The following is a 57,671-nucleotide window of genomic DNA, read 5'->3' as shown; positions in this document are numbered from 1 at the left end:
TCTGATATCATCAAGCGCGCAGGCGGACTGACTGCCTACGCCTATACTGAAGGTGCGTCATTAAGACGTACGGGCATGTCTAAGCTGAAGGAAGCAGAAAAAAAGAAAAAAGAACGTTTGAAAAAAGAATTGGCAAAAGATAGTGTTGATGAGGAAGGAAATGCTACGAATAGCAGTTTAGATTCCGAAGAGGAAAACATCGAGGGCTCAAAGACCAAAAATAAGGCGCTGGCCAAGGTCTCGCAGCAAGGAATGTCCGCGGAGGATATTGAGCCAAGTGACCTGGTTGGAATCGAGTTAAATAAGATTTTGGAAAAACCATATCAGCAAGGTGATTTGTTGGTACTGGACGGGGATATTATCACAGTGCCAAAAGAACTGGAAACGGTAAAAGTGGTCGGTGAGGTGTTGAATCCTAATAATGTAGTCTTTGTAAAAGGCAAAAACCTGAAGTATTATATTAATCAGGCCGGGGGCTTTACCGACAATGCCCTGAAAAAACGCGTGTTTGTACAGTATGCTAACGGCGCTGTTAAAGGCAAGGATGGCGGGTATCCAGAAGTGAAACCAGGAGCGGAGATTGTCGTTCCGAAAAGAGCGCCAAGGGAGAAATTGAGTTCACAGGCTTGGATCGGTATTGGGACTGGGATTGCTTCTACATTGGCTATTATCATCAGTTTATTTAAATAGTTTAAACGTTGAAAAATCGCGACAATCAAACAATCGATGACGAAATGTCTTTGAAAGAGTTTTTTCTAAAGACAAAAAGTTGGGGCAGATATGTGTTTTCGAAATGGTATGTGTGGCTTCTAGCCGGTTTATTAGGTGGAATAGCTGGGTTTATATATGCTAAGTATCGCCCTGTTGAATATATTGCTACCACTACTTTTGTTTTAGAAACAGGAGAAAATACAGGCGGGGGCTTGGGACAAATGGCTGGTTTAGCGGCCTTGGCTGGAATCGATCTGGGCGGCTCTGGAGGTGGTATTTTTCAAGGGGACAATCTTTTTGAGTTGTATAAATCCCGCAAAATGATCGAAGCAGTTCTGTTAAATAGATCACCAAGCGACAGTGCTTTATTGTTGATAGACAGGTATGTTGCAATGGAAAAACTTAAGGAAAAGTGGGAATCCAAGAAGCCTGAGTTGGCACAACTGGACTTTTCAAAAAAAATACCTGTAAATATTCAACGGGATAGAGATAGTATACTACAGGCTATTGTAAAAGATATCAATACAAACAATCTCACTGTTGGCAAGCTAGATAAAAAGTCAGGCTTGATTAAAGTGGATGTAAAATCGACAGATGAATTATTTTCTAAGGAATTTAATGAGGTATTAGTTGCTCAGGTAAATGATTTTTATATCAAGACCAAAACTAAGAAATCAATGGACAATATCGATATTCTACAGCGAAAGACAGATTCTGTACGCGCAGTGATGAACGGAAATATTTCAACTGCAGCAATGGCAGTTGACGCTACCCCCAATCTAAATCCCACAAGGCAGGCTCAGCGGATGGTTCCCACACAGAGATCTCAATTCTCAGCGGAGACGAACAAGGCAATATTGGGGCAATTGGTCCAAAATTTAGAAATGTCCAAGATGGCACTTATGAAAGAGGCTCCATTGATCGAAAAGGTAGATGAGCCTGTATTACCTTTGCCAGTTAATAAGTTTGGTAAGCTTAAAACAGCAGTTATGGGAGCTATATTGGTTGGTTTTTTAGCTGTTTGTAGCCTAGTTGTAAGGAAGATATATCGTAATATTATTGAAAGCTAAACGTATGAATATTTTAGAGCTTATAGGACGCAAAAACGAGCTATTCAAAAACGATATTTTAGCGTATGAGGCTAGACTCATAGAAGTAATTTCGGCCTCACGATTTCTTGTTATAGGTGGAGCTGGCTCCATTGGGCAAGCAACCGTTAAAGAAATCTTCAGACGTAACCCCAAAAAACTACATGTTGTTGATATCAGCGAGAATAATCTAGTCGAATTAGTACGGGATATTCGCAGTTCTTATGGTTATATATCTGGGGATTTTCAAACTTTTGCACTCGATATCGGATCTATAGAATACGATGCCTTTTGGGAAGCAGATGGCGTATATGATTACGTTCTCAATCTATCGGCATTAAAGCACGTTCGGAGCGAAAAGGATCCTTATACACTCATGCGTATGATTGATGTAAATATTTTTAATACGGATAAGACGCTGCAGCAAGCAATTGCAAGGGGGGTAAAGAAATATTTTTGTGTATCAACAGATAAAGCTGCTAATCCGGTAAATATGATGGGTGCTTCCAAACGGATAATGGAGATGTTTTTGATGCGGCGAAGTAAGTATATTTCGATCTCAACGGCTCGGTTTGCGAATGTCGCCTTTTCTGATGGCTCGTTGCTCCACGGCTTCAATAAAAGGATTGAAAAGAGGCAACCTATTGTTGCTCCCAATGACATCAAAAGATATTTTGTTATACCAAAGGAATCTGGAGAACTTTGTTTGATGTCATGTATTTTTGGAGAAAATAGAGACGTTTTTTTTCCAAAGTTGAGTGAAAATCTACATTTAATAACCTTTGCTGACATTGCTGTACGTTATCTTAAAGAAATAGGTTATGAACCTTATATATGCCAAAATGAAGAAGAAGCGCGTGCATTAGTTCGCACTTTGCCACAAAAGGGACGGTGGCCATGTCTATTTACATTGAGCGATACCACAGGAGAAAAGGACTTTGAGGAATTCTTTACAGATAAGGAGGTATTGGATATGGATAGTTTTGAGAACTTAGGTGTGATAAAAAATGAGTTAAATGTAGATGAAGAAAAGTTGCAGCTTTTCGAAAATTCTATTTCTCAAATGAAGTCAAATCGTAAGTGGGCAAAACACGAAATAGTAGATCTGTTTTTGCAAATGATTCCTGATTTTGGGCACAAGGAAACAGGGAAGTATTTAGATGCTAAGATGTAATCATGAATTATTTTAACAAATTTATTGCTTTTGTAAGAGAACAGTATCACACGAATGATTTTGTCCCTTTACATGAACCTCGGTTCCGGGGGAATGAAAAAAGATATTTGTTGGAAACAATAGATTCAACATTCGTATCTTCTGTCGGCGCCTATGTTGATCAATTCGAACGAAATATGGAACAGTTTACAAAAGCGACGAAGGCTGTCGCGGTTGTAAACGGGACTGCTGCGCTGCAAGTGGCTTTGCGGTTAGTTGGCGTTTCAAAAGGGGATGAAGTAATAACACAAGCACTTTCTTTTATTGCTACATCGAACGCTATTTCTTACAATAATGCCATTCCAGTATTTCTTGATGTAGATTTCGATACCATGGGGCTTTCTCCAAAAGCGGTAAGGCATTTCTTGGAAAATAATGCTGAATTGAGAGAAGATGGCGCTTACAATAAATTTACAGGTAACAGGATTTCCGCATGTGTGCCCATGCATACCTTTGGTTTTCCTGTTCATTTAGATGAATTAATTACCGTATGTTCAGCATGGAAAATTCCGGTTGTAGAAGATGCCGCTGAATCTTTGGGTAGTTACTATAAAGAGCACCATACAGGGACAATAGGGCAAGTTGGGTGTTTTTCCTTCAACGGGAATAAGACCATTACCTGTGGCGGCGGCGGCGCAATAGTTTCGAATGACCTTGATTTAGGAACTAAAGCCAAATACCTTACTACAACTGCTAAGAAGCCACATCCCTATGAATTTTTTCATGATGAGATAGGTTACAACTATAGGATGCCTAACTTGAATGCAGCGCTTGCCTGTGCTCAAATGGAAATGCTGACATCTTTTTTAGCGGATAAACGTAAATTAGCAGAAGAGTACGCCAAATTTTTTCAGTCTGCGGGAGTAAATTTCAGAAGAGAGACTCCCCAAACCCGGGCAAACTATTGGTTGATGTGTGTGGAATTAAATAATATTCTTGAGCGAGATGATTTTTTAAAGGAAACAAACGCAAATGGAATAATGACACGTCCGATATGGACATTGACTTATCGATTACCGATGTATCAACACTGTTATCGCGATGAGCAAGTCAATGCGGAATTTTTAGAACAACGTATTGTTAATATCCCAAGTAGTGTACGATAATAAAGATATTGCGATAATTGGTTATTCTGGTCATTCATTCGTTGTCTTGGACACAGCGAACGAGGCAGGAATCGTTATATCCCATTATTGTGAAAGGGAGGAAAAAGCTTACAATCCATTTCAGTTAAAATATGTAGGCGATGAGAGTAGTGAATACTTTGATTGGGATAGTGTTGATAATTTTATTATCGGAATTGGAGATAATCAAATAAGGAAAAAGATGGCCAATCTCGTTTTCTTACATAATAAACAGTTAGTTACAATCATCCATCCTTCAGCGCATATTAGTACCCTGTCTGAGGTAGGAATAGGAAATTTTTTAGCCGTAAATAGTACAATCAATGCCTTCGCAAAGGTGGCTAACAATTGTATATTGAATACAGCCTGTGTAGTTGAACATGAATGTATTATTTCTAGTCATGCGCATATAGGCCCTGGAGCTATTTTGGCAGGCAATGTAACCATTGGAGAATCAGCTTTTATTGGAGCTAATTCAATTATAAAGCAAGGTGTCACAATCGGTGAAAATGTTGTAGTGGGGGCTGGAAGCGTGGTTTTGCAGAATATTCCCAATAATGAAATCTGGGCTGGTAACCCAGCAAAAAAACTTAGATAATGGAAAGAACGTTGATTATTGCAGAGGCTGGAGTGAATCATAATGGTGATATAAATAATGCACTTAAGCTTATTGATGTTGCTGTTGAAGCTGGGGTGGACTATGTGAAATTTCAAACCTTTAAAGCAGAAAAATTGGTTTCTAAAGAGGCTAAGAAAGCTGATTATCAGATGAATAATACGGCAGATGGTAATGATTCTCAATTTGATATGTTAAAGAAATTGGAATTGTCCCATGCTAGTCATAGCCAGCTAATCAACTATTGTAAAACAAAAAAGGTTAATTTTTTTTCAACCGCATTTGATCTAGAATCTTTAGAATACCTTAAAGAGATTGGTTTGGAATTAGTTAAAATCCCGTCAGGTGAAATCACAAATCTGCCTTATCTAAGAAAAGCAGCGCAACTGTTTTCAAAAGTAATATTATCCACCGGAATGTCGACCATGGAGGATATTGCAGCGGCTGTAAATGTATTCAGAAAGGAAGGTGTATCTGATATAACAATATTACATTGTAATACCGAGTATCCAACGCCTATGGAAGATGTTAACCTAAAAGCTATGCTTGCTATTAAGGAACAGTTTCAAACAAGCGTTGGTTACTCCGATCATACATTAGGTATCGAGGTGCCAATTGCAGCAGTTGCTTTAGGAGCGACCGTAATTGAAAAGCATTTTACATTGGATAAAACCATGTCGGGGCCCGACCATGCTGCTTCCCTTGAACCACTTGAGTTGCGAACTATGGTGAAGGCCATTCGCAATATTGAGGTGGCAATGAAAGGGGATGGGGTGAAGAGGCCCTCCCCTTCAGAGCTGAAAAATATTGCTGTGGCCCGCAAAAGTATTGTTGCGGCAAGAAGTATTAAGAAAGATGAATTGTTGTCAGCGGATAACTTGACCGTTAAAAGGCCGGGAAATGGAATCTCTCCTATGTGTTGGGATGAAGTCATCGGGAAACCAGCAATTCGTGACTTTGAGGTAGACGAGCTAATTGAAATTTAAATGAAAAAAATTTGTGTTGTAACGGCTACACGGGCTGAATATGGCTTATTGAAACCTTTGATGGATGTAATCCAGCATTCAGATGAACTGGAACTTCAGATTGTCGTAACTGGAGCACATTTGTCACCAGAATTTGGATTAACCTATCGGCAGATTGAGGCAGATGGATTTATAATCAATGAAAAGGTAGAAATTTTACTTTCATCGGATTCTGCATCCGGTATTGTTAAAACAATGGGGTTAGCGATGAATGGGATGGCGGATGTTCTTCCTCGACTTAAGTCTGATATGCTTGTTATATTGGGAGATCGCTACGAAATCTTAGCTGTCGCTTCAGCGGCAACAATATTTAAAATTCCTATAGTGCATTTACATGGCGGTGAGATTACAGAAGGAGCGTATGATGATTCGATCAGGCATGCTATCACAAAATTAAGTCACTTGCATTTTACGTCAACGGAGGAATATAGAAAACGGATTATCCAAATGGGAGAAGAGCCTGATCGTGTATACAATGTCGGAGCCATTGGATTGGATAATATTACCAATTTAAAATTAATGAGTAGAATGGATCTTGAGGAGGATTTGGGAGTGAGATTTTTAAATTACAATTATCAAATTACATTCCATCCAGAAACCTTATCAGCTTTAAATTCTCAAGAACAGTTTCAGATATTATTGGATGCAATAGAAAAGCAGGAAGATAGCTTTTTTATTTTTACAAAAGCAAATGCAGACACGGACAGTAGAATTATAAATAAAATGATTGATAATTATATTGCCAAAAATCCAAATAAAGCTAAGGCTTTTGAGTCGTTGGGCACTTTGCGTTTTTTGTCCGTTGTTAAAGAGTGCACAGCGATTGTAGGTAATAGTTCTAGCGGTATTTTGGAGGCTCCTTCTTTAGGAACTCCAACATTAAATATTGGAAATAGGCAACTTGGCCGTTTACAATGTCAATCAATAGTTAATGTCTCTTGTAGCTTTAATGATATAATTCGAGGCTTTGAAAAAATTAAGTCGATTAAGTTTAGAAATTGTTTAAGAGATTTGGAAAATCCTTATTATAATGGTGGAGCAGCACCTAAAATTGTTGAGGTAATAGAAAGATATCAACAGCAGGACACTGTGAAAAAATTTTATAATTTAATATGAGTATTGTAAATAAACATATTATCCACAAGGAACGATCCGTCAGAGATGCTTTAATCAAATTGGATAAAATTGCTCCATCCTCTATCCTATTTGTCGTTGAAGATGACAATAGGTTGTTAGGATCTTTGACAGATGGAGATCTTCGTAGAGGTTTTATTAGAGGGTTAGGCTTCGAAAATAGTTTATTGGATTTTATACAATCTAATCCGGTTTTTATTCGAGAAAATGAATATGACCTCAAGCTATTGGATGAGTTTAGAAAAGATCTCCTCAAGATTATCCCAATTATCAATAATTCGCATCAAATCGTAGATATTTTAGACTTTAGTTTGCGTACGACTTTGATACCCGCAGATGCTGTGCTAATGGCCGGCGGAGAGGGAAAGCGTTTACGTCCGCTTACAGATAACACCCCAAAACCTCTATTACGTGTTGGCGACAAGCCTATTATTGAATATAATATAGATAGATTAAAAGAAGTAGGTATTCGTAATATCAATTTAAGTATAAATTACTTGGGCGATCAGCTAGTAAGTTATTTTGGTGATGGTTCCAATAAGGATCTTAATATTCAGTATGTTAGAGAACATAAGCCCTTAGGTACTATCGGTTCCATATTGTTGGTGGAAAATTTTAAATACGACGATATTATTGTCATGAACTCGGATCTTTTGACCAATATCGATTTCGGTGATTTTTTTAAAACATATAAGGAGACTGGTGCTGATATGATTGTAGCTGCAACCTCTTATCATGTTGATGTTCCCTATGCTGTGTTAGAAGTCAATGAAACCAATTGTGTTAAATCATTGAAAGAAAAACCACGGTATACATATTATTCGAATGCTGGGATTTACATATTGAAAAAAAATCTACTTAGTATGATTCCTGATGACCAATTCTTTGATATTACAGATCTAATGGACCGGGTAATTGAGATGAATCTAAATTTGGTCACCTATCCGCTTAATGGATATTGGTTAGATATTGGAAAGCACGAAGATTTCAAGAAAGCTCAAGAGGATATTAAACATATTAAATTATAGAGATGAGAGGTTTAATCACAATTTGTGCCAGAGGTGGTTCGAAAGGGATTCCCGGTAAAAATATCAAGTTGATCAATGGAAAAGCTTTGATAACTTATTCGATTGAAGTAGCTCTTTCACTCGCCGAAGATGAGAATATAGATATTTATTTATCTACAGATTCAATCGAAATTAGGGATGTGGTTCGATCATTGGGGTATTCTACTATAAATACGTCTTATGAAAGGCCAGGTTTCCTTGCTAGTGATACAGCCGGTAAATTGGAAGCGATTGCAGATGTCAAAAATTATGCTGAAAAGCAGAATGACTATAAATATGATTTCGTGATTGATTTAGACGTGACATCTCCATTTCGAAGCGTTGAGGATCTTAAGAAAGCTATCGATTTACTCTTTGACAATGAAGCTGCATTAAATATATTTTCTGTAAGCCCAGCAAACAGAAATCCCTATTTTAATATGGTTGAAAAGCAGGAGAATGGATTTTTTGGCCTATGTAAAGTTGGGCAGTTCCTGACGAGACAGTCTGCTCCTAAAGTCTATGATATGAATGCGTCATTTTACATCTTTAAGAAGGCATTTTTTGAAGAAGGATATAAGACCGTTATTTCGGAGCGAAGTTTAGTATGTGAGCTGCCTCATATATGCTTCGATTTAGACCATCCTATAGATTTTGAGTTTATGTCTTATCTATTGGAGAACAAAAAACTGGATTTTAAATTTAATTATTGATCTAAATGAAGGTGCTAATAGTTGGTTTGGGCTCTATTGCGAAAAAACATATTGAGGCAATGAGAAGACAGATCGAAAATATAGAATATTATGCTTTGCGTAGAGGGAATACAGACACTGCATCCGTTTATCAAGGAGTCACCAATCTGTTCTCATTAGAAGATTTTGATTTAGATGTATTGGATTTTGTTATTATTTCGAATCCGACCCACCAACATTATGATACTATAAAGACATGTATAGCTTTTAAGAAGCCGTTATTTATTGAAAAACCTCTTTTTTCTGAATTGACAAAAGATACCGAGGAATTGGTTAAAAAAGTATTAACATCCGGGGTCATTACATATGTTGCTTGTAATCTACGTTTTTTAGATGCAATAAAACAACTAAAGGGGTATCTTGAAGGCAAACGAATAAACGAAGTTAACGTCTATTGTGGGTCTAATCTCCCGGAATGGAGGCCAAATGTCGATTTCCGGAAAGTTTATAGTGCAAACAAAGAAATGGGGGGAGGGGTACATATCGATTTAATCCACGAACTTGATTACGTGTATTGGTTTTTTGGAAAACCAACAGCACATCGTTCTCTCTTTAGAAATGTTTCATCTTTGGATATTTCGGCGGTAGATTATGCAAATTATATATGGGAGTATCCAATGTTTACAGCGTCCATAGTATTAAACTATTATCGAAAAGATCCGAAGAGAACAATGGAAGTCGTTACTTCAGATGGTACTTATTTGGCGGATCTATTGAACAATGTAATTTATTTTAATGGGGAAATAATTTTTCAATCAAGTCAGACGATTTTAGATACTTATGACAATCAAATCCGCTATTTTATAGATAGTATTATTGGAGCCAATGTAAGCTTCAATACAATTGATGACGCAAATACTATTTTAAAACTATGTATTCAGGATTAAAAGATAAGGTAATTCTCGTTACGGGAGCAGGAGGATTGATAGGTCGACAATCAGTAAGACATTTAGTGGCACATGAGGCAATCGTTGTGGCCATTGATATTAATGAATTTGAATCGGAAGCAACGCTATTTTTAAGTGCAAATGTTACTGATATCACAGAAATTGATAAGGTAATCGAGGAGGTTACTTCAAAATACGGTCGTATTGATGGATTGGTAAATTTGGCTTATCCTCGAACACAGGATTGGGGCAAGCCTTTTGAGCAGATCGAATATACCTCTTGGCAAAAAAATCTGGACATGCAGCTGAATGCTGTTTTTTACATTTGCCAGAAGGTTTTAAAGATAATGAAAATGCAGCGATCGGGTTCAATTGTTAATATTGCGTCTATTTACGGTGTGGTAGGAAATGATTTTACGTTGTATGAAGAATATGGTGGAACTTCGCCAGCTGCATATGCTGCTATTAAGGGAGGGATTATTAATTTCTCGAGATATCTAGCATCATACTATGGAAGTTATAATATTAGAGTAAACTGTGTTTCCCCGGGAGGAATTATTGATAAGAAAAATCAACATCCGTCATTTATCAAAAGATATAGTGATAAATCTCCATTGGGCAGATTAGGTAAACCGGAGGAGATTGCTCCAGCAATAAGCTTCTTGCTATCCGATGACGCGACATTTATTACGGGACATAATCTGATGGTAGATGGTGGCTGGACTGCTATATAACTTGTAAAAAATATAATAATTATATGAAAGGTGAAAAAATATTTTGGTGTAAAAACTGTTTAAACATGTCTACTCGACCAAGGATCTCGTTTGACGATCGAGGATGGTGTAATGCATGTCAGTGGATGGAGGAAAAAAAGACAATGAACTGGGCTCCTAGACAGGAGGAACTGGCTACATTATTAGAAAAACATAGATCAAAATCAGGGAGTTTTGATTGTATAGTTCCTGTCAGTGGAGGAAAAGATGGTTCTTATGTAGCTTATATGCTTAAAGAGAAATACGGTATGAATCCGTTGGCTGTTACAGTTAGACCGGCATTGTCTTTACCTATTGGAGACCAAAATCTATTTAATTTTATTCAATCAGGTTTCAATCATATTCACGTTTCGACTAATCCTAAAGTACTTGATAGATTAAATAAATATGGATTTATAGAGAAAGGTTTTCCATATTATGGTTGGTTGATAGCCATACATACAGCTGTAATTCGCACCGCTATCAGTTTCAAAATCCCCTTATTGTTTTACGGCGAGGATGGTGAAATCGAGTACGGAGGGTCAGTTGCTAGTAAGGATAAACCTACGTATGATGTTGATTATATGCGCAGTGTTTATTTAGAAGGAGGGCATCAGAAGGTTTTTGATCGAATCTTAGCTGATGGTGACATTACGGAGGCAGATTTGACATTCTTTAATTTTCCAACTGAAACGGAAATATCTAGTGTAGGCTTGGAATTTACACATTGGTCATATTATGAATCTTGGGATTCCTATAGAAACTATGTAGTAGCAAAAGAATACTGTGGCCTAGTTGAAAAAGATGAAGGTAACCAAGACACATTTACAAATTTTGCTCAGAATGACCAAGCATTATATGCTTTGCATGCCTATTTAATGTATTTGAAATTTGGATTTGGGCGCGCTACTCAAGATGCAGGGATAGAGATTAGAAGAGGTTCAATGACACGCAATCAAGCTTTGAATTTAGTTAGAATGTATGATAATGCCTATCCTGAAGAATTGATTCCAACATATTTGGACTATTATAAAATGACTAAAGAAGAATTTGATCAAGTATTGGATAAATATGCAAATAAAGATCTGTTTGAAAAGGCCGATGGTATATGGCAACCAAAATTTGTTGTTGGAGAAGATTTTGAGATATGAAGGTAGCTATTGTCGATTATGGGATGGGGAATATCCGTTCCATAGCTGGTGCTTTAAAATTTCTAGAGGTTGAAGAAATCGTACTAACATCATCCTTTGAAGAATTACAACAAGCTGATCGTTTGATATTACCGGGCGTGGGATCTTTTGGTAAAGCGATTGGTAGGATCCGCACATTGAAACTGGACCATATTTTGGACAAGCTTGTTCTGATTGATAAAAGGCCTATCTTAGGTATCTGTTTGGGGATGCAATTAATGGGCAAATATAGTAATGAAGACGGGCAAAACTATGGTTTGGGTTTCGTTGATGCGAGAGTAGAGCGATTCGAAAATGAAAATTTGCTTATTCCTCATGTAGGTTTTAATCAAGTAAGACCATTTGAGCATTCTCGACTATTTGATGGTATTGTTGGCCAACCTGATTTTTATTTTACCCATAGTTATAGACTGTTAACAGACTCTTTTGAGGAAAACTACACGACGTGCGACTATGGTTCTACTTTCGTAGCCTCATTTGAAAAAGAAAATGTAGCTGGTGTCCAATTTCATCCCGAATTAAGTCAAACGAATGGACTAAGATTGTTAAGGAATTTTTTAGATAAATTTTAATGTTAAGAAAGCGTATTATTTTCACTCTATTGTATAATGATGGTTACTTTATGCAAAGTCGGAATTTTCGTTTGCAAAAAGTAGGCAACATCAATTGGTTGGAAAGAAACTACAAATTTAAGGAAATTGCTTGGTCATTAGATGAGATTATAGTTTTGGATACAACCAAGCAAAATAAAGATATCAGAAAATTTGCTAGTACGGTTGAAAAAATAGTGGAAGGAACCTTTATACCTGTCGCCGCTGGAGGTGGAGTTCATTCGTTAAAAGATGCTGAATTGCTTTTCAATAGTGGTGCAGATAAAATCGTCGTCAATTCGGCTTTGTTTGAAAATCCTTCTTTTGTGAAAGAATTGGTAGCCCATTATGGTAGTCAAAGTGTAGTTGCTTCAATTGACCACAAAGTTGTTGGTGGGAATGTTGAATTATACATCGGTAATGGTACAAAAAAGATAGATTTAAATTTTGAAGACTACCTAAAGCATCTCGCTGAACTGGAGATCGGTGAAATTTATTTAAATTCGATTGATCGGGACGGAACTGGGTTCGGCTATGATTTTAGCCTTATTCAATTAACTCGCGAATATTCACAAGTACCAATTATTATTGCTGGAGGAGCAGGGAACGAAAATCATTTATTGGAGGCCCTCCAAAAAGAGGAAATTAGTGCGGTTGCTACAGCCAATCTTTTTAATTTTATTGGTGACGGATTACCAAATGCTCGAAAACATATTATCAATTTTGGAGAAAATATAGCGAATTGGGATGTTAATAAATGAAATAATACGTAAGTATCGGTTTTGTCTCAAAGCAGATAGAATAGGACCTGATGTTCCTTTTACCCACTGGCAGTTGCATTTTCCAGTGTTAATGAGGAAATTATGTAAAAATAAATTCAGATCTTTTTCTGACTCTGCTCAGTTTCGAGCAGGAGCTTATGCTATTGGATGTTCGCAGATTTCTATTGGTGATCGAGTCGTTATCAGGCCCAATACTATGCTTTTTGGGGAGACTCTTATCTCTATGGAGCATTCGATCATAATAGAAGATGATGTAATGATTGGAAGTGGCGTACATATCTATGTGAATAACCATAAGTTTGATGATAGGAATGTCCCAATAATTGATCAAGGATATTATCCAGATCAACAGGTTGTTTTAGAAAAAGGGTGTTGGATTGGGGCGAATACAATTATTCTTCCTGGTGTTACTATTGGTGAAAATTCGGTTGTGGGGGCTGGTTCCGTAGTTACAAAATCTATTCCTAGGCATGTTGTTGCGGCTGGTAATCCTGCAAAGATACTGAGGAATATTGGTTAAGAAATTCAGTGTATGAAAATTGTTATATTGGACCATGAACCATTTCATGACCGTAAGATAAATCATTATTATATTGAGGAGTTTTTATCTTTAGGATACGAGGTCGAATACTGGGCTCTTTGTGATATCCTTCCCTATATGAAGAATGCAAGATTCCAATACCGAGTCAGGAAAGACTATGTAACCTACATTGCTTCGATTCAAACACTTTTTTCCAAACTAGAAAAACTGGATTCGAGCAATAGCCTGTTAATTGTCGAGATTTGGTTTTTATTTAATACGAGAGGTATATTTAAAAAAATATCCAGTAAAGGACTAAAGTGGATAAAAATTGATTATTATCTAAATCCAACAAAGTCTTTGGAAGTTTCTCCGTCTTTAACAAGTAAGCTTAAGGGAGTAGATTTTGACGTTTTTTTTGCTAAAATAATTAACTGGGGGTTTAATCGTATTTCAAAACATGACTATGCAATTCCGGATATTTTCTATTTAACAGGCCAATCTCTACAATATGCCCCTAAAGCTCGTCGTGTTATATCATTGGACTATTTTGATGTAATTGAGTATGATAAAAAGAAGACGCAAGCTCCGTTGTTGGATTATCCCTATATTGTATTTTTGGATATTATGTTATTGGATCATCCAGATATTGTTATGCTCGGCAAGAAAAACGTGATATCCAGGTCTGCATATTATGCTTGCATGAATGAAGTTTTCGACAAGATAGAAAAATGTACGGGTCTGCCGGTCGTTATCGCAAGTCATCCGAAAGCAACATATAAAAATGAATTTGGCAGAAGGCTACTTATTGCCAATAAAACGGCCGAGCTCGTTATTCACTCAGATATGGTTTTAACTCATGGAAGTTTATCAATTAGCTATGCACTTTTATCTATGAAGCCGATCGTGTATCTTTATTTAGATCAGTTTTTTATGAAAGATGAATTCTTAAGATCAATTTATAAAAGTATGTTACGAGGAAAAGAGCTTCTTGGTGCAAAAGTGATCTCTGAAAATTTTAGCTGTGATTGCATGCAAGGAGATATAGATGTTGAAAAATATAGCAATTACCTGGCAAATTTTTTCTGTAAGTCTGAAAAAGAGACCTCCAATTTTATTACTATTCATAATGGTATTTTAGAATTGATGCATGAAAATTAATGAAATTTTTCGGAGCAGTTTGCTAAAATCCAGTTTAATTTATACATTTTGCGATGCTATAAATAAAGCTGTACCATTCTTAATATTACCCTTGCTAAGTTATTATTTGGCGCCAGGTGACTACGGTATCATTGCTAATTTTAACGTATTGTTGGCTGTGGTGAGTATTTTCATTATGTTAGGAGTGGATGGCGCTATTGGTGTCAATTATTATAAATTTACCAAGGAAGAATTATCTCGTTATATTTTTAATGGGTTATTACTAACGATTCTTATAACAGCTTCAGTTCTAATAATTTTTTTCATATTCCATCCAATTATTTACGAGTTTGTCAAAGTGCCCATAAATTATCTTTTGCTTTTGGTTATTATGGCTTTTGCAGCTACTGTTACTTCGATCAACCTTTCCTTATGGCGTTTGGAAGAGCAGCCACTTAAGTTTGGTATTTATGAAATTTTGCAGACGATAATTAATATCGGTATGTCTTTGCTTTTTGTCATTGTTTATAAAATGGGGTGGGTGGGGCGTGTTAATGGGATGTTGATTGCCGCACTGTCATTGGGTTTATTTAGTTTTGTACTATTATATCGAAGAGGCTATCTAAAAATTAATATCAACAAATTTTATATAAAAGATATACTGTATTTCGGGTTGCCTTTAATTCCACATGCATTAAGCTTTTGGGTACGCTCGGGAATCGACCGTATTTATATTACTAAATTTATTGACGAATCTGCAACAGGGCTATATGCTACAGGCTTTCAATTTGGTACCCTCGTTTCCTTTTTGACATTATCCTTCAATAATGCGTTTACCCCCTATTTATATAAAAGCTTGAGTGTTGTTGATCCTTATGAATTAGACCGTAATAAAATGAAATTGGTACGAATTACTTATTATGGTATTGTTATTCTAATCGTCTCTTGTGCTTTTTTTACACTTTGCTCAAATTTTATACTCACACACTTTTTTTCGGAAAAATATATGCAGGCGAAGGAGTTTGTCCTATGGGCAATATTGTCGCAAACATTTCAAGGAATGTATCTTTTTTTTGTCAATTATATATTTTTTGTTAAGAAAACAAAGAAATTAGCCTTAATTACCTTTTTTTGTGCTTGTCTTCAATTGATCCTGAGCTATTTTGCTATTATAAAGTTTGGCGCTATAGGAGGGGCTTATTCAACGGTCGTGGTTAGTTTTGTTAATTTTATTATGGTAGCATTTTTCAGCAATAGGGTATATAAAATGCCATGGCTATTAATCTTAAGAAGCAAAAAGACTGTTAAAATTTAAAGGAAATTGTAGATTTTAATTCCATCGTGATGAATGTACTTCTAATAAGTAGTAATATAGCAAACTCCGGAGGCACAGAAAGAATCGGGATTGGGCTGGCTAATGAACTAATTAAATCGGGAGCATCGAGTGTGACGATTATTAGCCTATTTGGCTCTAATATGCCTTTTTTTACGGTAGATAAACGCATTCGTATAATTACATTGTTTAAAAAGGAAGTAAGTTTGTTCGTTCTTTTTCCAATCCTTATTCTGAAATTAAGAAAGATATTTAAAAAATATCCTGAAAAATCTATTATTCTTAATATCGGGGCATTGTTATGCCCGTTCACAATTGCAGCCAATGTCGGTCTATCGCATAGCAATGTAGTTTGGGAGCATTTTAATGTATCGTTAATTTTTAAAAGTACGAAGGAAAGGTTTGCTCGTTTTATAGCCTGCGCGTTTGGTGACGCGATTGTCACGTTAACCGCCAAAGACAAGGAAATGTATAAAGAGAATTTTACTTGCAAGGCAAAGTTATACCACATTCCAAATTTCCTTACTTTTGATATTAAGACAGACGCTAAAATAAAAAAAGGTAAAATAGCATTGGCTGTAGGACGTTTGACTGAACAAAAAGGATTTGATCGCCTTCTGAAAATATGGTCTAACTTGCCTTCCTGTCTGAGCGATTGGGAATTAAAGATTGTTGGGGATGGCGAGGATGGCGATAAGTTGAGGGCTTTAATCAATGAATATAACCTTATTAATGTTCATTTGATTGCTACGACCTCAACTATTGAGTATTATTACCAAGAAGCATCTTTATATTTAATGACTTCGCGTTGGGAAGGCTTGCCTATGGTTTTGATAGAGGCACAATCATATGGTTTACCCATTATCAGTTACGACTGTCTTACGGGGCCGCGTGATATCGTGTGCAATGGTCGCAATGGATATCTGATTAAAGATGGTCAGGAAGATGAATTTGTAAGAATGCTTGCCCAGACGATGCAGGATAACAACCTAAGAAATGTATTCTCACGTGAGGCTCAAAAAGATAGTGGCCGATTTAGTAAGGCAAAATTAATAGGGTCCTGGTTTGAATTATTTAAAAACATCTAGGTTTGGAATATGGTTTGGTACTGGTTAATTTTCATAATTGTTCTGTTTTTCTGTATTATCGATGTCTTTAGACTCTCGATAAGGACTATATATAAAAAATGGATATTGACTGGTTTATTTATCCTTTTGGTGCTTTTTGCTGGATTAAGATTTGAATGCGATAATGATTATCTAGAATACGTTCGTATTTATAATAACGCTCCAACCTTGTTGGAATTTGTTATCGGAGGATACAATTTAAGTGAGGTTTATGGAGAGCCGCTTTTCGTGTTTTCCAACATCGTTTTTAAGAGTTTAGGTGCAACAGACTACATTTTTTTAACTTTCATTTCTTTTTTGAACCTTTTTTTTCTGTACAAAGTTATAGTGGGTTTTTCTAAGTACTGGTTTTTGTCATTATTTCTCTACGTCGCTTTGATGTATTTGGGAGGGGGATTTACGCAGATTAGATTTGGAGTCGCGACTACACTAGCTTGGTATGGATTACTTCAATACTTTAATAGGAACATTAAGCTGTCGGTATTTTTGTTGATATGTGCGATAATGTTTCATATAAGTGCCATCTCGGCCGCTATCGTATATCTTGCTAATCGTTTTTTAAATCTCAATATAAAAGTCATATTTACTATAATATCAGTATCAATTCTCATTACATTTTTTTCTTTCAGCGATCTATTCGCTCACTTTCTAGGTGCATTTTTTGGAGATAGTCGTTATGAAAATTACTTTCTACTGGAAGGTTATACCGAAAAGGCAAGTAGTTTTTCTACATACTTTTATAGTGCAAATATTTTGCTTTATTGGTATTTTCGCGATCAAATGATTAAAAATTTAGGTGAGGAGCGATTTGTTTTTTTTGTTAAGATAGGATTAATGGCTATACTCTTTGGTGCTATTTTTAATCAAATGGCGATTTTAGCAAGATTTGGTTTAATTTTACAATTTGTTTTTATATTTATTTTGCCATATACTTTTGGAATTAAACCATTAAGGACCATTATGTTAATTTTATTGATGTTTTACGGAGTGTTTAGATTCCAGCAATACTTAAGCAAAGAGTCTTTTATTCAAGAGTATCAAAATGTAATATTTAGTAAGTGAAGAATGGAAATTTCAGTAATAGTACCTGCGTTAACTAACAAAGGGCCGATCTTAGTGGCCAGAGACATTATTCTTAATTTAACTAAATTATATGCGGATGCGAAGTTTTATCTTTTTTATTTTGATGAAATCCATAATCCAATAGAAGCTGGTTGTCCAACATTTAGCATTAAAGACAGCGCAAATCTTGAAAAGCTTTATACAAGCGATATTGTGCACTCTCATGGCATACGACCTGATTTCTATGTTTTTAAAAACCGAAGAAGATTTAAGGGAAAATGTGTTTCAACCTTACACGGTTTGATAGGCAAAGAATATGCTATACAATTCGGTGTATTAGGGGCAAAGATAATTGAGCTTCTTTGGACAAGAATTTTACGTCGACATGATAAAGTAGTTGCTCTGACAGAAGTAATGAGACAACATTATTCACCTTATTTTTCACCAAACCTACTTCAGGTTATTAATAACGGACGAAATATTTCTTCAAAAAACATTGATGAACAGGATGTTGCACTATTTTTTGATTTGGAAAAACGATATAAAATTTTGGGTGTAGCATGTGTTCTAACAAAGAGAAAAGGGCTCCATCAGGTTATAGATAGCTTGACAGTACTAAATGATTATGCATTTGTTATTATTGGAGATGGGCCGGAAAGAAGGAATTTAGAAAAACGTGCTGTGGTATTGGGAGTTGGAGACAGGTGTGTGTTTTTAGGAAGCCGTGCTGAAGCTAACCGTTACAATCGTTTTTTCGACTATTATATCTTTCCATCCTATATGGAAGGATTGCCGCTTTCGCTTCTTGAGGCGGCTGGTGTCGGAAAAGCTATCATATGTTCTGATATCAATATCCATAGAGAGATATTTAAAGAAAATGAGGTGTCATTCTTTCAGTTAGATAATATTGAAGATCTTAAGCGTGCAGTTGAGCACGCGTATAATAACAAATCGAAATTGGAACTTAACGTTGTATCCGCATATAAAAAGAAGTTTACGGCTGATGTCATGGCTGATTGTTACGGTAAGTTATATAGAAACCTATTGAATGCGGAATAGCGGTTGCTATCAGCTCCAAGAAAAAAAATATGAAAGAGGAAAAAACAGGAGAAAGGATGATCAGATTTTCAGTTTTGATGTCAGTATATTTTAAAGAAAGTGCTGACAATTTATATCAGGCGTTACAAAGTTTGATTAACCAAAGCCTTAGGCCCAATGAGATTGTTCTTGTTAAAGATGGTAGGCTTACGGACCCGTTGGAAAAGGTGATTACCGCGTTCGAAAAGGAAAATGTTGGGCTTGTAAATGTCGTGCCAATTGCTCAAAACAGCGGGCTTGGTAATGCACTCTCTGTGGGATTAAATGCTTGTACCTATGATTATGTGGCAAGGATGGACTCCGATGACATTTCAGCCTTTCATAGATTTGAGAAACAGACTGCATTTTTAAGAGAGCACCCTCATATCGATGTTGTAGGCTGCAATCTAAGCGAATTTGATCGAGAAATAGCTGATTCCACATTTAGAAAAGTGTGCCCGGAACTACACGAAGATATCGTTCGGCGTATTCGCTTGCGTAGTCCCCTCAACCACCCTACGATCATGTTTAGGAAAAAACGTTTACTGGACGCTGGAGGATATAATAGCGAAACCTTAATGTTTGAGGATTATGCCCTCTTTTTAAGGTTGTGGAAGGCTGGTTTCACTTTCCATAATATTCCTGAAACCCTTTACTATATGCGCGTCGATAGTAATCTAAATTCTATCCGTCGAAGAAGAGGCAGGCAATACCTGTTGCACGAGATAAACTTTCTTAAATATGCCCACAAAATCGATGCTTTCACAAGATTCGATCAGTTAAAATATGCTATTATAAGATTCCCTATTCGCTTGATGCCATCGTGGATAGTCTCTCTCATCTACAGAAATTTTTTAAGACAAAAATAAGCAGATATTATATTACATACTATGGAGCAGTATATACATTTTTAATGTTGTATTTATGCTTTTCGTAGTATCAAAGGCTCCTTTCTGCAATAGCAAAGCTAAGGTTCCACCCCGCTTCTATTTTTATAGTCGTTTTCAATATTTAAATAAAAAAAAATTCTTGTTGTAGCGAAAATATTTGTATTAACGTTTATTAAACAAAAATTAATAATGTATATTTGCGCAGCTGTTTGACTCACTAATTATATTTTATGGATTATATTTTTACCATTGTATTCCTTTTCATAGTTGAGATTATATACTTAAAACTTGCAGATAGATTTAATATCATCGATAAGCCTAACGAGCGATCTTCTCACAGTATAGTTACTATTCGCGGCGCTGGTATTATATTCTACATTGCGTCATGTTTTTATTTTGTATATTCAGGATACCAATATCCATGGTTTTTTGTGGGGCTTACGTTATTGACATATATCTCTTTTTTAGATGATATACGCGGCGTTAACCCGACCGCACGGTTGAGTATTCACTTGCTTTCGGTATTGTTAATGACTTTTCAGCTGGGTATGTTTGATTTTCCCTGGTATTATCTAATCTTGGCTTTCGTCTTTTCGGTAGGAGTGATCAATGCTTATAATTTTATGGATGGAATCAACGGCATGACCGCCTTTTGCACCTTGATCATGGGAGGCTTACTGCTTTATGTGAATACCAAGATTCACTATATTGAACAAGATTTTTTGATATATACCTTATTGGGGGTAGTCGTTTTTGGCTTTTTTAATTTTCGGAAGAAAGCCGTTTGCTTTGCTGGAGACGTTGGTCCAGCAGTCCTTTCTTTTATGCTGTTGTTTGCCTTAGGTAAGTTAATTCTTAAAACTGGGGATTTTACTTACGTACTGTTTCTTGGCGTGTATGGAATAGAAATCGGCTGGTCGGTGGCGCGTCGCGTCTATCAAGGATACCACATCTTTGAGCCCCATCGGACGTTTCTGCTACATATGTTGAGCAATGAAGTAGGTTATAGCAGTCTGATGGTGTCCACCGTATACGGGCTTGTCCAATTGGCACTTGGAGCATCAGTGATTTATATGGTGCGGTTCGATGCATCAATACAGTGGTGGTTTGCTATAGCAACGCTGTCTGTTATGAGCGCCTTTTATCTGACGTTGAAGCAATATATCTTCAATAATTACGATATCAAGGGAAAAGGAAGGCGAGTGGTCCGCCCTCAGGTGGTTCCGATGTCCAAAGTGAACGTTGTAAAAGAGGTAGAGTTGGTGCCCGAAGTACAGGTAGTTTCTGAAGTTAAAATTATACCTATGCCCAACAAGGAGAAAAAAGAAGATTTGTTACACAGCAGCGTGTGATTACTGAGGGTGGTAATCTTTATTTCCTAGTTTATAGGTCATCATTAAAAAAAATGTTAATTTTACCGCAACTTTTAGGAGATAAGAGATGCCGTCAGGATTAAGTTTTACCGCGATAGATTTTGAAACCGCGACAGCCAACCAGAATTCGGCTTGTGCAATAGGTCTGGTGGTGGTGGAGCAAGGGATTATTGTGGATGAATTTTATTCCTTGATACAGCCTCCACACAATCAGTATATGTGGCAGACGACCAGGGTGCATGGCATCAGACCCCGGGACACCGCCAGCGCTCCAACCTTTAAGGAGCTGTTTCCACAGATTCATCCCCTGATCAGCAATCGTCTGATGGTCGCCCACAACGAACTCTTTGACCGGGGTGTACTGCGCAAAACGATGCACTATTACAATCTTCCTTACGAGAGCCTGGGGCTCAGCGAAAAGTGGGAATGCACCTTTCGGATCTATCAGGGCAAAGGATTTAAGCCGGCGCGCTTAAATGCCTGCTGTGAGGTGCTGGGGATTGAGCTCAACCACCACGAAGCGCTTTCCGATGCTCGTGCCTGTGCCAATTTATATCTACGGCATGCCGACGTGCCTTCTTTGGCATAAAAATATTAAACCAAATTGTGATCGAAACTAAGCGTTGCTCTCCATTGTTCTTAATATAAGTTTTATCTTTGATAAATAAGCTTACGATATTTTATAATTTCAATTGACTATGGTAAATATACCTGAAAAAAATATGCGTATTGGTATTACTTTTAGCGCCTTTGATTTGCTGCATGCTGGGCATATCAAGATGCTCGAAGATGCGAAACGGCAATGCGATTTTTTAATCTGTGGTTTACAGACAGATCCGACCTTGGACCGTCCTGAAAAAAATAAACCTGCCCAGACCGTGGTGGAGCGTTACATCCAGCTCAAGGGCTGCAAATACGTGGATCAGATTGTTCCCTATGCCACCGAGCAGGATCTTGAAGACATTCTCCGTTCCTTTAAAATAGATGTCCGTATTGTGGGCGACGAATATCGGGAGAAAAACTTTACCGGCCGTGCGTATTGCGAAGAGAAAGGTATTGAGCTGTATTTTAACAGCCGTGACCATCGCTTTTCGAGCTCGGGATTACGTAAGATAGTGGCTGAAGCCACCTCCGAAGATGAAGCTATTTTAAAATCTATCAAATAACGCAGTATGAAAATAGGAATAACTTTTGGTGTATTCGACTTGTTGCATGCTGGTCATATTATGATGCTAGAAGAGGCTAAAAGGCACTGTGATTATCTGATCGTGGGGCTGAATACCGACCCTTCGGAGGTGTTCCCTGGGAAAGCCAAGCCTACACAGACGATCGTGGAACGTTATATACAATTGGAAGGCTGCCGGTATGTGGATGAGATCATTCCCTATGAAACTGAGCAGGACCTAATTGATATGATCAAAGCGCTGCCGATTCAAATACGAATTATCGGCGAGGAATATCGGGATACTGATTTTTCTGGCCGCTCTTATTGTGTCGAGGAAAATATTGAGATTTATTATAATAAGCGGACACATCGATTCTCGAGCGCAGGACTGCGTAAAGTAGTCGCAGACAAGGAAGCAGAAAAAAAGTAAAAGGACAATGAGTAATATTATTCACGTTGTATTAACTGGGGGAGTCGGGAGCCGACTGTGGCCTTTATCACGCAAAAGTTACCCCAAACAATATTTATCTTTATTTAAAGAAGGGTCATTGTTTGAGATGACCGTCAAGCGTAATCAGTCGCTCTGTGGTCAGGTCATTGTGGTGGGCAACCGGGACAACCATAGCCTCAGCAGAGAAGTTATGGAGAATAACAAGATCGACTATATTGACATAGTCGAGGCTACGCCTCGGAATACTGCTGCGGCCATTGCTTTTGCAGCCTTTGCTGCGCAGCCCGATGATATTCTGATTGTGACGCCCTCAGACCATGTCATCGTGGGTGAGCAGGCTTATGCCGAGGCGATCAAGGCCGGGATTGAAAAAGCCAATAAAGGGTATATCGTCACTTTCGGTATACAGCCCACAAGGCCGGAGACCGGCTATGGCTATATCGAATACAAAGACGACAAGGTGCTTTCCTTTCGCGAGAAGCCCAATCAGGATACAGCGGAGGATTTCATTGAGCGGGGCAACTTTCTCTGGAACTCGGGTATGTTCTGTTTCCGGGCAGACACCTTTCTGGCCGAGCTGCAGACTTTTGAGCCAAAAGTGTATGCGACCGCATTTAACGCCTGGCAGCACCGCCAGGAAGGTGAGCTCGATCTGGCCCTGTCCAAGGAGATCCCGTCCATTTCCATCGACTATGCCGTGATGGAGCGTTCCAAAAAGATCCGCGTCGTGGCCACCAGTTTTCAGTGGTCTGACCTTGGTTCCTTTGAGTCGATGTACGACTATCTGAAGCAGACGGGGCATCCGGTCGATGAAAATGGCAATATGGTTATCGGTACCGATATATACACCGCTTTTGTGGGTATGCGCGATAGTATTCTGGTGCATACCAAAGATGCCATTCTGGTGCTGCAGAAAGAAAAGTCCCAGGATGTCAAAAAAATCTACAATACACTCGAACGCCATCAGTCCAAGCTGATCGATTAACGTTCTAAGAGGGGGATTATGCTGTTGAATAACCCCTCTCTTAATCTTTCCTATTTCCGGTCAATTTTTTGAGGCATTGTCACGAAATCCTGTCTTAACAATAAGATAATATGTGTTATTTAGCTGTTAATCAGCTTTTTGAGAAATGTCCCTGTATTGTCCCTAGATAATTGGCGTTGATCATAAATTGCTTACTTATCTTTGAGTAAGTCAATTTTTTATCAACTTATACATATGACATCTGCCATTCTTCTATCTATTTTATTATTTACAGTAGCCTATCTTTTTGTTCGCAGAAAACAGCAGCAGCAACGGTTCAGCCGTCGGGTTGGCATCACCGTGCACTATATGTTTCAGGAACGCCCCGGCCAGTATAGTGGTGACCGGCAGGCGCGGAGCGGTGTTTTTGTATTCAAGGCCGAGCGCAATGATGAACAGCTCAAGAATATTGTGATCCGTCGTGTAAAACCGCTGCATGCTGCTCTGGATGTCAATCTTGAACAGATTTTGGTGATCCCTTTTGCCCATGCGGACACTAGACACGCCGATGTTTCGGTACGTTTTAAAGTGATCAAACGGGGAGCGAACATTGAAGACCTAAGAGGTAAGCGTGTAAACATTTCGGGTGTGCTGAATTTTGAACAGGGACGGCCCGAACCCTTTGTAGCTTCTTTACCCATCACGGATGTGTATCAGAGTACAACGGTGTGATTGTTACATAGGAAGCGTTGGCGTCAGATTTTTGCTTCCGATGTAAATGAACTGTATTTTAGTGTGTTAATGATTATGTTTCACGTGGATTTATGTGTTAACCGTGCCTTATTGTTTTGTTTACAATTTGTTGATTTGCAAGTTTTGTGATGATTGAGTACTTTTGTTACTCATTTAAACTAAACCATGCTGGATTCATTGATCACATCAAAGACTAGGCTCAAATTACTGATTAAGTTTTTCGTGTCAGCGAGTAACCAAGGGCATTTGCGTGGCCTTGCGGACGAGTTTCAGGAATCTACGAATGCTATCCGCAAAGAGCTCAACCAACTTTCGGAAGCTGGTTACTTGGAGAAGCATACAGCTAAGAATAAAATCGTGTACCGTGCGAATACAGGCCATTCTCTATTTAAGCCACTTCAAAAATTAATTCACACCTATTTGGGCATTGATGAAATTGTCGATCATATCCTGCATAAATCAGGAGATATACAGGAAGTTAGCTTGGTTGGCGATTATGCACAAGGACTTGATTCTGGAAAAATAGAAGTGTTAATTTTGGGCGAAAATTTAAATCAGGCATATTTATTGCTGTTAGCGGACAAGGTTGGCGAAAAGTTGCAAAAAGAGATTGTTGTGCAACTTGCGGGTATACCTCCAAAACATCGAATTATTTTATATTCTACAAAATAATTGGAGGTTAAGAAACGTTCAAAAAAACAGATGTCCTGAAAAGAAAAGATGTATAGATAGTTGGTTGCGACTTAGTTAGTGAACAATAATAAAAATACGATAAATAAATGAAAAAAATAGCAATTATTGGTCAAGGATATGTTGGCCTCCCGTTAGCAATTGAATTTTCTCAGCACTTTCCGGTCATCGGCTTTGATATCAATGAAGAGCGTGTGCATGAGTTGAATAATGGTAAAGACCATACACTAGAGGCTGATTTGGAAAAGCTAAAGCGTGGAATAAAGCAAGCCGAGGAAAGCAACTTCTTAAAGGGATATAAGGCTTCCAATTCCTTAGAAGAGCTAAAATCTGCTCAAATTTATATTGTTACAGTTCCGACACCTATTGACCGTTATAATGCACCAGATTTAACCCCACTTTTAAAAGCTTCCGAAATGCTCGGTAATGTTCTTAAGAAAGGTGATATTGTTATCTACGAATCTACTGTATATCCGGGTTGTACTGAAGAGGATTGTGTGCCCGTCTTAGAAAAGGTCTCTGGACTTTTATTAAATCAGGATTTCTTCGTAGGCTATTCGCCAGAGCGTATTGTTCCAGGGGATAAGGTCAATACTTTGACAACAATTAAAAAGGTAACTTCGGGTTCTACACCTGAAATAGCAGAAGAAGTTGATCAGCTTTATAAAACAATCATCAAAGCAGGGACTCACAAAGCACCTAATATTAAGGTTGCTGAGGCGTCCAAAGCAATTGAGAATGCGCAACGTGATGTTAATATCTCATTTGTAAACGAATTGGCGTTGATATTTGATCGAGTAGGTATTGATACCAATGATGTGCTGGAGGCAGCAGGAACTAAGTTTAATTTTTTGAAATACAAACCGGGCTTAGTGGGAGGACATTGTATTTCAGTAGATCCGTATTACTTAGCGCATAGAGCAACACAATTAGGCTATCACCCTGCTGTTATCCTCTCCGGACGTCGAGTAAATGACTCTGTTGCAGGATTTATAGCATCAAAAGTAGTGAAGCTGATGATTAAGAAAGATATTCCAGTTAGGGGAGGGAAAGCTCTAATTTTAGGAGTCACTTTTAAAGAAAATTGTCCAGATGTGCGTAATACTAAAGTTGTAGATGTTTATCATGCCTTAGCGGACTATGGTATTGATGTTGATATTTTTGATCCTTGGGCTTCTGGTGAAGAAGTAAAACACGAATATGGAGTTGATATTCTGTCTTCTTTGAATTTACATAATAAATATGATGCTATTGTTGTTGCAGTATCACATAAGGAATTTTTAACTATGGACTTATCTGATTTGAAAAAAGATAATGCCGTAATATTTGATATAAAAGCATGCTTAGATAGGGCTGTCGTTGATGCAAGACTTTAATTTTGGCACTCAGACTTTTACGTATGATTTACGCAAGAGCAGATAAAAGCTTTAATCTGGGTATTGGATTTAATAATACCCAGAATTTACTAAGTAGTTAAGCTTGAATCGGACAAGATTCGGAATCGATACTTAAATCATCTCGTTTTGAAAGCTGTGCTTCATGTTTACTCGAAGAAATAAAAAGAAAATAGATAGATCTTTATAATTTAAACAATACAACAGGTTGGAAGTTGATACTATTCAATTAATAGGTTTCCTTCGATTAGAGAAAACGTTGATGAGCTGTTGGATTGTAAATTCTATTTACCAAAGAAATAATACAGCGAGAATTTTGTTAAAATAGTATATGTCAAATATCAAGAAAAAACTTATATCAGGTGTAATATGGGAAGCCTTTGGAAGGTATTCGGCTTTGGTAATACAGTTTATAGTTACTATCATAATTGCGAGGATACTAACTCCAACTGAATTCGGTGTAATAGGACTTCTTACAGTATTTATAGCATTAGGTCAAATATTTTTAGATTCTGGTTTTTCACAAGCATTGATTCAAAAGAAAGAGACGAGCGAAGTTGATTTATCTTCTGTCTATTTCTTAAATATGATTGTCGGGATATTTTTATATCTTATTCTTTTCTTTTTAAGTCCTTTTATTGCTGAATTCTATCGTCTTCCTGATTTAACAAATTATGCGCGAGTAGTCTTTTTAATCATACCGATAAATTCTTTTGGACTTATTCAGAACGTAATAATTCAAAAAGAATTAGCATTTAAAAAAACGGCGATGGCAAATTTGATATCTGCATTATTTTCTGGAGTAGTGGGGATTGGTATGGCGTATTCTGCATTTGGAGTGTGGGCTTTGGTTGGGCAACAAATATCTTTACATACTTCAAGAACCTTACTATATATAATTCAAATGAGATGGGTTCCCATATTTACGATATCTATAAAGGCAATTAAAGAATTATTCGCTTTTAGTATGAATTTAATGCTCCACTCTGTTGTGAACACGACGATGAAGAATATTTATGCCTTAGTAATAGGGAAATTCTTTGCGGTTTCTCAAGTAGGGTTATACAATCAAGCTGACAAATTTCAAGAAATTTCGGCAGGTACTATCTCTCAGGTTGTTTTAAAAGTTTCATTTCCAGCATTAGCTCAAAAGATAGATGAACCACTATATCTTCGAGGGGCGTATATTAGAATTTTTGCTACTACAATTTTTTTTGTAGCTCCTCTTATGGTCTTTCTTATGTGTGTTGCAGAACCATTATTTAGGTTTTTATTAACCGAAAAATGGCTGCCCGCTGTTCGGTATTTTCAAATATTATGTGTTTATGGAATGTTGTTACCCACATTGCAAATTAGTTACAATTTGTATAAATTATTTAAGAAAGGTCGATTTTTGTTGTTCATAGATTCTTTTAGGCATTTATTGGTTATTCTTTCAATACTTTTTACAATTAAATTTGGGATTGAATATATGCTTTGTGGTTTGGTACTATGTACTATCGTAATGACAATATTAAATTTACTTAAATCTGGAGCTTTAATTTCATTATCGTTAGTAGATCAATTAAAAAGCGTTTTTCCTTATTATATTATTTCAGGACTGGTAGGCGGTTTAGTCTATCTCTTACCGAAGTTTGATTCTGATATTTTAACAGTTTGTTTTTCGGGAGTAGTATTTGTTAGTTGTTATTTGTTAATTTCAAAGTGGACGAAGCTTCAAGGTTATACTGAATTAATGGCTTTTGCAAGCTCCCTGAGGACAAAAATTAAGAAATAAATGGAAGTTAAAAAGATAATACGGAGATTAATTAAAAAATTTTTTGGAATTGATGGTATTTCACTTTTTGTTAAAAAACAAAAAAAAAGAGTTCTAAAAAAGATATATACCAAAGAATTTACAGCTGATGATTTGGTTAACGAAATGTGCAAGATGGGAATGGCCCGAGGTTCCGTGGTTTTTGTTCATAGTGCAATGACTGAGTTTTATAATTACAAAGGATCTGCCGTCGAATTAATAGAAAGGATTATAGAGGTAATAGGAGAGCAGGGAACTTTAATGATGCCAGCTTATCCAAAAAATAAATCCGCATTATTGAGGTCCGCAAGAGAAAATACAGAAGATATTCTTTTTGACGTAAATAAAACACCGTCAGGAGCTGGATATCTTTCTGAAGTATTTCGAACTTTTCCAGGTGTGAGGCGTAGTATAAATATACAACATTCGGTTTGTGCATATGGGAAACTTGCGGAGCATTTTGTTGGAGAGCATCATCTTTCAGAGGTCGCTTGGGACACTTACTCCCCCTATTATAAACTGGCACATACTAGTGGATTGATATTTTCTTTTGGACTAGATTCTTATCTAAGAAATGTCACCCTTATACATTGCACTGAATCGTTTTTCCGAAATAGGTATGCATATTTTTCTTCTTTTTTTGGTGATGAAATTGAATATTCGTTCTTGGATCACGAGGGTAGAATTGGTCGACATAGAATGATTTTACCTATTAAGGGTGGGGTAAGGTCAGCTAAAATTATCAAGAGACATTTTGATAAATCAAAGTTTCAGAGAAAGCGGCTTTCGAATCTAAATATCGAAGTAATTAGCTCTGATTATATGTTCAATCGATGTGTTCAGTTAACGGAGAAAGGTATATCAATTTATACGAAGCCCGATGCTAGTGATTTTATTTTAAATGGGCAATTTCTCAAAACAAACAGAGAAAATGGCGAAGAGTATTAAAATTATATTATTATTATCTCTGTATTATTACCTCCTCACTTGGGGGTATGAGAATATGATCATTCCTAAATGGGAATACCAAGGGTTTGTCAACGAGTCAAGTGGCGGAAATTTTTTCTTTTCATGTTTAGGGGTAGCGATTACAATATTTACATTTATAATACTTGATAGGAAGAACACTCCCTCTTCTATGGTAATGAACTTGTTCAATTTACTGTTTTATATCCCACTTTATGTATTTATTGCATATACAGAAACAGTTAGCGGGTTTGTTCTTTTTTGCATGCTATATCAGCTTTCTATGTTTATTTTTTATCTCTTTTTACCAATTTCGTTTAGGCCGCTACTTCCTCGGAGTAAAAAATATTTTACATTTATTATATGGTTTATCCTTATTGCTACGCTTTTTATAAATGGTTTTTACAATGGTTTTAAAATCAAATTTGATTTGAACGATGTTTATGAAAATAGATTAGCAGTAAGAGATATATCAATGCCTTCAATTTTTAATTATATCAAATCTTCATCTTATTTTGTTGGGATAATAGCTTTAATATATGCACTAAAAATACGTAACTGGAGCTTTGTTGCATTTGTGACACTAATTCAACTTATGTCTTTTGCATTTGGAGCATCTAAGACTCAGTTTTTTTCGATTTTCATTTGTTTCATCGCATTTTTCTTTTATACGGAGAAATTGCGACTTTGGGCTCCGATATCTCTTTTATTACTAATGTGTATTTCAGTAATGGAATTTAAGATCTTTAGCACAACTGCAATATCAGATATTTGGGCACGCCGATCGCTTTTTGTTCCGGTCAAAATTTCATATAGTATGTACGATTTTTTTGAAACACCTGGACGAGAATTTCTTTATCTTAGAGGTTCTGTTTTTAGGTTTCTAGGCTTTGAGGACCCATATGCTACTCAGGAGGGGTTTCAACGGATGATTGGTTATATGCTCAGTGGTAAGGAAGCTACCAATGCAAATACAGGATTGTTAGGAAATGACTACGCACAATTTGGTTGGTGGTCATTGTTGGTCTTCCCTTTTTTGCGTATATATCTTCTACGCATGTATGATTACTGTGCTAAAGGAGTTGATAGGAGAATTGTGGTTGTGTTATCAATTTTTATAGCATTTACATATATTTCAGGTGCATTTTTTACCGTATTAATAACAAATGGAATTTTGTTGGTCAATTATTTGTTGTATTGTTTTCCGAGAGAAAAAAGCGTATGAACCAAATAAATTTATATTTTCTAGTATTGTTGATGGGGGGACTACAATTTAGTTGTGTGGCTCAAAAGAATGTTGTACGAGATAACCCCTACAATCTTTTAGGCGTAGGCAATAGTTTTAAAGACTATAACCATGCAATAGCTATAAGCGAGAAGGGAAATGCTTATCAATTTATGGGATTAAGGCGGTATTTGGGAGCAAATAATGCTATAATAGAGAAATCAAATGAAGAAAGTGCTATAAATTTTCAATGGCGACTCATAGAGAATCTTATGAATTCTGCCCGTGTTTCTGGAGAAATAAGTAATAATAAAAGCCCTTTTAAAGATAAATATAAAACATGGATTACTTTATCAAAAACAGCGATGTATGGTAAAGAAGCTCAGCTTTATGAGGGCTATTCATTTTTTTATATTGCTCAGTTTTTATATTATACTCAAAAAAATGGATGGAATTCTGTTAGTTCTCAAAATAAGAGACGGTGGAATACTGCGCTAAGCTTTATTGAAACAAATGTATGGACAAAGTGGTGCGAAAGGTCGATGAAAACATACGGGAAGAGGTATCGTAATTTTTTATGGACCAGAACTCACATGGGATCGCATTGGGCAGGTGTAGCTATGTATTTAGGAAAGCTGACAAATAATAAAGTTATTAAAGAGCAATGTTCAGCCTATCTGAATCAGTATGATATTTTATTAAAAAGGAATTTTAAGAATAAGGAGCAAGGATATATATGGAATTCAACATATGATGATGTAAGGGGTACTGACGCAGGCACAAGTAAAACTGAGATTACACAGGATGTCTCGCATGGGAATCACGTGATAAGCTACATTGTGGCAGCCTATGAAGCTGGAAACAGAAATTGGACTTTAGACGATATAAGAAAGTTGTCTTACACTTTTTCAAATATCATCTATAACAAGAACAGTAATACATATAGTGACAATGTGGATGGAAGTAATATAAAAAGTGGAATAAAAGACGGAGAAAATAATGGTGATTTTGTCGGTGACGGTTGGATAAAATTGGCTAAATATGACCAAAATGTAAAATCAATCATGAGTAGATTTATAGATGCCAAAAATATAAAAAAATATGATCAGGAAATTCAGTTTAAAGCAAATTTTTAATCGTATTCTCTTATTTTTCAAAAAGAAAGGTGTGTTTTTAGCAAACATGATCAAAGAGGAGATTTTTCCAGTAGTAGAATTCCAGATAATATCAAAATAACGGTTATGCATATTCTTCATATTTCAAATAGTTATGGCGGAACAGAAGTATACACCCAATTGATTCGTTCATTGGACAACTTAGGTGTAAAACAGACAGTTTTTGTGCCACTAAATCCTAATAACAGAAATAGAAAAGGACATTATTTGATCGATTTTACAGTGCCAGGTTCAAAAATTATCTATTCTACAAAATTAAAACAAATTCACCGCTATTTATATGGTTTAAAAATAAACGCAATTAAAAGAGAAATAGAAAAGGAAGTTGATGTAGCAAAAGTTGATATAATTCATGCAGGACTGTTTTGTACTGATGGCGCGGTGGCTTTTGAGCTTTCGAAGATTTATGATATTCCGTATATAGTGGCAGTTAGGAATACTGACGTTAATTTTTATTATAAAAAAATGTGGTGGAGGCGGGCGTACTTCCATTCTATATTAGCTTCATCAAAAAAAATTGTTTTTATATCTCATCAATACCGAAAAATGTTTCTTAAACTACTTAGTAATAAGAGAATCGAAAATTTAGCGGAAAAAAGTATCGTTTTACCAAACGGTGTAAATTCATTTTACTTAGAAAATAGGGTTAAACAATTGCAAAAGATTCATTCTCCAATTAAAGTGGTATATGCTGGTGCATTTAATAAGGGAAAGAATATTTTGGAGACTCTTTACGCATTAGAATTCCTAATAGAAAAAGGATATAAAATTGATTTTAAGGCAATTGGTAAGGGATTAAAGTTTCGGAAGGAAGATAAAGATTATCAAGAGAAAATTAAAAGCTTCGCCATAGGTAAAGATTGGGTTCATCTTTTGGACAGTATGCCTAAGGAATCTTTAAGGGAGGCGTTTAAGGAGAGTGATATTTTTGTTATGCCTTCGGTACCAGAGACCTTTGGTATCGTTTATTTGGAAGCTTTATCGCAAGGGCTACCTATAATTTTTGCTCAGGGACAAGGTTTTGATGGATACTATGAAGATAAAGAGATAGGTTTTCGTGTTAATCCTAAAAATATATCTGAATTTGCAGGTAGAATAGAAAGAATAATAAAAGATTATGATCGAATTTCTTTGAATGTTAGAGAATTAGACTTATACAATGATTTCTCCTGGGAGAAGATATCTGAAAAATATTTTAAACTTTATAAAAAAATAAAACTCAATGAAAATAGCTCTGTTGACATTTCATAACGCTGCAAACTACGGTGCAGCTCTGCAGGCATTCGCACTTCAAAAGGCACTTGACGAGAAGGGTTATGAGAATGTGTATATAAATTATCAAAATGAACATAGAATCAATAGCTATAGTGTTTCATATTTGGTCCTTTCAGCTGTTAAAAAATTCGATATTAAAGGTGCAATGAGGTATCTGGCTGGATCTCCGTTTTTACTTCAGCGGAAGACAAGATTCAATACGTTTTATAGGAGAAATCTAAGATGTACAAAAAGGATTTATAATTCTTCTTCTGAAGCAGAGAGTCTAAATGACCAATATACTAAATTTATAGTTGGTAGTGATCAGGTTTGGAATTGGAGCAACAACGGAGCGGATGATTCTTATTTACTTAGCTTTGTAAAGGACAATAATAAAAAAATTTCGTATTCATCGAGTTTTGGGGTTGCTGAGATTTCTGATGATTTGAAAGCTGTATACCAAATGTATCTAAGTGAATTTAGTCATTTGGCTGTTAGGGAGCAACATGGTATTGAAATAGTTAAAGGTCTGATTGGTCGAAATCCGCGATTGGTGCTTGATCCTGTCTTTTTACTTTCAAAGGAGCAGTGGTTGACCATAGCAGATGCAAAAAAATTTAATGATCGATTTATTTTTAGTTATACTAACAAACCGAACCAACTTGAGAAATTTCTTTCGACGACAAATCTCGATTTAACTGACACGTATTTATATAAACTGTCAAGGAATATTAAAATTAGTGATTTTCTTGATAAGACTGTTAAGGTTAAATATACTATGTCACCCTCTAAGTTTTTGAGTGTTGTTAGAGATGCAGAACTTATAGTCTCAGCTTCATTTCACTGCGTTTCCCTTGCGATAATTTTGAATAAGCCGTTTGTTGCAATATTGACTGGAAATAGAGGAAAAGACGAAAGACTTACTAACATATTATCGCTTTTGGATTTAAATAATCGAATTTATTCGGAAAATATGACAAAGGAAGATATAAAAAGACCTATTGACTACGATAGAGTCAATATAAAAATAGAGGAATTGAAATTATCGTCACTTGAGTATCTATGGAATGCAATAGAAAGCTAGTGGGAATTGGTTAGTATATAGTGTTTTAGAAATTAAACGTACATAAATAATATGGATAAATTATTGGAATCATTACATTTTAGGAATGTTGATTTTGAACAAAATGTTGATTTAGCAAATCACAGTTATATGAAAACCGGTGGTATAGCTAAACTGTTGATTCTTCCAAAAACTACGGAAGAAGTGATTCAATCTATTAACCTGCTAAATGAGTATGGCGTGGCTTATAAAACTATAGGTGCCACATCTAACTTATTATTTTTAGATAATGCAGACTATAGCTGCTTACTTTCAACAATAAACTTAAAAGGAATTGAAATAAATCAAGCTAATAATGAGATAATATCTAGTAGTGGAGAAATGTTAGGAGATTTATCTCGATTTGCACTTTTGAACTCAGTAACAGGATTTGAAGGTCTGGAAGGTATTCCGGGAACGGTTGGTGGGGCTGTGTTTATGAATGCGGGTGCATACGGTTACGAAACTAAGAATGTTTTAAAAAGTATCGAACTTGTCGATGATAGCGGGAATAGAAGAAATCTTCGAATTGACGAGTTGGGTTTGAAATACAGGAATTCGGCTCTAAAACGAGGAGAAGTAAAAGGAGTAGTTGTAAGCGCCACTTTTAAGGTTGAATATCGTAGTCAAAGTAAAATAGAACAAAAAATGGAGCTGTTTCATGCTAAAAGACATAAATATCAGGAATTTTTATTCCCTAATTTAGGTAGTTGCTTTAGCGGTTCAATTTATAGAGCATTGGGTAAAAAGGATCGTGTTTTTAGATTGATCTCAATGCTTTACTTCCTGTTTGCTTATAAAATCAAAATATTTCGAAGAGAATCTCCAATTAATCGAAAGTGGATAAATGACATTGCGTTAAAGAGGTTTAACTTTCGTTATGAAAAACAGCCTTTCTCTAATAAGAATATTAACACAATGGTTAATAGGGGACAAGGTACAGATGAAATGTTGAGATATATTAATGAGATAAACAGACTCACTGATTTTAAGATACCAATTGAGAATGAAATTGTTGAGAAATTCTGAATTCGCTGGAATTATATTACTATAGCTTTTTCTAATGAATCTTATTTATCTACACCAGTATTTTAAATTTCCAGATGAATCAGGTGGAACTCGCTCCTATGATTTGGCGACTTCTTTTGTCAGAGAAGGATATAAAGTAATTGTAATTACATCTACATCGAACGAGAAGTATAATACCCCTGAAAAATGGAAGATAGTTGAACGAGAAGGAATAGAGTTACATTATATTTATTTGCCTTATGGAAACCACCTTTCCTATTTTAAACGATCTTGGGTATTTTTTAAGTTTTTATGGCTTTCCTCTTTCCGTTTATTGAAATTACGAGGTGAATTAGTTCTTGCTACCTCTACTCCTCTCACGATAAGTATACCAGCGTTAATAAAGAAGCTTATTCATGGTACACAGTATATTTTTGAAGTGCGTGACGTATGGCCTGAGGCAGTAATAGCGATAGGAGCAATTAAAAATAGGTTGTTGCAGAAGTTGCTTTATGGTCTTGAAAAGTTAGTGTATAAAAATGCCACTGCAGTAGTGCCACTTTCTACGGATATGCAAAAATCGATAGTTTCAAGGTTTCCCCAGTTTAAGCAAAAAACGGATATAGTTATTGAGAATATTGCGGAAATAAATCGGTTTCAAAATATATCACAAAAAATCAATCTTGAAGAAGTTATTGGATTTACTCCCCGATTTTCTATCTTGTATGCGGGGACATTTGGGAAAGTAAATGGAGTACATAAAGTTGTTGAGCTAGCAAAAAAGACAATAAGTTTAGATAGTCAATTGGTCTATATTCTAGTAGGTAGTGGAGCAGAAAAAGAAGCTGTAATAATGTTGGCAAAGGAAAGTGGTGTTTTAGGCAAAAACGTTTTTATTTTAGAGCCTATTTCGAAAAGCGAGCTCCCGCTATGGTATAACGCTGTTTCTATCGGATCTTCTTTTGTAATAGATACTCCGGAATTGTGGGCAAACTCCGCGAACAAGTTTTTTGACACATTAGCTGCAGGAAGACCGGTATTGATTAACCATGAAGGATGGCAGGGAGAAATAATTCGTTCAAAGAATGTCGGTTATGTACTACCCTATGAAATTACAGATGAGATAGCCCAAAAATTTGTGAATTATACCAAGGACAGTGCAAAAATTGAGGTGCAGGGAATTAATGCTCTAAAGCTGGCTGAAGAAAAATACTCCTTAGAAGTAGCTACTCAAAATTATTTAAGAGTATTTCAAAGAACAAAAAGTTAGGCTTTTTTTCTTTTAATAATATCGTTCAATGCATATTCTGATAATAAGGATTACAAATGGAAACTTTGTTAAAGTAAGGGAGATTTAAATGTATAAGAGTTTTTTTAAACGGATTGTCGATTTCCTTGCTGCTGCCATTGGCTTGTTGTTATTGTCTCCAATCTTTATTTTGGTTACAATAGGTTTGTTTATAGCAAACAATGGTAAACCTTTCTTTTTTCAACCTAGGCCAGGTAAGGGGAGGCGAATATTTAAGATCATTAAGTTTAGGACGATGAATGATAAGAGAGATTCTGATGGCAAATTGTTGTCAGATGCAGAACGCCTAACAACAATTGGTTTTTTTGTAAGAAAAACGTCACTGGATGAAATTCCCCAATTGATCAATGTACTAAAAGGAGATATGTCGCTGATAGGTCCAAGGCCTTTACTTGTACAGTATTTACCGTTGTACAATGAATTTCAAAAAAGACGACATGAAGTGCGGCCAGGAATAACTGGCTGGGCGCAGGTGAATGGTCGGAATTCGATTTCTTGGGATCAAAAATTTAAATATGACGTTTGGTATGTAGATCACGTCTCCTTTTTATTAGATTTGAAGATTTTCTTTTTGACAATAAAGAAGGTGTTTGTAAGAGAAGGTATTTCAGCAGAAGGACAGGCGACGATTGAAGTTTTTAAAGGTAATAGTGATGAATAAGTTGACTTTATATGGCGCAGGTGGACATGCTAAGGTAATAGCTGAGATAGCTGAGCTCAATAATTATACTAACTTAGTTTTTTTTGAAGATCAGCCAACAAAAAGCCAAATATGGAAATATTCCGTTGAACCAAGCATTTCTGATGAGGGAACATGTGTGTTAGCCATAGGTAGTAATGCTGTGCGTAAAAGATTAGCAACAGTTATTAAAAACACATTTGTAACTTTAATCCACCCAAAAACACAGATCTCTATGCGCGCTTTCATTGGAGAAGGATCGGTGGTGATGGCAGGAGCATCAATTAATGCAGATGTAAAAGTTGGTAAACACTGTATTGTTAATACCAATGCTTCAATTGATCATGATTGTATTATTGATGATTTTGTACATTTATCACCTAATGTCGCTCTTGGAGGAACCGTTTTCGTGGGAGAAGGCAGCCATATAGGTATAGGTGCATGCGTAATACACGGTATAAAGATAGGTAAATGGTGTACAATCGGAGCAGGCGCTGTAATTATTAAAGATGTACCAGATGGTTGTACAGTTGTTGGTAATCCAGGAAGAATATTAAAAAAATAAAGATAAATTTATATGTCAGATAAAATATGGCTTTCTTCCCCACATATGGGCGGCAATGAATTGAAATACATTCATGATGCATTTGATGATAATTGGGTTGCTCCTTTAGGGCCCAATGTAAATGGCTTCGAACATGATTTGGAAAAATTTTTTAAAGCTGATATCAAAGTTGCAGCTCTATCGGCTGGGACAGCGGCTTTGCATTTGGCGCTAATCGAGTGCGGTGTAGGTTATGGTGATGAGGTAATTTGTCAGTCAATGACATTCTCCGCTTCCGCAAACCCCATTGCCTATCAAGGGGCTGTTCCTGTATTCGTTGATTCCGAAATCGAAACTTGGAATATGTGCCCAATAGCATTAAGAGAAGCTATATGCGATCGTTTTGCGAAAGGTAAGAAACCAAAGGCTATAATTGTAGTACATCTCTACGGAATGCCAGCCAAAATGGATGAGATTCTTTCAGTGGCTAAAGAGTTTGATATTCCAGTAATAGAAGATGCAGCGGAAGCACTAGGATCTTTTTATAAAGGGAAAGCCTGTGGTACATTTGGCAAATTTGGCGTATTAAGTTTTAATGGAAATAAAATCATTACTACATCAGGTGGGGGAGCATTAGTTTGCCATACTCAAGAGGATAAAGATAGAGCGGTTTTTTTATCGACACAGGCGCGAGATAATGCACCTCATTATCAACATTCCCATATAGGATATAATTATCGTATGTCCAACATTTGTGCTGGTATCGGTCGAGGGCAGATGGAGGTTTTGGAGGATCGGATTATAGCACGTCGAGCTATGACTGAGTTTTATGTGGATTTATTTGCTAATATTAACGGGATAAAGGTTTTTACAGAACCTTCACCAGATTTTTATTCTAATTATTGGTTATCTGCTATTACAATAGATGCAAATAAAATAGGTAAAACTCGAGAAAACTTTAGACTAGCGCTGTTAGAAGATAATATTGAGTCCCGCCCTTTATGGAAACCAATGCATCTTCAGCCTGTATTTAAAGGGGCTGCGTATTATGGTGGAAATGTGGCTGAGAATTTGTTTAATAATGGACTTTGTTTGCCATCCGGATCGAATCTGACAAGTAATGAGCGAAATCGTATTAGGGCTTCTATTGAAACTTTTCTAAGTAAATAATAGTAGAAAAACGTATTATATGCTAGGTGTCTTGCACTTTAAATTTTCTACAAAAACATTTGTAACACTGCAAATATGGAATTTAGGCATAGATCTTGTGGACGTGACGTAGATTTCAAATAACTGTTTTTACCAATTATTGGAGAAAAAGATATATTTTTGACGTTTATTTGAATGAATCAATTTTATAATTTAAAAAAAGCAAATGCGATTATCAAAGTATGGTTTATTAGTAGGGCTGTTTTTATCAGTTTTAACAATGTTTAGTTCCTGTGGATCTAGGAAAAGTATGGTTTATTTACAACCGGATTCTATACAGATCAATACCCTTTATGAGCAATATATTCCGAAGATTCAAACCAGTGATATCTTGACCATAGTGGTAACAGCAGCCGACCCGAAGGTGACTGCACCGTTTAATCCGTTGAGTTCTATGGCAACGAGTAACATGACACAATCCGTTGACTTGGCGCTTCGTCCTACATATACGGTTGATAATAACGGCGAGATTACATTGCCGATGCTGGGTAAAGTTCATGTGGCAGGTCTTACTAGGCTGGAAGCAATTGAGAAATTACGTAAGGAACTAAGCCAATACATTAAAGACCCTGGGGTGAATATTAACTTTAATAATTTCCGAGTATCTGTATTAGGTGAGGTGGCAAAACCAGGATCTTTTGTCGTTCCTACAGAACGAGTGACAGTATTAGAGGCTCTGGGAATGGCAGGTGACCTGACTATTCGTGGAGTACGTAACAACATCCTATTGATACGTGAAGTGAATGGCCAAAAGACGCAACATCGATTGGACCTAACTAAAGAGAGCACACTAAACTCCCCTTATTATTATCTAGCACAGAATGATGTAATCTATGTTGAACCAAATAAGGCGCAAATAAACAATTCACAGTTGGGAGCAAATACAAATATTATTATTTCAATTGCAAGTTTGCTCATCACCGTAATTTCAGTATTGACCCGTTAATAATAAACATGGAACAACAACCCACACAAATAAAGGAAAATCAAGAGGAAACGGTTAATTTGCGGCAACTATTTGAACAGTATGCTTATTATTGGAAATGGTTTGTGCTTTGCATTATGCTTTCTGTCGGGATAGCTTTCGTCTATTTGCGTTATGCGAAGAAATCCTATAATACAACGGCTAAGATTTTATTAAAAGATGAGCGCAGCGCCTCAGCAGGCGAGCTTGCAGGTATAGCCGAACTGAGTAGCACTATAGGCTTTAATGGTGGACGGTCTGCTTTTGTGTCAGATCAGATAGAGGTGCTGAAATCGCGACGATTGATGCGTAAAGTCGTAGATCAGCACCATTTGAACATTATTTATCAGGTAAAAGGTAATATTCGTTCATCCGAAATTTTAGAAATGGAGGTGCCTTTTACTGTTGAACCACAGAGCGATCAGGACAGTACGAGCCTCAAACTCAGTGTCCAATATCAGAAGACGAAAGGGCTACGTATCATTGATCTGGTTTCGAAGGCGAAATTTGATGTTGATTTTGATAAGCCTGTTAATATTGGAGACCACTTACTGGTGTTTAGGAGAAATACAGGTGTTTCGATCGAAGAAGAATCAAACTATGAAGTTAGTATAATTCCAAAGGATTGGGCAATAGATATGGTACTCGGTGCAATTTCGATTGTGCCTGGTAAAGAATCACAATCCTATATTGTTAACTTTGGAATGGTATCGAACTTAGGAAAAAAAGCCGAGTTAATTATAAATACTTTGATTGATATTTATAATACGGACTTGACTAATGACAAAATGCGAATGACACGTGCGACATCGGATTTTATCAATAAACGTTTGATGTTGATCTCAAAAGATTTATCGGGTGCGGATGAAGAAGCTGCAGAGTTTAAGTCTTCTAATTCAATGATAGATATGGCTACCGAAGCGGGGGTATTTCTCAACAACGCCTCAGATAATGAAAAGAAAGTACTGGAGTACCGTACTCAATTGCAACTGGTGGATCACATGAACGATTACCTGAAAAATCAGGAAGTCGGCAAGTTGTTGCCTTCCAACATTGGCTTGCAAGATGCATCAATTGGTACTGCTATTTCAGAATACAATAAATTGGTACTGGAGCGGGATGATTTATTGAAATCTGCATCAGAACTTAATCCGACAGTCGTAGCTTTAAATGAGTCGATCGCTGAAAGCGATAAAAATATTAGGCAATCGTTAAGGAATTATCAAAAGGTTACCAAATTGGCGTTGAATAACATTGAACGTAAATCGAACGAAATTAAAGGGCGTATCAATTCCATTCCTAATCAAGAACAAGGCTTTAAGAAGATCTCTCGGCAACAACAGATCGTTGAATCACTATATCTTTTGTTATTACAAAAAAGGGAGGAGAGCGAGGTTAAGGCTGCTGCGACTCCAGATAATTTAAAAATCATTGATTCAGCTTATGGTAACGGAATTCCAGTCTCTCCAAAAAAAGGGACAGTGCTTGTGATTGCTTTTTTGTTAGGTTTTTTAATACCTTTTGCGATTTTATATCTTAAATTTTTGTTAGATAATAAAATCCATTCCCGTAAAGATATCGAAGATGCCGTCAAAATTCCTGTATTGGGCGAAATCCCAACAGCAGAGGATACGATCGTGCATTTAAATGATCGTTCCTCGTTGGCAGAAGCTTTCCGCATTTTACGCACTAATATGAACTTTATGTTTGGTGCGGAACAGAAAGAAAGATCTAAAGTTGTATTTGTGACCTCGACAATTTCTGGTGAGGGTAAATCATTTGTGACAACCAACCTTGCACAAATTTTATCTATGTCCGGGAAAAAAGTCGTCTTAATTGGAGCGGATATTCGTAGTCCTAAAGTGTTGGATTATCTGGGTCTATCTCATTTACAACATACAAATGTTGGAATTACACAATTTTTAATCAACCCAGAGATGGACGTTGATAATATTATTATCAAAAAACCTGGTAATTATGATTTTGATGTGATCTATTCGGGCTACATTGCACCTAACCCTGCGGAACTGTTAATGAATGGGCATTTTGACGATGTAATCAAATATACGCGTGAGCATTACGATTATATCCTAGTGGATACAGCACCGGTAAGCTTGGTGACAGATACCTTGTTAATAGCACATAATGCCGATTTAACCCTTTATGTGTCACGTGTTAACTTCCTAGATAAGCGATTACTGCAAGTACCTCGGGAACTCTATGTTGATGCTAAATTGAAAAATCTTGCAGCCGTTGTCAATGACGTGGATTTTGCTCGAGGCTACGGCTATGGTTATGGCTATGGTTACGGTTACGGTGACAAAGGTAACAAGAAAAAAACAGGTATAGCGAAAGTTTGGCAAAACATAAAAGACCGTTTAAATATAAAATAATTCGATAAGAATCGAGGTTTTGGCCTTATTGTTGTTTAACCCCAAATCGATACGTCGGTTTGGGGTTTTATTTTATAATAATGTATGAAGAATTCCGTTTTGAATTATGGGATGACTAAACACTAATCAATAGCATGATCCATTGATACTCCAGTCAACGGTAGAAAATATTATTAAACAAATGCACATAAAGAAAAACATATACACATGAATAAAAAGCTATTATTTACATTTTTAGGGGCTTTCGGTCTAAGTATAGGAGCAGCTTCGGCTCAGTTTTCACGCCCTGTTAGTGTAGGTGCTGGTGCTGGCGTAGCCTATAATCTAACAGACCTAGCGAATGTGGAGGCTAAATTTGCCTTTTATGGCGAAGCGGATTTTCTGATCAATCCTTTTATATCTGTGGGCTTACGTGGTGAAAAGGGAACGTTAACTGGACATGGATATAATAGTGAATTTGAAAACCGTTACTACGCAGGGAATCTTAACGGAAAGCTACGATTAGGACAATTCTTGGAGAATACAGCCAATTATAGTCAATTCACTTTAGGCGCCAATACCTTCTCGCGCATTCTTTCGAATGTTTACGTCGGTGCGGGTGCCGGATTGGTTAAAAATAGAATAAAACGTCAGATAGACCCCATGTATGCAGAGGCGGTAGCAAATCAAGGCGGAGAACTTGCGGAAGATTTAGGCGAAATTCATTTCGTTTTACCCATAAATGCTGGTGTAGATATTCCCTTTGGTCGTACCCTATACGGTCCGCAGTGGGCGATCAATGTCAACTACCAACATACACTGACCTTTAACGATAATCTGGATGGCATCAAGAATAAAGGTAAGGACCAATATGGTTTTGTGTCACTAGGTGTCAAATATGCATTATTCAACCGGAAATAGACAATTGACCTAAAATAAATTGAAGATGAATATATATAAAAAAAACTATAATCGAGCACTGGGCGCGATAGCCTTAGTACTTTTGATTGGTTTCTCGTCTTGTAAGTCGAACTCGGCGTTATACCAGGCGCCTAAAGTAAATGCATTTCGTGGGGGTAAGTTGCCTGCGCCTCCGGGTATGGTTTATATTCCATCAGGTACCATCCTTTTTAAGGGATCTTTGGACAGTGGTAATGTGGGCAAGAATGTGAGTTTAAGTGCTTTCTTTATTGATGAAGCGGAAGTGACCAACAAACAGTACCGTGAATTTGTGAATTGGGTGGCCGACTCTGTCGCCGTAACGGATTACCTGCAGGATGACCAGTATTTTCTGGATATTGCAGGCGAAGAGGTTGGACAGAAACGCATCAACTGGGCCAAAGTGAAAAAGATATCGCCGATATGGAAAAGTAATGATCCGAGTATTCAGGAACGCATCGCACCGATGCTCGAAATGCGTGGAAATAGACGGGCATTGAATCCGGAGGTCATCAAGTATCGGTTCTCCTATTTACAATCGAAAGGGAATCTAAAAAAATCTTATGTGACGGATACAGTGGCGGTAATGCCAGTGGAGGATATCTGGAGTAAAGACTTTCCAAATGCTCAGATGGCTTCTTTGGATGCCAATTACTTTACGCACCCTTCTTTTGATTACTATCCTGTCGTGGGAGTGACCTGGAGACAGGCTCGTGCGTTTACCGACTGGCGTGCAGGGCAGATGGCAGCGACGGTATTGAAAAATTCTTATCTGAACGGTTATCAGCTGAGCTTAAGTTTACCTACGGAGGCACAGTGGCAATATGCGGCTTCTGGTAAATTGGATCCGCAAGATACAATTGCCGGTTCGCGGATGACAATTGATGGCGCAGAGGGCAAAAAGAAGCTGGCGGTGAATTTTAAGCAAGGCGAAGGTACCTACTCGCGTGACGGTGCGACTTTTACACTGCCTGTCAAATCCTATATGCCGAACGCGTTTGGCGTGTATAACATGGCGGGTAATGTGTCCGAATGGACCCTGGATGCGTATAGCCCTTCGGCTGTGGTATTTGTGAATGACCTGAACCCAGCCCTATTATACGACGCTGATCCCAAGGATGGGGATGCATTGAAACGTAAAGTGGTGCGCGGTGGTTCTTGGAAAGATAATGGTGAGCAGCTGAACAGCGAGACGCGTAATTATTCGGTGGATTACGAACCGCATTCGTACATCGGTTTTCGCTGTGTGATGTCGGCCTTTGAAATGCCAACGGTGCAAAGTAAAACTCGTAAATATTAATCTAGGCTGTAAACAGAAAATTTGATAACGATGAATAGGAAAATATTGACAACAGTTGCTTTAGCATTTGTAGCTGGATCGTTGTTCGCTCAGCAAGAAACAACCATTGACACGGTTCCTCCTCAACAGGATACATTAAATAGGATGATTTCAGCAGCGCCGGCCGCTTCTGGTGAAATTATTCAGGATACCATCCCGACCACAGACGGCTTTTATCAAGCCAATAGCATGGAGGATGCAATCCCTTTTGCTTATCCTAAGGTGAATAAGAAGAATATCCGTTTCTATAAGCGGGTATGGCGGGATATCGACCTGAAGGATGAAAAGAATGCTATCTTGGGTATCCCAGGTAATTCCCTGATGGAAGTGATTATGAAGGCCATTGAGAAGGGAAAGCTTTCCCTTTATAGTCCCGATGACGATTCTTTCAAGGCTAGGTTAAATGCGCAGGAGGGTATGTCCCGTTTTGCCGATAGTGTACTGGTACCGATTTTTGATGATGAGGGTAATCAGATCGATTCCAAAATGACATTGAACGAATTCGACCCAAGCCGGGTAACGAAGTTCCGAGTTAAGGAAGATATCTTCTTTGATAAGCAGCGCAGCCGCTTGGAAACACGTATCATTGGTGTGGCGCCTCTGATGAACATTACGACATCAGCAGAATTGGCGGAATCCGTAGGTTCAACACCTGCCTTCTGGCTTTATTTCCCACAATTGCGCTATAGCTTGGTACAGGTGGATATCTCTGATCCGGACAAAGGTCTTTACGATATGACCATGGATGATTTCTTTGTGCAAAATAAGTTTGCCAGTACGATCGTCCGTGAATCTTCTCCAGGGATGTTACAGAATGTGAAGGAGACAGAGAATGGGGGGCAGCTATTGGATGGCCGTAAAGTGGAAGAAAAGCTGGAAGCCTACAAAAAAAGATTGTGGAGCAATCCGAAAGGCGTGAAAGCTGAAGAGCTGGAGGGAAATACAGCTAATCAATCTTCGCAGGCTCGCGAGTCCCAAGTGCAGCAGCAACAAAAAGTAGAAGAAGCGGGTGAAACCTCCGAAAAAACCAATGAAGCAGAAACTGAACAAACGGAAGAGACTTCAAACGCTGAAAAACTGTAATTTTATTTTAATGAGCAAAGGCCTTTTCCCTCCGGAAAAGGCCTTTGTTTTTGGTATCAGATTTCACTATTTGTTAACGTGTCCTTTGTACACTTGGCATATCTTTTGTTTGTCAATGCGGGTTGAGGCTGCGACAGCCTAAAACAAACAGAAACTAAACAAAATCACTTATTTAAAACTAAACTGTATGTGCGGAATTGTTGGTTACGTAGGCCAGGAAGAAGCCTATCCAATTCTAATTAATGGTTTGAAGCGCCTCGAATATCGGGGGTACGACAGTGCCGGAATTGCGTTGATACATCAAGGCAGCATCAATTTGTACAAGAAGGAAGGCAAGGTCGCTGCGCTAGAGGCCGAAGCAGCTGGTAAAAACCTAAAAGGCCATGTGGGTATCGGCCACACGCGCTGGGCGACACACGGTGAACCTTGTGATCGGAATGCACACCCTCATTTTTCTAAATCTGGGAAATTGGCGATGATTCACAATGGGATTATCGAAAACTACGGGCAGCTAAAAGCAGATTTAATACAAAAAGGGTACACGTTTGCGAGTGACACGGACTCCGAAGTGCTGGTCAACTTTATCGAGGAAATCAAAACAAACAACAACTGTAGCTTAGAAGAAGCGGTACGCATTGCACTGAAAAGAGTGACTGGTGCATACGTGATTCTGCTGATCGACCCCGAGCTGCCGGATACTATCATCGCTGCCCGTAAGGGTTCTCCATTAGTTATAGGCGTGGGCGAAAAGGGTCATTTTCTTGGGTCGGACGCTTCCCCAATGCTGGCGTATACCAAGGATGTGGTCTATATCAACGATTATGAAATGGCCATCGTCCGTCCCGATGAACTGATTCTTAAAAATTACGGGAATGAGACCATTACACCTTTTGTGCAGCGCTTGGATCTAGATCTTGAAGCGATAGAAAAAGGCGGGTATGAGCACTTCATGCTGAAGGAGATATTTGAGCAGCCACAGACGATCTTTGATTCTTTCAGAGGCCGTCTCGATGTGGATCAGCTACGTGTTACCTTAAGCGGACTGGATGCGATCGCTGATAAACTGTTAAACGCGCGTCGTATTATCATCGTCTCTTGCGGGACCAGCTGGCATGCCGGATTGGTGGCTGAATATATCATCGAGGAGCTCTGCCGCGTGAACGTCGAGGTGGAGTATGCATCCGAGTTTAGATATAGAAACCCGATTATCGGACCGGAAGATGTCATCTTGGCAATTTCGCAAAGTGGCGAAACTGCGGACACCCTGGTGGCACTTGAAAATGCCAAACAACAGGGGGCTACAGTCTTCGGTATCGTGAATGTAGTCGGTTCTTCGATTGCACGGATGGCAGATGCAGGTGCGTACACGCATGCTGGACCTGAAATCGGTGTGGCGAGCACAAAAGCCTTTACCGCTCAGCTGGTCGTATTGCAGCTCTTTGCCCTGCGTTTGGCACAGTTGAAAGGCACGATTTCGGATGAACGCTTCGCAACTTTGGTCAAAGGATTGGCGATGATCCCCGAACAGGTGGATTGGATCTTAAAAACACAGCAACAAACGATAAGGTCCATTGCTGATAAATATAGAGGAGCAACAGACTTCTTATACTTGGGCCGCGGATATAATTTCCCCATTGCGCTGGAAGGGGCGCTCAAACTAAAAGAGATCTCTTATATCCATGCGGAAGGTTATCCAGCAGCGGAAATGAAACATGGTCCTATTGCGTTGGTCGACGAGACACTACCTGTAGTATTTATTGCGACTCATGATCCTTTTTATGAAAAGATCATCAGCAATATGCAGGAGATAAAAGCGCGCAAAGGACGTTTGATTGCTGTAGTATCCGAAGGAGATACCCAGGCGGTGGATCTGGCCGAAGATTGTATGGTGGTGCCGCAAACGGATGAGATCCTTGCTCCACTACTGGCGGTGATTCCATTGCAATTGCTTTCGTATTATATCGGAGTGGAAAGGGCGATAGACGTGGATAAGCCGCGCAATTTGGCTAAGTCAGTTACGGTAGAATAGGATTTATAACGTTGAAAATTAATAGAGATGATAAATAACAGTCAAAAGCCCATCTTGGTTATTCTTGCTGCCGGGATGGCGAGCCGTTATGGTTCAGCAAAGCAGGTAGAGAGTTTCGGGCCCTTCGGCGAAAAAATAATTGATTATTCTATTTACGATGCAATCCGTGCTGGATTTGGTAAGGTTGTTTTCGTGATCCGTGAGGAATTTTTGGAGGTCATGAAATCTAATGTAGGGGACAAGCTTCCAGAAGATATAGAAGTTGCTTATGCATATCAGGACTTCGATCTTAAGAAATTCGGTGTGGACCGTGTGGTCGAGCGTCAGAAACCTTGGGGCACAGGGCACGCCGTGATGAGCGCTGCGCATGAGGTGGACCGGCCATTTTGTGTGATCAATGCTGACGATTTTTATGGGTACGATGCATTCCAGAAGATGGCGAATTTCCTTCGCGAGAAAGCGAATGATCAGGAGATGGCGCTGGTAGGATTTGAAATTGGCAATACCCTTTCCGATTTTGGCTATGTCTCACGCGGCGTATGCGAGGTAAACGAAACCGATCACTTGCAAAGTGTGACTGAGCGGACTAATATCTATCGAAAAGAGAACAGCATCGTTTACGCACAACAGGACGTCGAAACTGTTATCCCTGAGGATACAAGAGTGTCAATGAATTTTTGGGGATTTACACCAAAGATATTTGATATAGCAGGAGCATTGTTTCCTGCTTTTGTCGAGGCTAACTATGAGAATCCCAAAGCAGAATTCTTTATTCCGGATCTCCCAGACTATATGGTGAAACACGGTATTGCTAAATTTTCCGTATTACCTACCGACGCGAAATGGTTTGGTGTGACGTATAAGGAAGATAAAGAGCAGGTACAGCAAAGTATACAAGAGCTCATCCGGCAGGGCCATTATCCGTCCAGACTGTGGCCTGTCAAAAAAGTGGTAGATGAGAGTATCTATTTAGACTTTTAGATATATTATATAGGAGCATATCACCTTTAGAATATGCTCCTTAAATTTTAGCTTCTGCCCATCAATTTGGCATAGGTATGTAACAATGGGAATGCAATAGCCTCTTCGGGGACGTATTTAACATAGCGTTTAAAGTTGTGCCATAAACGCTTCGGAGAGTCTGGTAACGTAAAAAGTACTATTTCCTTTCCCTGTTGATATCGTTCATCGTTAAATCCGAAATTCCCTGAATACCAAACCTCATCGACCATCCAGTCAATTTGAATATTCTCCGGATACGAGAAAGGAAGTTTATTCTTCGGAAGCCCCAGTCGTTCAGCCAGAAGTTTGTGCAACAAATGTATCCATTTGAGGATACCTGTCTTCCGATAGATCTCTTTTAGGGCCGAAGCATCTATTTGTGAGGAAACCGCGTAATAAAGTCTCGCAGAATCACAAAACTGGCGCACACCGATTCCATAGGTGATCAGGTGCTTTAAAATATGAATGTTGACCTGCAGCAACTGCAGTTCTGGTGCCAGCAATCGAATAGGGACATCATGGATGACTACTGTCTGCTGTGCTTGTTCATAGATTTTTAAGAGGTTCGTTAGGTACTTTTTCTTGAGGGGGCTACGAAAATCAAAGGTCCGTTTATGATGTTCGATATGAATTCCCCTCCAATCATAATCAAGACTGAAACCAGCAGTATCTTGAAAATTTACCTGTTTCTCCTTAAGAAGATTACGTGCTTGAGCATAACCATTGTCTTCAAAGCACCAGTCTATATCCCCGCTGATGCGATGATTGGGGACCCGATAGTACGATGCGACTCCCTGCCCTTTTTGTAAGATCGGGTGGATTCCCTGTTCGCTAAAAATAGTAAATAGCTCCGCGATTACGCTATTCATTTTTGCATTGTGCCTTTCAATCTGATCTACACGGACAGCCCATTTTAGTCGGAGCCCTTGCGGTGGAAGCTGGTCCTCCTCCAGAAATGCAAAGGCATCAAAGATTAAGCCTTCGATGGTATGATTGACCGCATAACGATGGATTTTATCCCAATCTTCTGCAGTCAGTGGCTGATTCAGAGATAAAGTGCCTTCACCCCAAAGACCTATACGCAATAATTGAAAAAATATATCCCTTAGTTGATATTCCATGTAGATTCTTCACAAAAACAATTATCCAAACTTAGACAAATTGAGCTTCATATGCAATATAATTATATTTCCTCTGATCGATTTGCGTTTAGGGACGAAACGGATAATTCAGTATGGATATCTCGCCAGCTGACCGTTGTTGGATGTCCAAAATGAAAGCTTCATCAGCTGCCCGTTTGTAATAGCGCTAAATAAAATCAGCATCGTGTTAACCGAAAGATAAGCCGCTGTTAAGCTTGTTTTGTTAATACTATCTTTATCTGTAGCTAATATCAGCTTCTTTATTTTGGCGCAAATTCAAGATAATGAAACCTATTAAGCTACCTCAATTTAGGAAAACAGCCCAAGTTACCTTAGCCATAGCATTACTAAATGCTGCAAGTGTTGACGCGGTGTGGGCAAATCTGCCAAACAAAACTATTGCGATCGAAATTACCGGCCAGTCTGTTATCAAAGGGATTGTCAAAGACCAAGAAGGCAAGCCCATAGACGGTGGTACGATCATCAACGAAACCAGCAAGCAGAGTACGCGTACCGAATTTAACGGTAAATTTAATCTGAAAGGACAGGTTGGAGACCAGCTCCGTATTTCTTCGCTGGGCTATAAAACAGTCACCATAACAGCTACAGAAAGCCCGCTTGAAGTTGTTTTGGAAAAAGACGATTCTAAACTGGACGAGGTTGTCGTGACCGCAATCGGAATCAAGCAGCAGAAAAAGCAGATCGGTTATGCTACACAGGAAGTCAAGCTGGACGTGCTCAAAGAATCCAAAACAATGAATATTGGTACGGCTTTGACGGGACAGGTGTCCGGGCTGATCGTCAATAATCCAACAGGTATTTTTCAGGCACCATCATTTCAATTGCGTGGTAAAACGCCGTTAATTGTTGTGGATGGTATCCCTGTTGAATCTGATTTTTACGATATGTCCAGTCAGAATATCGAGAACATCAACGTTTTGAAGGGAACGGCAGCATCTTCTTTGTATGGCTCACGTGGTAAAAATGGAGCTATCTTGATCACGACCAAAAGTGCAAAAAGTGATAAACTGGAGTTTTCAGTCGGAACAACGAATATGTTCTCGGCAGGATTTACTGTCTTTCCTGAATCGCAAAAAGAATTTGGAAGTGGATCTAACGGTAAGTATGAATTTTGGGATGGTGCTGATGGGGGCATCTCAGATGGTGATATGACCTGGGGCCCCAAACTGAATTCCGGAATCAAGGTTGCCCAATGGAATAGCCCCATCCGTGATAAACAGACCGGTGAGGTGATCCCTTGGTGGGGAGATGTCAGCGGAACGAAGTACAACGATAAGTCGCGCTATGAGCGTGTACCTATCGACTGGGTAGCCCACGACAATCTGGAGGACTTTCTGGGAACAGGATTGGTAACGGAAAACAATGCAACCTTGTCCTACCGATCCGAAAAAGTGAGCATCTTTGGAACTGGAAAGTATGCTTACCAAAAAGGGCAGGTGCCCAACACCAAACTTTCTACAGGTGGACTGAACCTGAACACGTCGTACCGTTTTACTCCCGAAGTGCAATTGGATCTTAATCTCTCCTATAATAAAGTGAAGTCTCCAAATTATCCGAGATACGGATATGGACCTAAAAATCATATGTATACGATTTTATTGTGGATGGGTAATGATGTGAATGGACAAGAATTAAAGAATCATCTGTATATTCCGGGGCAGGAAGGCTATCGCCAGGCAAACTATAATTATGCATGGTACAACAACCCATACTTTGCAGCCTACGAATTGAATCAGGTGTATGACCAGGATATTTTGCATGGACAGACTGCCCTGACCTGGCGCATTTCTCCAGAATTTAAAATAAAAGGCCGCGCTGCCGCAAGGCAGAAGAACCTGTTTCAGGATATGCAGAGTCCCAAGTCGTATATGAATTATGGCGATTCACGGAATGGTGATTATAAGAACTGGGACAGTAAGCAGCTTAATTTTGACGCGGATGTGCTCGCCACTTATATCAAACAGTTATCAGATGATTTTGGGCTGACTGTGAACGCAGGTTCCTCAACTTTTAAACGAGATTATCGCGAACTTTATCAGACCACGGATGGTTTGGTCGTTCCGTTTGTCTACAATTTGGGAAATACCCAAGGTCCGGTAAAGGCTACCAACACCACCACGGAGAAAATCATCCGAAGCGCCTATGCATCTGTCAATCTAAACGTGTTTAAGTCTACCTACTTGAACTTTTCAGGGCGGAATGACTGGTCATCGACACTGTCGAAAGCAAATCAATCTTTCTTCTACCCCTCTGTTTCGTTGAGCAGTGTGATCTCGGACTATTTTACATTACCTCAGCAAATAGACTTTATCAAATTGTATAGCTCATGGGCATCCGTATCTTCTGATCTCGATCCTTACAGCATTGCCGCCACCTATAAGAAAGACGTCACTTATGGCTCAACGCCGTCTGTGACTTACCCTGCAGGAATTATAAATCCTGATATTCTTCCTCAACAATCAAATTCGTTGGAGGTGGGTGCTTCACTGGCCCTGTTTAAAAATAGGCTTTCGGCGGACGTCACCTACTACAATGTTGTCGACAAAAATCAAATTATAGATTTAAGTGTTTCTCAGGCATCGGCATTCACTTCACGTAAAGTCAATGGAAATAAATACCGTACAAAAGGTTTGGAAGTCTCTTTAACAGGAAATATTATCAAAAATGACCAATTCTCGTGGACATCGACCGTAAACTGGTCCCGGGCGGTCCAACGTCTCGAAGAGATCTATAATAACCAGGCGAAATTTGGCAACCTAAAAAAAGGAGATCGTGCGGACAGTTATTACGCAACAGTTTGGGAAAAATCTGCTGATGGTAAGGTCATCCTAAACCCGAATACCGGCATGCCGACAAAAAATCCTTTTCCACAATATTTGGGCTATTTCCAGCCGGATTGGCAATTTGGTTTTGCCAATCAGTTTAAAATTAAGGGATTTCAGGTTAATCTAGATATCGATGGATCTATTGGTGGTGTGATGAATTCGACCACAATAGAAAAAATGTGGTGGGGAGGAAAGCATCCATCTTCTGTCTTATATCGCCAGGAGCAGTACGATGCTGGTAAACCTGTGTTTGTGCCGGATGGTGTGATTGTAACAGGTGGAGAGCTTACGCGCGATGTGAACGGCAATATTACGTCGGATACACGCACCTATACCAATAATACCACAGCCGTGGATTGGCAGGCATGGAGCCAGAATTATCCCTATCAGGCCCGCGTGACAGAAGCCGAAAGTAAACTTTTTGCCAATGTATTTGACCGTTCATTTGTGAAATTACGTCGCCTTTCGGTGAGTTATGATGTCAACAAAGTATTCAAACTAAAGCAGCTTACCGCTTTAAACGCATCGTTATTTGGATACAATTTAGCGATGTGGAAGAAAGTACCTTATATCGACCCTGATTTTGGCGTTGGTAATGATGGCAACCTCCAGGATCCGTCGACCAGGTATATCGGTTTTTCACTCGATTTCAAGTTTTAATAAGATTGCAAGATGAAATTTAATAAATACCTATTTTTTGGGCTGTTTTCGCTCTCAGTAATGACCTCTTGTCAGAAATTGACCGAAGTAAATATTAATCCCAACGAAGCGACCTCAACTCACCCACAGGCGTTGTTAACAAAAGTAGAATGGGACGCTTTCCGTACTTGGCATGGAACCGCCCCACTGTACGCATTGAAGATGATTGTACAGACGGATGGGGAAAATGCGAATCAGATTTATAACTGGCAGCGCGGGAGCTTCGAGCAATACGGTTTTCTTCGGAATATTACGAAGATGACTGAAGAGGCGGAGAAAATAGGCGCTGAGAACTATTTGGCACTGGCTAAATTTTTCCGCGCTTATTACTTCTATAATCTTACCCTGACTTTTGGTGATGTGCCTTATTCAGAGGCTGCAAAAGGCGAAAGCTCAGGCGTTTTTACACCAAAGTATGATGCACAGAAGGACGTTTTGGTGGGCCTATTGAAAGAGCTGGAGGAAGCAAATGCGATATTGAAGAAAAATAATAATACCATAAACGGTGATATTATTTATGGTGGAAATAGCGCGAACTGGAATAAGTTAGTCAACTCTTTTCGCTTAAAAGTATTGTTAAGCCTGTCAAAGAAATCAGACGACCTTCCGTTTAACCCAGCGACAGAATTCGCGAAGATCTATTCGAGCGAGTCCAGGATTACTGATGTGAGCGGAGCCGAAGATGGACAGTTGGTCTTCCTGAATCAGGATGGCAACCGCTACCCCGAGTTTAACTCCAGTGGCTACGGCTCGGGAATGTATATGGACTCGACCTTTATCCAACGGTTACAGGATCTAAAAGATCCCCGATTGTTTGTGGTCGCCACGCAGACACGTTTGGGGAAAGAAGCAGGTAAAGCCATCAACGATTTCACTGCATATGAAGGCGGCGATCCGATTGTGCCTTATGCGCAGGTCAATGCGAAGGCCGTATTGGGAAAGCTGTCCAAAGTGCACGAACGGTTTTATCAGGATCCTACTGCAGAGCCCTTAGTCTTATTGGGCTGTTCGGAAATGCAGTTTATTTTGGCAGAAGCTATGTTGAGAGGCTGGATTGCGGGTGATCTAAATACAGCTTATGCCAAAGGGGTGCAAGCATCCTTCAAATTTTATGAAAAATATGCGAAGAATGTAGGCAGCTATACCAATGAGAGTCAAGCCGCTCAATACTTGGCACAAAATACGGTAAAACTCGATGCTGTCAGTTCAAACGAACAGAAGTTGGAGCGTATCCTTATGCAGAAATATCTGCGGTCCTTTCATCAAGGAGGTTATACGGCGTATTTTGACCACCTGCGCACGGGCTATCCCGGGTTGCGTAAAGCTGCCAATGTAAAAACAGCCTATCGATGGATGTATCCGCAAGATGAATACAATAACAATACCGCCAATGTTTCTGATGCGATCAAATCACAGTTTGGTGGAAACGATAATATTAATTTACAGACCTGGTGGCTAAAATAATGGATTCGAGAAGGGCATTTTTAAAGAAGGTAGCTATGCTGGCCGGGAGTACGGCAGCTATAAACTGGTTGCCGGAGTCTATCCAGAAGGCATTGGCCATTGAAGCTCCCAAAGGATCCACATTTTTGGATGCTGAGCATGTCGTCTTTTTGATGCAGGAAAACAGATCATTTGATCATTGTTATGGCACATTAAAAGGCGTGCGTGGATTTAATGATCCGCGAGCGATGAAATTGCCAAACGGCCTGCCGGTATGGATACAAGGAAATAAGGAAGGTGCATATTTTGCGCCTTTCCATTTGGATATCATCAATAGTAAATCTACCTGGATGGGCTCGTTACCGCATGGCTGGCGTGATATGGTTGCGGCCCGCCACGACGGAAAAATGGATAATTGGCTAGAAGCGAAGAGCTCGGGTAACGACGCATATAAGTCCATGCCGTTGACTATGGGTTATTATAACCGTGCGGATATTCCTTTCTATTATGCTTTTGCAGATGCATTTACCGTTTGTGACCAGCATTTTTGTTCCTCATTAACCGGAACGAGTGCCAATCGCTCTTATTTTTGGACAGGCACCATACGTGAGCAGCCTCGTAATCCCGAATCTCTTGCCCATGTGGATAATGGACAGATCAATTACAAAGACGTCAGCTGGAAGACTTATCCCGAGCGGCTACAGGAAGCCGGGATACCGTGGCGGGTGTACCAAAATGAATTGAGTCTGCCCGTTGGATTTGAAGGAGAAGAGGAAGATTGGCTGGCCAATTTTACGGACAACAATCTCGAATTTCATAAGCAATATGGTGTAAGATATCACCCGGCGCATTATCAGTGGATGAAAAAGCGGATAGAGACGTTGCAGCAATTGGTAAAAGGCAATGAGAAAGCCGAATCGCTGAGCAAAGCCAAAGCGGAGTTGGCACGTCTACAACGTGATGTGATGCAGTATTCTCCGGAAAACTTTGAAAAGCTATCCCAGTTTGAAAAAGATATCCATCGAAATGCCTTTGTGACCAATATGGGCGATTCAAACTATCACAAACTGGATAAAATAGCTTACACAGCGGATGGAAAACGACAAGAAATTGAGGTCCCTGCGGGCGATGTTCTCTATCAATTTAGAAAAGATGTTGAAGCAGGAAAGCTGCCTACTGTATCCTGGCTGGTCGCTCCCTGTCGATTTTCAGATCATCCCGGCTCACCTTGGTATGGAGCATGGTATGTTTCGGAGGTGTTGGATATTCTGATCAGAAATCCGGAAGTCTGGAAAAAGACTATATTTATTTTGACTTATGACGAAAACGATGGGTATTTTGATCATATAGCACCATTTGTTCCGCCATTGAGTTCTAATAGCGACCAAGGGGCAGTCACCATAGATACCACGGACGAATACGTGACCCAAAAGCAGGAGAGAAAGCGTACCAACAATCAAAATGCGACCTTGGAAAGCCCTATCGGTTTGGGGTACCGTGTGCCGATGGTCATTGCATCACCGTGGTCAAAGGGCGGATGGGTCAATTCAGAAGTTTTTGACCATACCTCCTGTCTGCAATTTTTGGAACATTTCTTAGAGCGGAAAACTGGGAAGGTGGTTAGGGAAGAAAATATTAGTTCCTGGCGCAGGATGGTCTGCGGGGATCTGACCACGGCTTTCCGTCCGATAGACAACGTGTCCAAGCCCAACGTCCTTTCTGTTGACCGGAATGCATATGTCGAACGGATATTCTCTGCACGGAACAAAAAACTTCCGACCGATTTTGTACAAATTGACAATGATAAGATCGCAGAGATCAGAGCAAAAGGCAGATATCACAGCGATGTACAGATGCAGGAACATGGGTGGAAAAATGCCTGCGCGCTACCATATGATCTACAAATCAAGATGCGCAGCACAGCTGCTGTTTTTTCTATCAGCGCTACATTGGACAAAAGGTTAGACCGTATTAAAGCTGGTGCAGGTATTCCTTATTTTGTTATCTCTTATGTCCCCTATGATGGTCATGAAAAAGGTAAAGTGTGGAATTTTGCCGTTCAGGACGGTGACCAATTGCAGTACGATTGGCAGCTTGATAAGGTATCAGGAGATCGGGTATCCTTTGCCCTCCATGGTCCTAACGGATTCTATCGTTCGGTTGAGGCTAAGAAGGTAGATATACCGAATATCGATGTGTATACGAAGATCGTTTCGGGCAATCCGGTTCTTTGTGTGGAAGTGCAGTCGTCCGGAATAGATCTGCAGGTAGTGGATAGTGCCTACGGTACATTTGAGTCGCAAATACTTAAAAGTGGTGCGCACAAAGTGATTGAAGTAGATTGCAGTGAAAGCAAAGGTTGGTATGACGTCGAAGTAACAAGTCCTGCAGATCCACAGCTAAAGCTGCGGTACGCAGGGCATATTGAGACAGGGCTATCCAGTTATACGGATCCGTTAATGGGGGGAATGATCCGTTGAGAAAATCGAAAGCTCAAATAGCCTAGCTATTACATAAATAGTGCTGAAGCCATTTCCGAAGGGGAGTGGCTTTTTATTTTTCATAAAGACTGCCCTATCGTTATTAAACGATTAAGAAGTAGTTTCCTTTAAGTGTTATTAAATGGTATTGGGGGAACCAGGTACAAAGTTTACCTAACTGTGTGCACTGTATGCAGTATGGTTATTTTTATATAAAA

General features: G+C 38.4%; 51 protein-coding genes (1 of these 51 cut by a window edge). 50 read left to right on the top strand and 1 reads right to left on the bottom strand.

All coding sequences use genetic code 11. From position 1 onward, the window contains the following. The 47 genes from K7A41_RS06745 to K7A41_RS06515 all read left to right on the top strand — a co-directional run. Positions 1–690, top strand: partial view of an SLBB domain-containing protein gene (locus tag K7A41_RS06745; RefSeq protein WP_265713100.1) — the final stretch only. Its footprint begins 1,833 nt before the window's first position; only the last 690 of its 2,523 coding nucleotides appear in the window; its start codon lies beyond the left edge, outside the window; its stop codon occupies positions 688–690. A gap of 8 nt (positions 691–698) precedes the next feature. Next, a complete protein-coding gene (locus K7A41_RS06740) occupies positions 699–1,781 on the top strand; it encodes a lipopolysaccharide biosynthesis protein (RefSeq protein ID WP_265713099.1) in 1,083 nt (360 codons plus the stop codon). 4 nt (positions 1,782–1,785) lie between these two features. Then, positions 1,786–2,973 (top strand): UDP-N-acetylglucosamine 4,6-dehydratase, encoded by a 1,188-nt coding sequence (locus K7A41_RS06735; protein WP_265713098.1) that lies wholly within the window; start codon positions 1,786–1,788, stop codon positions 2,971–2,973. A 2-nt stretch (positions 2,974–2,975) separates the two neighbouring features. Then, positions 2,976–4,118, top strand: a complete 1,143-nt coding sequence (locus K7A41_RS06730) for a LegC family aminotransferase (RefSeq protein ID WP_265713097.1) — start codon at positions 2,976–2,978, stop codon at positions 4,116–4,118. Further along, the gene (locus K7A41_RS06725; RefSeq protein WP_265713096.1) at positions 4,108–4,734 is read left to right on the top strand and encodes an acetyltransferase; all 627 of its coding nucleotides are present in this window, start codon (positions 4,108–4,110) and stop codon (positions 4,732–4,734) included. The genes K7A41_RS06730 and K7A41_RS06725 overlap by 11 nt, the downstream gene beginning before the upstream one ends. Continuing rightward, positions 4,734–5,738, top strand: coding sequence for an N-acetylneuraminate synthase (gene neuB / locus K7A41_RS06720; RefSeq protein WP_265713095.1), 1,005 nt, complete (start codon positions 4,734–4,736; stop codon positions 5,736–5,738). Before K7A41_RS06725 ends, neuB begins: the two co-directional genes overlap by 1 nt. After that, positions 5,739–6,893 (top strand): UDP-N-acetylglucosamine 2-epimerase, encoded by a 1,155-nt coding sequence (gene neuC, locus K7A41_RS06715; RefSeq protein ID WP_265713094.1) that lies wholly within the window; start codon positions 5,739–5,741, stop codon positions 6,891–6,893. Then, positions 6,890–7,939: a nucleotidyltransferase family protein gene (locus K7A41_RS06710; protein ID WP_265713093.1), complete on the top strand. Its 1,050-nt coding sequence runs from the start codon at positions 6,890–6,892 to the stop codon at positions 7,937–7,939. Before neuC ends, K7A41_RS06710 begins: the two co-directional genes overlap by 4 nt. 2 nt (positions 7,940–7,941) lie before the next feature. Continuing rightward, positions 7,942–8,670 (top strand): cytidylyltransferase domain-containing protein, encoded by a 729-nt coding sequence (locus K7A41_RS06705; protein WP_265713092.1) that lies wholly within the window; start codon positions 7,942–7,944, stop codon positions 8,668–8,670. A 5-nt stretch (positions 8,671–8,675) separates the two neighbouring features. Further along, entirely contained in the window at positions 8,676–9,596 is a 921-nt protein-coding gene (locus K7A41_RS06700) for a Gfo/Idh/MocA family protein (protein ID WP_265713091.1), read from the top strand. Beyond that, positions 9,581–10,330 (top strand): SDR family oxidoreductase, encoded by a 750-nt coding sequence (locus tag K7A41_RS06695; protein ID WP_265713090.1) that lies wholly within the window; start codon positions 9,581–9,583, stop codon positions 10,328–10,330. Before K7A41_RS06700 ends, K7A41_RS06695 begins: the two co-directional genes overlap by 16 nt. A 23-nt stretch (positions 10,331–10,353) precedes the next feature. After that, positions 10,354–11,499, top strand: coding sequence for an N-acetyl sugar amidotransferase (locus tag K7A41_RS06690; RefSeq protein ID WP_265713089.1), 1,146 nt, complete (start codon positions 10,354–10,356; stop codon positions 11,497–11,499). Then, complete coding sequence (gene hisH / locus K7A41_RS06685) at positions 11,496–12,110, top strand: imidazole glycerol phosphate synthase subunit HisH (RefSeq protein ID WP_265713088.1); 615 nt, start codon at positions 11,496–11,498, stop codon at positions 12,108–12,110. Before K7A41_RS06690 ends, hisH begins: the two co-directional genes overlap by 4 nt. Beyond that, complete coding sequence (locus K7A41_RS06680; protein WP_265713087.1) at positions 12,110–12,889, top strand: HisA/HisF-related TIM barrel protein; 780 nt, start codon at positions 12,110–12,112, stop codon at positions 12,887–12,889. Before hisH ends, K7A41_RS06680 begins: the two co-directional genes overlap by 1 nt. Further along, the gene (locus K7A41_RS23625; protein ID WP_322784015.1) at positions 12,876–13,430 is read left to right on the top strand and encodes an acyltransferase; all 555 of its coding nucleotides are present in this window, start codon (positions 12,876–12,878) and stop codon (positions 13,428–13,430) included. The genes K7A41_RS06680 and K7A41_RS23625 overlap by 14 nt, the downstream gene beginning before the upstream one ends. Positions 13,431–13,442: 12 nt before the next feature. Continuing rightward, positions 13,443–14,591, top strand: coding sequence for a hypothetical protein (locus K7A41_RS06670; RefSeq protein WP_265713086.1), 1,149 nt, complete (start codon positions 13,443–13,445; stop codon positions 14,589–14,591). Next, positions 14,581–15,885: a lipopolysaccharide biosynthesis protein gene (locus tag K7A41_RS06665; RefSeq protein WP_265713085.1), complete on the top strand. Its 1,305-nt coding sequence runs from the start codon at positions 14,581–14,583 to the stop codon at positions 15,883–15,885. Before K7A41_RS06670 ends, K7A41_RS06665 begins: the two co-directional genes overlap by 11 nt. Positions 15,886–15,914: 29 nt before the next feature. Further along, positions 15,915–16,991, top strand: coding sequence for a glycosyltransferase family 4 protein (locus K7A41_RS06660; protein ID WP_265713084.1), 1,077 nt, complete (start codon positions 15,915–15,917; stop codon positions 16,989–16,991). A gap of 105 nt (positions 16,992–17,096) precedes the next feature. Beyond that, positions 17,097–18,092: an EpsG family protein gene (locus tag K7A41_RS06655; protein WP_265713083.1), complete on the top strand. Its 996-nt coding sequence runs from the start codon at positions 17,097–17,099 to the stop codon at positions 18,090–18,092. A gap of 3 nt (positions 18,093–18,095) precedes the next feature. Then, on the top strand, positions 18,096–19,151 hold the full coding sequence (locus K7A41_RS06650; RefSeq protein ID WP_265713082.1) for a glycosyltransferase family 4 protein: 1,056 nt from the start codon (positions 18,096–18,098) through the stop codon (positions 19,149–19,151). Between the two features lie 29 nt (positions 19,152–19,180). Continuing rightward, on the top strand, positions 19,181–20,038 hold the full coding sequence (locus K7A41_RS06645) for a glycosyltransferase (protein ID WP_265713081.1): 858 nt from the start codon (positions 19,181–19,183) through the stop codon (positions 20,036–20,038). Between the two features lie 251 nt (positions 20,039–20,289). Next, positions 20,290–21,411, top strand: a complete 1,122-nt coding sequence (locus K7A41_RS06640) for a UDP-GlcNAc--UDP-phosphate GlcNAc-1-phosphate transferase (protein ID WP_265713080.1) — start codon at positions 20,290–20,292, stop codon at positions 21,409–21,411. Positions 21,412–21,499: 88 nt separating this feature from the next. After that, complete coding sequence (locus K7A41_RS06635; protein ID WP_265713079.1) at positions 21,500–22,021, top strand: 3'-5' exonuclease; 522 nt, start codon at positions 21,500–21,502, stop codon at positions 22,019–22,021. A gap of 109 nt (positions 22,022–22,130) precedes the next feature. Beyond that, positions 22,131–22,598, top strand: coding sequence for an adenylyltransferase/cytidyltransferase family protein (locus tag K7A41_RS06630; protein ID WP_265713078.1), 468 nt, complete (start codon positions 22,131–22,133; stop codon positions 22,596–22,598). 6 nt (positions 22,599–22,604) lie between these two features. Then, the gene (locus K7A41_RS06625) at positions 22,605–23,027 is read left to right on the top strand and encodes an adenylyltransferase/cytidyltransferase family protein (RefSeq protein ID WP_265713077.1); all 423 of its coding nucleotides are present in this window, start codon (positions 22,605–22,607) and stop codon (positions 23,025–23,027) included. Positions 23,028–23,034: 7 nt separating this feature from the next. Next, complete coding sequence (locus tag K7A41_RS06620; RefSeq protein ID WP_265713076.1) at positions 23,035–24,033, top strand: mannose-1-phosphate guanylyltransferase; 999 nt, start codon at positions 23,035–23,037, stop codon at positions 24,031–24,033. 234 nt (positions 24,034–24,267) lie between these two features. After that, on the top strand, positions 24,268–24,744 hold the full coding sequence (locus K7A41_RS06615) for a hypothetical protein (protein WP_265713075.1): 477 nt from the start codon (positions 24,268–24,270) through the stop codon (positions 24,742–24,744). A 186-nt stretch (positions 24,745–24,930) separates the two neighbouring features. Beyond that, positions 24,931–25,437: an ArsR family transcriptional regulator gene (locus K7A41_RS06610; RefSeq protein WP_265713074.1), complete on the top strand. Its 507-nt coding sequence runs from the start codon at positions 24,931–24,933 to the stop codon at positions 25,435–25,437. A 107-nt stretch (positions 25,438–25,544) separates the two neighbouring features. Beyond that, the gene (locus K7A41_RS06605; protein ID WP_265713073.1) at positions 25,545–26,831 is read left to right on the top strand and encodes a nucleotide sugar dehydrogenase; all 1,287 of its coding nucleotides are present in this window, start codon (positions 25,545–25,547) and stop codon (positions 26,829–26,831) included. A 349-nt stretch (positions 26,832–27,180) separates the two neighbouring features. After that, entirely contained in the window at positions 27,181–28,626 is a 1,446-nt protein-coding gene (locus K7A41_RS06600) for a lipopolysaccharide biosynthesis protein (protein WP_265713072.1), read from the top strand. Next, the gene (locus K7A41_RS06595; RefSeq protein WP_265713071.1) at positions 28,627–29,592 is read left to right on the top strand and encodes an AAC(3) family N-acetyltransferase; all 966 of its coding nucleotides are present in this window, start codon (positions 28,627–28,629) and stop codon (positions 29,590–29,592) included. After that, positions 29,576–30,835 carry a hypothetical protein gene (locus tag K7A41_RS06590; protein WP_265713070.1) on the top strand — a complete coding sequence of 420 codons (1,260 nt, stop codon included), beginning with the start codon at positions 29,576–29,578 and terminating at the stop codon, positions 30,833–30,835. The genes K7A41_RS06595 and K7A41_RS06590 overlap by 17 nt, the downstream gene beginning before the upstream one ends. Then, positions 30,832–31,971, top strand: coding sequence for a hypothetical protein (locus tag K7A41_RS06585; protein ID WP_265713069.1), 1,140 nt, complete (start codon positions 30,832–30,834; stop codon positions 31,969–31,971). Before K7A41_RS06590 ends, K7A41_RS06585 begins: the two co-directional genes overlap by 4 nt. Before the next feature lie 105 nt (positions 31,972–32,076). Further along, a complete protein-coding gene (locus tag K7A41_RS06580; protein ID WP_265713068.1) occupies positions 32,077–33,261 on the top strand; it encodes a glycosyltransferase family 4 protein in 1,185 nt (394 codons plus the stop codon). Continuing rightward, the gene (locus K7A41_RS06575; protein WP_265713067.1) at positions 33,233–34,348 is read left to right on the top strand and encodes a polysaccharide pyruvyl transferase family protein; all 1,116 of its coding nucleotides are present in this window, start codon (positions 33,233–33,235) and stop codon (positions 34,346–34,348) included. Before K7A41_RS06580 ends, K7A41_RS06575 begins: the two co-directional genes overlap by 29 nt. Before the next feature lie 51 nt (positions 34,349–34,399). Further along, the gene (locus K7A41_RS06570; protein ID WP_265713066.1) at positions 34,400–35,395 is read left to right on the top strand and encodes a UDP-N-acetylmuramate dehydrogenase; all 996 of its coding nucleotides are present in this window, start codon (positions 34,400–34,402) and stop codon (positions 35,393–35,395) included. Between the two features lie 34 nt (positions 35,396–35,429). After that, positions 35,430–36,644 carry a glycosyltransferase family 4 protein gene (locus K7A41_RS06565; protein WP_265713065.1) on the top strand — a complete coding sequence of 405 codons (1,215 nt, stop codon included), beginning with the start codon at positions 35,430–35,432 and terminating at the stop codon, positions 36,642–36,644. 88 nt (positions 36,645–36,732) lie between these two features. Beyond that, a complete protein-coding gene (locus K7A41_RS06560) occupies positions 36,733–37,344 on the top strand; it encodes a sugar transferase (RefSeq protein ID WP_265713064.1) in 612 nt (203 codons plus the stop codon). Next, entirely contained in the window at positions 37,337–37,927 is a 591-nt protein-coding gene (locus K7A41_RS06555; RefSeq protein WP_265713063.1) for an acetyltransferase, read from the top strand. The genes K7A41_RS06560 and K7A41_RS06555 overlap by 8 nt, the downstream gene beginning before the upstream one ends. A 12-nt stretch (positions 37,928–37,939) precedes the next feature. Then, a complete protein-coding gene (locus K7A41_RS06550) occupies positions 37,940–39,076 on the top strand; it encodes a DegT/DnrJ/EryC1/StrS family aminotransferase (RefSeq protein ID WP_265713062.1) in 1,137 nt (378 codons plus the stop codon). A gap of 205 nt (positions 39,077–39,281) precedes the next feature. Beyond that, positions 39,282–40,061: a polysaccharide biosynthesis/export family protein gene (locus K7A41_RS06545; protein ID WP_265713061.1), complete on the top strand. Its 780-nt coding sequence runs from the start codon at positions 39,282–39,284 to the stop codon at positions 40,059–40,061. Positions 40,062–40,069: 8 nt separating this feature from the next. After that, entirely contained in the window at positions 40,070–42,472 is a 2,403-nt protein-coding gene (locus K7A41_RS06540; protein WP_265713060.1) for a GumC family protein, read from the top strand. Positions 42,473–42,679: 207 nt separating this feature from the next. Further along, a complete protein-coding gene (locus K7A41_RS06535) occupies positions 42,680–43,372 on the top strand; it encodes an outer membrane beta-barrel protein (protein ID WP_265713059.1) in 693 nt (230 codons plus the stop codon). A gap of 25 nt (positions 43,373–43,397) precedes the next feature. Then, positions 43,398–44,690, top strand: a complete 1,293-nt coding sequence (locus K7A41_RS06530) for an SUMF1/EgtB/PvdO family nonheme iron enzyme (protein WP_265713058.1) — start codon at positions 43,398–43,400, stop codon at positions 44,688–44,690. A gap of 30 nt (positions 44,691–44,720) precedes the next feature. After that, the gene (gene gldN / locus K7A41_RS06525) at positions 44,721–45,812 is read left to right on the top strand and encodes a gliding motility protein GldN (RefSeq protein WP_265713057.1); all 1,092 of its coding nucleotides are present in this window, start codon (positions 44,721–44,723) and stop codon (positions 45,810–45,812) included. A gap of 187 nt (positions 45,813–45,999) precedes the next feature. Further along, positions 46,000–47,841 carry a glutamine--fructose-6-phosphate transaminase (isomerizing) gene (gene glmS, locus K7A41_RS06520; protein ID WP_265713056.1) on the top strand — a complete coding sequence of 614 codons (1,842 nt, stop codon included), beginning with the start codon at positions 46,000–46,002 and terminating at the stop codon, positions 47,839–47,841. Positions 47,842–47,868: 27 nt separating this feature from the next. Continuing rightward, on the top strand, positions 47,869–48,822 hold the full coding sequence (locus K7A41_RS06515; RefSeq protein WP_265713055.1) for a nucleotidyltransferase family protein: 954 nt from the start codon (positions 47,869–47,871) through the stop codon (positions 48,820–48,822). Between the two features lie 47 nt (positions 48,823–48,869). Here K7A41_RS06515 and K7A41_RS06510 read toward each other — a convergent pair whose 3' ends face one another. Continuing rightward, a complete protein-coding gene (locus tag K7A41_RS06510; RefSeq protein WP_265713054.1) occupies positions 48,870–49,964 on the bottom strand; it encodes a nucleotidyltransferase family protein in 1,095 nt (364 codons plus the stop codon). Positions 49,965–50,269: 305 nt separating this feature from the next. On the opposite strand from K7A41_RS06510, the gene K7A41_RS06505 reads away from it, so the two are divergent. From K7A41_RS06505 to K7A41_RS06495, 3 genes are read left to right on the top strand one after another with little or no spacing between them, the layout of a single operon-like run. After that, positions 50,270–53,491: a SusC/RagA family TonB-linked outer membrane protein gene (locus K7A41_RS06505; RefSeq protein WP_265713053.1), complete on the top strand. Its 3,222-nt coding sequence runs from the start codon at positions 50,270–50,272 to the stop codon at positions 53,489–53,491. A gap of 12 nt (positions 53,492–53,503) precedes the next feature. Then, positions 53,504–54,994 carry a SusD/RagB family nutrient-binding outer membrane lipoprotein gene (locus K7A41_RS06500; RefSeq protein WP_265713052.1) on the top strand — a complete coding sequence of 497 codons (1,491 nt, stop codon included), beginning with the start codon at positions 53,504–53,506 and terminating at the stop codon, positions 54,992–54,994. Continuing rightward, positions 54,994–57,453: a phosphocholine-specific phospholipase C gene (locus tag K7A41_RS06495; protein WP_265713051.1), complete on the top strand. Its 2,460-nt coding sequence runs from the start codon at positions 54,994–54,996 to the stop codon at positions 57,451–57,453. The genes K7A41_RS06500 and K7A41_RS06495 overlap by 1 nt, the downstream gene beginning before the upstream one ends. The last annotated feature ends 218 nt before the right edge of the window (positions 57,454–57,671 follow it).

It is taken from the genome of Sphingobacterium sp. InxBP1 (assembly GCF_026191775.1).
Lineage (GTDB): Bacteria > Bacteroidota > Bacteroidia > Sphingobacteriales > Sphingobacteriaceae > Sphingobacterium > Sphingobacterium thalpophilum.
The sequence above is the reverse complement of the archived record's forward strand: the minus strand, read 5'-3'. Positions and strand labels throughout refer to the sequence as shown.

Coding starts and splice junctions, on each gene's coding strand:
- K7A41_RS06560 (WP_265713064.1), top strand. CDS start 36,733: ATGTATAAGAGTTTTTTTAAACGGATTGTCGATTTCCTTGCTGCTGCC.
- K7A41_RS06625 (WP_265713077.1), top strand. CDS start 22,605: ATGAAAATAGGAATAACTTTTGGTGTATTCGACTTGTTGCATGCTGGT.
- K7A41_RS06495 (WP_265713051.1), top strand. CDS start 54,994: ATGGATTCGAGAAGGGCATTTTTAAAGAAGGTAGCTATGCTGGCCGGG.
- K7A41_RS06670 (WP_265713086.1), top strand. CDS start 13,443: ATGAAAATTGTTATATTGGACCATGAACCATTTCATGACCGTAAGATA.
- K7A41_RS06545 (WP_265713061.1), top strand. CDS start 39,282: ATGCGATTATCAAAGTATGGTTTATTAGTAGGGCTGTTTTTATCAGTT.
- neuC (WP_265713094.1), top strand. CDS start 5,739: ATGAAAAAAATTTGTGTTGTAACGGCTACACGGGCTGAATATGGCTTA.
- K7A41_RS06610 (WP_265713074.1), top strand. CDS start 24,931: ATGCTGGATTCATTGATCACATCAAAGACTAGGCTCAAATTACTGATT.
- K7A41_RS06615 (WP_265713075.1), top strand. CDS start 24,268: ATGACATCTGCCATTCTTCTATCTATTTTATTATTTACAGTAGCCTAT.
- K7A41_RS06665 (WP_265713085.1), top strand. CDS start 14,581: ATGAAAATTAATGAAATTTTTCGGAGCAGTTTGCTAAAATCCAGTTTA.
- K7A41_RS06660 (WP_265713084.1), top strand. CDS start 15,915: ATGAATGTACTTCTAATAAGTAGTAATATAGCAAACTCCGGAGGCACA.
- K7A41_RS06600 (WP_265713072.1), top strand. CDS start 27,181: ATGTCAAATATCAAGAAAAAACTTATATCAGGTGTAATATGGGAAGCC.
- K7A41_RS06690 (WP_265713089.1), top strand. CDS start 10,354: ATGAAAGGTGAAAAAATATTTTGGTGTAAAAACTGTTTAAACATGTCT.
- K7A41_RS06680 (WP_265713087.1), top strand. CDS start 12,110: ATGTTAAGAAAGCGTATTATTTTCACTCTATTGTATAATGATGGTTAC.
- K7A41_RS06700 (WP_265713091.1), top strand. CDS start 8,676: ATGAAGGTGCTAATAGTTGGTTTGGGCTCTATTGCGAAAAAACATATT.
- K7A41_RS06585 (WP_265713069.1), top strand. CDS start 30,832: ATGAACCAAATAAATTTATATTTTCTAGTATTGTTGATGGGGGGACTA.
- K7A41_RS06630 (WP_265713078.1), top strand. CDS start 22,131: ATGGTAAATATACCTGAAAAAAATATGCGTATTGGTATTACTTTTAGC.
- K7A41_RS06645 (WP_265713081.1), top strand. CDS start 19,181: ATGAAAGAGGAAAAAACAGGAGAAAGGATGATCAGATTTTCAGTTTTG.
- K7A41_RS06580 (WP_265713068.1), top strand. CDS start 32,077: ATGCATATTCTTCATATTTCAAATAGTTATGGCGGAACAGAAGTATAC.
- K7A41_RS06510 (WP_265713054.1), bottom strand. CDS start 49,964: ATGGAATATCAACTAAGGGATATATTTTTTCAATTATTGCGTATAGGT.
- K7A41_RS06635 (WP_265713079.1), top strand. CDS start 21,500: ATGCCGTCAGGATTAAGTTTTACCGCGATAGATTTTGAAACCGCGACA.
- hisH (WP_265713088.1), top strand. CDS start 11,496: ATGAAGGTAGCTATTGTCGATTATGGGATGGGGAATATCCGTTCCATA.
- K7A41_RS23625 (WP_322784015.1), top strand. CDS start 12,876: ATGTTAATAAATGAAATAATACGTAAGTATCGGTTTTGTCTCAAAGCA.
- K7A41_RS06575 (WP_265713067.1), top strand. CDS start 33,233: ATGAAAATAGCTCTGTTGACATTTCATAACGCTGCAAACTACGGTGCA.
- K7A41_RS06540 (WP_265713060.1), top strand. CDS start 40,070: ATGGAACAACAACCCACACAAATAAAGGAAAATCAAGAGGAAACGGTT.
- K7A41_RS06505 (WP_265713053.1), top strand. CDS start 50,270: ATGAAACCTATTAAGCTACCTCAATTTAGGAAAACAGCCCAAGTTACC.
- K7A41_RS06650 (WP_265713082.1), top strand. CDS start 18,096: ATGGAAATTTCAGTAATAGTACCTGCGTTAACTAACAAAGGGCCGATC.
- K7A41_RS06565 (WP_265713065.1), top strand. CDS start 35,430: ATGAATCTTATTTATCTACACCAGTATTTTAAATTTCCAGATGAATCA.
- K7A41_RS06530 (WP_265713058.1), top strand. CDS start 43,398: ATGAATATATATAAAAAAAACTATAATCGAGCACTGGGCGCGATAGCC.
- K7A41_RS06620 (WP_265713076.1), top strand. CDS start 23,035: ATGAGTAATATTATTCACGTTGTATTAACTGGGGGAGTCGGGAGCCGA.
- K7A41_RS06595 (WP_265713071.1), top strand. CDS start 28,627: ATGGAAGTTAAAAAGATAATACGGAGATTAATTAAAAAATTTTTTGGA.
- gldN (WP_265713057.1), top strand. CDS start 44,721: ATGAATAGGAAAATATTGACAACAGTTGCTTTAGCATTTGTAGCTGGA.
- K7A41_RS06730 (WP_265713097.1), top strand. CDS start 2,976: ATGAATTATTTTAACAAATTTATTGCTTTTGTAAGAGAACAGTATCAC.
- neuB (WP_265713095.1), top strand. CDS start 4,734: ATGGAAAGAACGTTGATTATTGCAGAGGCTGGAGTGAATCATAATGGT.
- K7A41_RS06590 (WP_265713070.1), top strand. CDS start 29,576: ATGGCGAAGAGTATTAAAATTATATTATTATTATCTCTGTATTATTAC.
- K7A41_RS06695 (WP_265713090.1), top strand. CDS start 9,581: ATGTATTCAGGATTAAAAGATAAGGTAATTCTCGTTACGGGAGCAGGA.
- K7A41_RS06515 (WP_265713055.1), top strand. CDS start 47,869: ATGATAAATAACAGTCAAAAGCCCATCTTGGTTATTCTTGCTGCCGGG.
- glmS (WP_265713056.1), top strand. CDS start 46,000: ATGTGCGGAATTGTTGGTTACGTAGGCCAGGAAGAAGCCTATCCAATT.
- K7A41_RS06555 (WP_265713063.1), top strand. CDS start 37,337: ATGAATAAGTTGACTTTATATGGCGCAGGTGGACATGCTAAGGTAATA.
- K7A41_RS06570 (WP_265713066.1), top strand. CDS start 34,400: ATGGATAAATTATTGGAATCATTACATTTTAGGAATGTTGATTTTGAA.
- K7A41_RS06735 (WP_265713098.1), top strand. CDS start 1,786: ATGAATATTTTAGAGCTTATAGGACGCAAAAACGAGCTATTCAAAAAC.
- K7A41_RS06535 (WP_265713059.1), top strand. CDS start 42,680: ATGAATAAAAAGCTATTATTTACATTTTTAGGGGCTTTCGGTCTAAGT.
- K7A41_RS06705 (WP_265713092.1), top strand. CDS start 7,942: ATGAGAGGTTTAATCACAATTTGTGCCAGAGGTGGTTCGAAAGGGATT.
- K7A41_RS06550 (WP_265713062.1), top strand. CDS start 37,940: ATGTCAGATAAAATATGGCTTTCTTCCCCACATATGGGCGGCAATGAA.
- K7A41_RS06710 (WP_265713093.1), top strand. CDS start 6,890: ATGAGTATTGTAAATAAACATATTATCCACAAGGAACGATCCGTCAGA.
- K7A41_RS06640 (WP_265713080.1), top strand. CDS start 20,290: ATGGATTATATTTTTACCATTGTATTCCTTTTCATAGTTGAGATTATA.
- K7A41_RS06500 (WP_265713052.1), top strand. CDS start 53,504: ATGAAATTTAATAAATACCTATTTTTTGGGCTGTTTTCGCTCTCAGTA.
- K7A41_RS06605 (WP_265713073.1), top strand. CDS start 25,545: ATGAAAAAAATAGCAATTATTGGTCAAGGATATGTTGGCCTCCCGTTA.